Annotated in this window: 49 protein-coding genes (1 of these 49 running past the window's edge); 26 read left to right on the forward strand and 23 right to left on the reverse strand. The window is 56.7% G+C overall.

Going from position 1 to position 57,671, the window contains the following annotated elements:
- Nucleotides 1-33: 33 nt before the first annotated feature.
- From proX to VF709_RS20010, 8 genes are all read right to left on the reverse strand, one after another.
- Complete coding sequence (gene proX / locus VF709_RS19975) at nucleotides 34-1,029, reverse strand: glycine betaine/L-proline ABC transporter substrate-binding protein ProX (protein WP_013098425.1); 996 nt, start codon at nucleotides 1,027-1,029, stop codon at nucleotides 34-36.
- 9 nt (nucleotides 1,030-1,038) lie between these two features.
- Nucleotides 1,039-2,103, reverse strand: coding sequence for a glycine betaine/L-proline ABC transporter permease ProW (proW, locus tag VF709_RS19980; RefSeq protein WP_013098424.1), 1,065 nt, complete (start codon nucleotides 2,101-2,103; stop codon nucleotides 1,039-1,041).
- The gene (gene proV, locus VF709_RS19985) at nucleotides 2,096-3,298 is read right to left on the reverse strand and encodes a glycine betaine/L-proline ABC transporter ATP-binding protein ProV (protein ID WP_440232207.1); all 1,203 of its coding nucleotides are present in this window, start codon (nucleotides 3,296-3,298) and stop codon (nucleotides 2,096-2,098) included. The genes proW and proV overlap by 8 nt, the downstream gene beginning before the upstream one ends.
- A 333-nt stretch (nucleotides 3,299-3,631) precedes the next feature.
- A complete protein-coding gene (gene nrdF / locus VF709_RS19990; RefSeq protein ID WP_013098422.1) occupies nucleotides 3,632-4,591 on the reverse strand; it encodes a class 1b ribonucleoside-diphosphate reductase subunit beta in 960 nt (319 codons plus the stop codon).
- 9 nt (nucleotides 4,592-4,600) lie between these two features.
- Complete coding sequence (gene nrdE, locus VF709_RS19995) at nucleotides 4,601-6,745, reverse strand: class 1b ribonucleoside-diphosphate reductase subunit alpha (protein WP_149896937.1); 2,145 nt, start codon at nucleotides 6,743-6,745, stop codon at nucleotides 4,601-4,603.
- Nucleotides 6,718-7,128, reverse strand: a complete 411-nt coding sequence (nrdI, locus tag VF709_RS20000) for a class Ib ribonucleoside-diphosphate reductase assembly flavoprotein NrdI (RefSeq protein ID WP_029883717.1) — start codon at nucleotides 7,126-7,128, stop codon at nucleotides 6,718-6,720. The genes nrdE and nrdI overlap by 28 nt, the downstream gene beginning before the upstream one ends.
- The gene (gene nrdH / locus VF709_RS20005; RefSeq protein WP_095908163.1) at nucleotides 7,125-7,364 is read right to left on the reverse strand and encodes a glutaredoxin-like protein NrdH; all 240 of its coding nucleotides are present in this window, start codon (nucleotides 7,362-7,364) and stop codon (nucleotides 7,125-7,127) included. Before nrdH ends, nrdI begins: the two co-directional genes overlap by 4 nt.
- Before the next feature lie 243 nt (nucleotides 7,365-7,607).
- Nucleotides 7,608-7,934 carry a DUF883 domain-containing protein gene (locus VF709_RS20010; RefSeq protein WP_029883716.1) on the reverse strand — a complete coding sequence of 109 codons (327 nt, stop codon included), beginning with the start codon at nucleotides 7,932-7,934 and terminating at the stop codon, nucleotides 7,608-7,610.
- Between the two features lie 160 nt (nucleotides 7,935-8,094).
- On the opposite strand from VF709_RS20010, the gene VF709_RS20015 reads away from it, so the two are divergent.
- Nucleotides 8,095-8,439: a DUF2002 family protein gene (locus VF709_RS20015; RefSeq protein ID WP_013098417.1), complete on the forward strand. Its 345-nt coding sequence runs from the start codon at nucleotides 8,095-8,097 to the stop codon at nucleotides 8,437-8,439.
- Nucleotides 8,440-8,471: 32 nt separating this feature from the next.
- Here the strand turns inward: VF709_RS20015 and alaE are convergent, their stop codons facing one another.
- Nucleotides 8,472-8,921, reverse strand: a complete 450-nt coding sequence (alaE, locus tag VF709_RS20020; protein ID WP_013098416.1) for an L-alanine exporter AlaE — start codon at nucleotides 8,919-8,921, stop codon at nucleotides 8,472-8,474.
- A 479-nt stretch (nucleotides 8,922-9,400) separates the two neighbouring features.
- On the opposite strand from alaE, the gene stpA reads away from it, so the two are divergent.
- Complete coding sequence (gene stpA / locus VF709_RS20025; protein ID WP_013098413.1) at nucleotides 9,401-9,805, forward strand: DNA-binding protein StpA; 405 nt, start codon at nucleotides 9,401-9,403, stop codon at nucleotides 9,803-9,805.
- Nucleotides 9,806-9,843: 38 nt separating this feature from the next.
- Here the strand turns inward: stpA and VF709_RS20030 are convergent, their stop codons facing one another.
- Entirely contained in the window at nucleotides 9,844-10,023 is a 180-nt protein-coding gene (locus tag VF709_RS20030) for a hypothetical protein (RefSeq protein WP_013098412.1), read from the reverse strand.
- Between the two features lie 79 nt (nucleotides 10,024-10,102).
- Nucleotides 10,103-10,624 (reverse strand): rhodanese family protein, encoded by a 522-nt coding sequence (locus tag VF709_RS20035; RefSeq protein WP_038986134.1) that lies wholly within the window; start codon nucleotides 10,622-10,624, stop codon nucleotides 10,103-10,105.
- A 178-nt stretch (nucleotides 10,625-10,802) separates the two neighbouring features.
- Here VF709_RS20035 and VF709_RS20040 point away from each other — a divergent pair, with 178 nt between their 5' ends.
- On the forward strand, nucleotides 10,803-10,961 hold the full coding sequence (locus tag VF709_RS20040) for a YqaE/Pmp3 family membrane protein (protein ID WP_013098410.1): 159 nt from the start codon (nucleotides 10,803-10,805) through the stop codon (nucleotides 10,959-10,961).
- On the opposite strand, the gene VF709_RS20045 is transcribed toward VF709_RS20040, so the two are convergent.
- Entirely contained in the window at nucleotides 10,958-11,887 is a 930-nt protein-coding gene (locus VF709_RS20045; RefSeq protein WP_020684930.1) for a LysR substrate-binding domain-containing protein, read from the reverse strand. The genes VF709_RS20040 and VF709_RS20045 overlap by 4 nt on opposite strands.
- A gap of 318 nt (nucleotides 11,888-12,205) precedes the next feature.
- Here VF709_RS20045 and VF709_RS20050 point away from each other — a divergent pair, with 318 nt between their 5' ends.
- From VF709_RS20050 to VF709_RS20075, 6 genes are all read left to right on the forward strand, one after another.
- Nucleotides 12,206-12,811 (forward strand): ankyrin repeat domain-containing protein, encoded by a 606-nt coding sequence (locus VF709_RS20050; protein WP_014832999.1) that lies wholly within the window; start codon nucleotides 12,206-12,208, stop codon nucleotides 12,809-12,811.
- A 106-nt stretch (nucleotides 12,812-12,917) separates the two neighbouring features.
- Entirely contained in the window at nucleotides 12,918-14,459 is a 1,542-nt protein-coding gene (gene fdrA, locus VF709_RS20055) for an acyl-CoA synthetase FdrA (protein WP_095428026.1), read from the forward strand.
- Nucleotides 14,459-15,874 (forward strand): DUF1116 domain-containing protein, encoded by a 1,416-nt coding sequence (locus VF709_RS20060; protein ID WP_013098406.1) that lies wholly within the window; start codon nucleotides 14,459-14,461, stop codon nucleotides 15,872-15,874. The genes fdrA and VF709_RS20060 overlap by 1 nt, the downstream gene beginning before the upstream one ends.
- A gap of 11 nt (nucleotides 15,875-15,885) precedes the next feature.
- Nucleotides 15,886-17,466 (forward strand): xanthine permease, encoded by a 1,581-nt coding sequence (locus tag VF709_RS20065; RefSeq protein WP_040023525.1) that lies wholly within the window; start codon nucleotides 15,886-15,888, stop codon nucleotides 17,464-17,466.
- Nucleotides 17,463-18,419, forward strand: coding sequence for a carbamate kinase family protein (locus VF709_RS20070; RefSeq protein WP_013098404.1), 957 nt, complete (start codon nucleotides 17,463-17,465; stop codon nucleotides 18,417-18,419). Before VF709_RS20065 ends, VF709_RS20070 begins: the two co-directional genes overlap by 4 nt.
- A 1-nt stretch (nucleotide 18,420) precedes the next feature.
- Complete coding sequence (locus VF709_RS20075) at nucleotides 18,421-19,800, forward strand: amidohydrolase family protein (RefSeq protein WP_013098403.1); 1,380 nt, start codon at nucleotides 18,421-18,423, stop codon at nucleotides 19,798-19,800.
- 95 nt (nucleotides 19,801-19,895) lie between these two features.
- Here VF709_RS20075 and VF709_RS20080 read toward each other — a convergent pair whose 3' ends face one another.
- The gene (locus VF709_RS20080; RefSeq protein ID WP_013098402.1) at nucleotides 19,896-20,816 is read right to left on the reverse strand and encodes a LysR substrate-binding domain-containing protein; all 921 of its coding nucleotides are present in this window, start codon (nucleotides 20,814-20,816) and stop codon (nucleotides 19,896-19,898) included.
- Between the two features lie 215 nt (nucleotides 20,817-21,031).
- Between VF709_RS20080 and VF709_RS20085 the strand changes: the two genes are divergently transcribed.
- From VF709_RS20085 to VF709_RS20100, 4 genes are read left to right on the forward strand one after another with little or no spacing between them, the layout of a single operon-like run.
- On the forward strand, nucleotides 21,032-22,363 hold the full coding sequence (locus VF709_RS20085; RefSeq protein ID WP_058660441.1) for an MFS transporter: 1,332 nt from the start codon (nucleotides 21,032-21,034) through the stop codon (nucleotides 22,361-22,363).
- A gap of 35 nt (nucleotides 22,364-22,398) precedes the next feature.
- Nucleotides 22,399-23,148 carry an SDR family NAD(P)-dependent oxidoreductase gene (locus VF709_RS20090; protein WP_023620857.1) on the forward strand — a complete coding sequence of 250 codons (750 nt, stop codon included), beginning with the start codon at nucleotides 22,399-22,401 and terminating at the stop codon, nucleotides 23,146-23,148.
- Between the two features lie 12 nt (nucleotides 23,149-23,160).
- A complete protein-coding gene (locus tag VF709_RS20095) occupies nucleotides 23,161-24,006 on the forward strand; it encodes a transketolase (RefSeq protein ID WP_013098399.1) in 846 nt (281 codons plus the stop codon).
- Nucleotides 24,006-25,004, forward strand: coding sequence for a transketolase family protein (locus tag VF709_RS20100; RefSeq protein WP_201749379.1), 999 nt, complete (start codon nucleotides 24,006-24,008; stop codon nucleotides 25,002-25,004). Before VF709_RS20095 ends, VF709_RS20100 begins: the two co-directional genes overlap by 1 nt.
- Nucleotides 25,005-25,041: 37 nt before the next feature.
- Here the strand turns inward: VF709_RS20100 and VF709_RS20105 are convergent, their stop codons facing one another.
- On the reverse strand, nucleotides 25,042-25,644 hold the full coding sequence (locus VF709_RS20105; protein ID WP_094916252.1) for a short chain dehydrogenase: 603 nt from the start codon (nucleotides 25,642-25,644) through the stop codon (nucleotides 25,042-25,044).
- 97 nt (nucleotides 25,645-25,741) lie between these two features.
- On the opposite strand from VF709_RS20105, the gene VF709_RS20110 reads away from it, so the two are divergent.
- The 3 genes from VF709_RS20110 to VF709_RS20120 all read left to right on the forward strand — a co-directional run bounded on the left by VF709_RS20110 (nucleotide 25,742) and on the right by VF709_RS20120 (nucleotide 28,434).
- Nucleotides 25,742-26,629, forward strand: a complete 888-nt coding sequence (locus VF709_RS20110) for a LysR family transcriptional regulator (protein WP_045294753.1) — start codon at nucleotides 25,742-25,744, stop codon at nucleotides 26,627-26,629.
- 19 nt (nucleotides 26,630-26,648) lie between these two features.
- The gene (locus VF709_RS20115; RefSeq protein WP_038420464.1) at nucleotides 26,649-27,830 is read left to right on the forward strand and encodes an aminotransferase-like domain-containing protein; all 1,182 of its coding nucleotides are present in this window, start codon (nucleotides 26,649-26,651) and stop codon (nucleotides 27,828-27,830) included.
- Between the two features lie 85 nt (nucleotides 27,831-27,915).
- Nucleotides 27,916-28,434: a DUF6622 family protein gene (locus VF709_RS20120; protein WP_038420950.1), complete on the forward strand. Its 519-nt coding sequence runs from the start codon at nucleotides 27,916-27,918 to the stop codon at nucleotides 28,432-28,434.
- 2 nt (nucleotides 28,435-28,436) lie between these two features.
- Here the strand turns inward: VF709_RS20120 and VF709_RS20125 are convergent, their stop codons facing one another.
- Nucleotides 28,437-28,856, reverse strand: coding sequence for a nuclear transport factor 2 family protein (locus tag VF709_RS20125; RefSeq protein ID WP_020690742.1), 420 nt, complete (start codon nucleotides 28,854-28,856; stop codon nucleotides 28,437-28,439).
- Nucleotides 28,857-28,954: 98 nt separating this feature from the next.
- Between VF709_RS20125 and VF709_RS20130 the strand changes: the two genes are divergently transcribed.
- The 4 genes from VF709_RS20130 to VF709_RS20145 all read left to right on the forward strand — a co-directional run bounded on the left by VF709_RS20130 (nucleotide 28,955) and on the right by VF709_RS20145 (nucleotide 31,815).
- Nucleotides 28,955-29,686: a helix-turn-helix domain-containing protein gene (locus tag VF709_RS20130; RefSeq protein ID WP_130626742.1), complete on the forward strand. Its 732-nt coding sequence runs from the start codon at nucleotides 28,955-28,957 to the stop codon at nucleotides 29,684-29,686.
- A gap of 859 nt (nucleotides 29,687-30,545) precedes the next feature.
- Nucleotides 30,546-30,995 carry an STM2901 family protein gene (locus tag VF709_RS20135; RefSeq protein WP_040023496.1) on the forward strand — a complete coding sequence of 150 codons (450 nt, stop codon included), beginning with the start codon at nucleotides 30,546-30,548 and terminating at the stop codon, nucleotides 30,993-30,995.
- Nucleotides 30,989-31,315: a DUF1493 family protein gene (locus VF709_RS20140; RefSeq protein ID WP_040023494.1), complete on the forward strand. Its 327-nt coding sequence runs from the start codon at nucleotides 30,989-30,991 to the stop codon at nucleotides 31,313-31,315. The genes VF709_RS20135 and VF709_RS20140 overlap by 7 nt, the downstream gene beginning before the upstream one ends.
- A 14-nt stretch (nucleotides 31,316-31,329) precedes the next feature.
- Nucleotides 31,330-31,815 (forward strand): Hcp family type VI secretion system effector, encoded by a 486-nt coding sequence (locus tag VF709_RS20145; protein WP_029882108.1) that lies wholly within the window; start codon nucleotides 31,330-31,332, stop codon nucleotides 31,813-31,815.
- A 64-nt stretch (nucleotides 31,816-31,879) separates the two neighbouring features.
- Here VF709_RS20145 and VF709_RS20150 read toward each other — a convergent pair whose 3' ends face one another.
- The 6 genes from VF709_RS20150 to VF709_RS20175 all read right to left on the reverse strand — a co-directional run bounded on the left by VF709_RS20150 (nucleotide 31,880) and on the right by VF709_RS20175 (nucleotide 50,196).
- A complete protein-coding gene (locus VF709_RS20150; RefSeq protein ID WP_096897060.1) occupies nucleotides 31,880-33,049 on the reverse strand; it encodes an HlyD family efflux transporter periplasmic adaptor subunit in 1,170 nt (389 codons plus the stop codon).
- 10 nt (nucleotides 33,050-33,059) lie between these two features.
- The gene (locus VF709_RS20155; RefSeq protein ID WP_045294745.1) at nucleotides 33,060-35,252 is read right to left on the reverse strand and encodes a type I secretion system permease/ATPase; all 2,193 of its coding nucleotides are present in this window, start codon (nucleotides 35,250-35,252) and stop codon (nucleotides 33,060-33,062) included.
- Nucleotides 35,249-36,652: a TolC family outer membrane protein gene (locus VF709_RS20160; RefSeq protein ID WP_013098387.1), complete on the reverse strand. Its 1,404-nt coding sequence runs from the start codon at nucleotides 36,650-36,652 to the stop codon at nucleotides 35,249-35,251. The genes VF709_RS20155 and VF709_RS20160 overlap by 4 nt, the downstream gene beginning before the upstream one ends.
- An 83-nt stretch (nucleotides 36,653-36,735) precedes the next feature.
- A complete protein-coding gene (locus tag VF709_RS20165) occupies nucleotides 36,736-47,376 on the reverse strand; it encodes a BapA/Bap/LapF family large adhesin (protein ID WP_440232213.1) in 10,641 nt (3,546 codons plus the stop codon).
- Nucleotides 47,377-48,073: 697 nt separating this feature from the next.
- Nucleotides 48,074-48,430: a hypothetical protein gene (locus VF709_RS20170; RefSeq protein ID WP_013098385.1), complete on the reverse strand. Its 357-nt coding sequence runs from the start codon at nucleotides 48,428-48,430 to the stop codon at nucleotides 48,074-48,076.
- Nucleotides 48,431-48,789: 359 nt separating this feature from the next.
- Nucleotides 48,790-50,196, reverse strand: coding sequence for an MFS transporter (locus tag VF709_RS20175; RefSeq protein WP_080292720.1), 1,407 nt, complete (start codon nucleotides 50,194-50,196; stop codon nucleotides 48,790-48,792).
- Between the two features lie 340 nt (nucleotides 50,197-50,536).
- On the opposite strand from VF709_RS20175, the gene VF709_RS20180 reads away from it, so the two are divergent.
- Complete coding sequence (locus VF709_RS20180) at nucleotides 50,537-51,451, forward strand: LysR family transcriptional regulator (RefSeq protein ID WP_013098383.1); 915 nt, start codon at nucleotides 50,537-50,539, stop codon at nucleotides 51,449-51,451.
- Here VF709_RS20180 and VF709_RS20185 read toward each other — a convergent pair.
- Both VF709_RS20185 and VF709_RS20190 read right to left on the reverse strand, forming a co-directional pair.
- Nucleotides 51,435-52,028 (reverse strand): L-threonylcarbamoyladenylate synthase, encoded by a 594-nt coding sequence (locus VF709_RS20185; RefSeq protein WP_013098382.1) that lies wholly within the window; start codon nucleotides 52,026-52,028, stop codon nucleotides 51,435-51,437. The two genes, VF709_RS20180 and VF709_RS20185, sit on opposite strands and share 17 nt — an antisense overlap.
- A gap of 38 nt (nucleotides 52,029-52,066) precedes the next feature.
- A complete protein-coding gene (locus VF709_RS20190; protein WP_149896943.1) occupies nucleotides 52,067-52,846 on the reverse strand; it encodes an L-threonylcarbamoyladenylate synthase in 780 nt (259 codons plus the stop codon).
- A 235-nt stretch (nucleotides 52,847-53,081) separates the two neighbouring features.
- On the opposite strand from VF709_RS20190, the gene VF709_RS20195 reads away from it, so the two are divergent.
- From VF709_RS20195 to VF709_RS20215, 5 genes are all read left to right on the forward strand, one after another.
- On the forward strand, nucleotides 53,082-53,558 hold the full coding sequence (locus tag VF709_RS20195) for a YbhB/YbcL family Raf kinase inhibitor-like protein (RefSeq protein WP_013098380.1): 477 nt from the start codon (nucleotides 53,082-53,084) through the stop codon (nucleotides 53,556-53,558).
- Between the two features lie 10 nt (nucleotides 53,559-53,568).
- On the forward strand, nucleotides 53,569-54,795 hold the full coding sequence (locus VF709_RS20200; protein ID WP_038420454.1) for an HlyD family secretion protein: 1,227 nt from the start codon (nucleotides 53,569-53,571) through the stop codon (nucleotides 54,793-54,795).
- Between the two features lie 12 nt (nucleotides 54,796-54,807).
- Nucleotides 54,808-55,413: an L-threonylcarbamoyladenylate synthase gene (locus VF709_RS20205; RefSeq protein ID WP_013098378.1), complete on the forward strand. Its 606-nt coding sequence runs from the start codon at nucleotides 54,808-54,810 to the stop codon at nucleotides 55,411-55,413.
- A complete protein-coding gene (locus VF709_RS20210; protein WP_038420452.1) occupies nucleotides 55,410-56,636 on the forward strand; it encodes an MFS transporter in 1,227 nt (408 codons plus the stop codon). Before VF709_RS20205 ends, VF709_RS20210 begins: the two co-directional genes overlap by 4 nt.
- A gap of 159 nt (nucleotides 56,637-56,795) precedes the next feature.
- Nucleotides 56,796-57,671 carry the 5' portion of a 3-isopropylmalate dehydratase large subunit gene (locus tag VF709_RS20215; RefSeq protein WP_223232831.1) on the forward strand. Its footprint extends 429 nt past the window's final position, so 876 of the gene's 1,305 nt are visible here — the first part of the coding sequence; its start codon is at nucleotides 56,796-56,798; its stop codon lies off the right edge, out of view.

A 57,671-nucleotide genomic window follows, 5' to 3' on the forward strand; every position in this document is an offset into this window, starting at 1 on the left:
AACGATTAAGAGAGCCGGGGTGAGGGGAAAAACTTACTTCTGCGCCTCAAGCGCTTCCTTCACCCAGCCATCAAACTGCTGCTGGTGGGCTTTAATCCAGCCGTCAACGTGGCCCTTCACATCCGCCTCAGACGATTTGCCCGCGTGCATCATCGCATTCTGGGCGTTGATGTCCGCCAGCGGCAGCTTCATTACCGAGAACAGTTTGGCGGCGGCCGGGTTTTTCTCCGCCCAGGCTTTGTTGGCGACGATATGCATCGTATTCACCGGGAAGCCATAGTTCATGCCGTTCGGCAGTTTGGTGTCGATATCTTTCTGCTCACCCGGCAGGGAGGAGAACGGCACCTGCAGCCACACCACATCTTTACCCGGCTTCAGCACGTCGCTCACCCAGTACGGGGTCCAGGTGTAATAAATCACCGGTTTGCCCTCTTTAAAGCGGGCGATGGTGTCGGCCATCATCGCTGAGTAGTTGCCGTGGCTCACGTCGACGGTTTTCGCCAGACCGTACGCTTTGTTCTGGTGGTTAATCACCGCTTCACAACCCCAGCCCGGCGAGCAGCCCATCATATCGGCTTTGCCGTCGCCGTTAGTGTCGAACAGTTTGGCGATCTTCGGATCTTTCAGCTGCTCAATATTGGTGATGTGGTACTGGTCGGCGGTTTTCTTGTCGATCAGATAACCCTGCGCCGCACCGGTCACGAAGGTGCCTTCACGGTAGAACTTCTTATCACCGCCAGCCGCGGCGTACATATCGTCGTGCAGCGGCTGCCAGTTGACGGCAGTGAAGGTCGCATCACCGGAGGCAATCGAGGTGTAGCCGACGTTGTAATCCACTTCGCTCGGCGTATTGACCGTATAACCCAGCTTCTCCAGCGCGCGGCTGACGATAAGCGTCTGGAAGCTCTCTTCCGAAATGGTGCTCTGCACCGGCTGCACGGTAATGCCTTTACCCGGCAGGTCCGCGGCGAATGCGCTGGTGGAGACAAGGGTGGCAAACGCTGTGGCAAAAAGTACCTTATGTCGCATCGTTGTTCCTTATTTTCTGAATGGGCGGGTGAGTAACCCGACAGGGCCGGTGGTATACCAGCGACGGTTGCCGCGACTGCGTGAATCACGACCGACAGCCTGGGTCAGGCGGTCAAGAATAATGGCGAGGATCACAATGCCCACGCCGCCGACGGTCGCCAGCCCCATATCGAGGCGGCCAATACCGCGCAGTACCATCTGACCCAGCCCGCCAACGGCAATCATCGAGGCGATCACCACCATCGAGAGCGCCAGCATCAGCGTCTGGTTAACCCCCGCCATGATGGTAGGCATTGCCAGCGGGAGCTGAACCTTAAACAGCATCTGCCGCGGGCTGGCACCGAACGAACGGGAGGCCTCAATCAGATCCGCAGGCACCTGGTTAATCCCGAGTATTGTCAGACGAATAATCGGCGGCAGGGCGAAGATAATGGTCACCACCACGCCCGGCACGTTGCCGATACCGAACAGCATCACGATGGGCACCAGATAAACGAACGCTGGCGTGGTTTGCATCGCATCCAGCAGCGGACGAACAATCTTCGCCGCCCGTGGGCTGCGCGCCAGCCAGATCCCCGTAGGCAATCCAATGACAATGCAGAAGAGCAGGGCGGTCAGCACCAGCGCCAGGGTGATCATCGCCTGCGACCACGCGCCAATGGCACCAATCGCAATCAACGAGATCAGCGTGGCGATCCCCATACCTGCACTACCAAACTGCCAGGCGATCAGCGAGAACAGCACAATCGCCACCGGCGCGGGCATGCCCAGCATCAGTTGCTGGAAGCCGTTGAGGATGTAATCCACCGGAACGCGGATCCCCTGGAAGACGGGACGGAAATGGGTAACCACCCAGTCGATCCCCTCCGTTACCCAGCTGTCCAGGGGGATCAGCGTTTTGTGGAACGGATCCATAATATTGAAATGTTCTGGTGCCGGTGCTGGCGCATTATTGAGCCAGTCTGCCGCGCCACCGCCATCGGCCGGTGCTGGCGTGGAACCCCACGCATCGGCAGATTGCGCAGCGCTGTCTGCTGCCTCTGTGGTGCCCCACGGGTTAGATTGATCAGCCATGGTTTGCCCCCTCGCGATCTAAAGCCTGCAGCAACATCCGTTTTGAGATGATGCCGACGTACTGTTGTTCTTCACCAATAACCGGCACGGCACAGGGTGCCTGGCCGACGTGAGAGAGCAACTCGCTGAGCGGCGTTTCGGCATCCACGGCAAGCGGAGCGTCAATTAACGCCGCATCAATTCCCTGGTTTTCGCTGAGCGCGGTTTTGAGAGAATCGATGGAGACAACGCCGACAAATTTATTGCCGCGTTCAACCAGATAACCGTATTCACGGTCTTCGTCCTGCAGAAGCTTAAGGGCAGAGCGCGGACCGAAACCCGGTGTTTTACGAATAATGCCGTTCGGGGTACGACGGGCAATATCTTTGGCGCTAAACACCTGGCTAATATCCACGCCGCGGAAGAAGGTCCGCACATAATCATTTGCCGGATTATTCAGAATTTCATCCGGTGTACCGACCTGCACCACTTCGCCATTTTGCATAATGGCAATGCGGTCGCCAATACGCATGGCTTCATCGAGATCGTGAGAAATAAAGACAATGGTGCGCTGGTGTCTCGCCTGTAATTTTACCAGCTCATCCTGCATCTCGGTGCGAATTAAGGGATCAAGCGCCGAGAAGGCTTCATCCATTAATAAAATATCGGGATTGATGGCTAATGCGCGGGCTAAACCTACACGCTGACGCATGCCGCCGGAAAGCTCATCCGGATACGCATGGGCATAATTTTCCAGCCCCACCTGGCGCAATGCATCAAGCGCTTTTTCCTGACGTTCGCTGGCGGCAACGCCCGCTAATTCCATACCAAAGGCGGTATTATCCAGTACCGTCATATGCGGCATCAGGGCGAACGACTGGAAGACCATCGCAATCTTTTTTCTGCGCACCTCGCGGAGTTCGGCATCTGATATTTGGGCAATGTCTACACCATCAATCAGGACCTGCCCACGGGTGGGTTCAATCAGGCGATTGAGAAGGCGAACCATAGTGGATTTACCCGAACCGGATAACCCCATGATGACAAAAATCTCGCCTTCTTCAATGGCCAGACTGGCGTCTTTAACGCCAAGCGATAGCCCGGTTTTTTCCAGAATTTGCTCTTTCGAATGGCCTTTTTCAATATATTTGAATGCGCGCTGCGGATGCTCGCCAAATATTTTATAAAGATTCTTCACTTCTAATTTAATTGCCATGCAATAGAGAGTGTCCTGTTATTTGTTTATGTCGATATGATTACCATGGTAAATTGTTAACGGGCATAACCCTAACATACTCAGATTCTGAGGCAACCCTGGGTTTGCTTATGGGTTGAATTTTGCAGTAAGCGAAACGGCTGAATTTCCCATGAGTAAAGGGCTGAGCGCGATCTGAATTTTTGTGAATTTTTTGCTGCGCCATCGGGAGAATTCGCCTGGATCGGAGTGATTCAGGCGAATATGTCGTGGAGATGACAGTGTAGCTGAAGGAGAAATATCCGGAAGGAAATTGGAATATTTATATTTAATTAATGAACGTTAAGGCGATCATTAAAAATCCCAGTCCTCATCTTCTGTTTCCACCGCTTTACCCATCACATACGATGAGCCGGACCCGGAAAAGAAGTCGTGGTTTTCGTCAGCGTTGGGGGAGAGCGCCGCCAGAATTGCCGGGTTCACGTCGGCCATTTCGGGCGGGAACAAAGCCTCGTAGCCGAGGTTCATCAGCGCCTTATTGGCGTTGTAACAGAGGAAGGCTTTTACCTCCTCTTCCCAGCCGGTTCCGGCGTAGAGCTCTTCGGTATAGCTCAGTTCGTTATCATAGAGATCCATCAGCAAATCAAGGGCAAATCCTTTTAGCTCCTCGCGTCTGACATCACTGACTTTCTCCAGCCCTTTCTGGTACTTATAGCCGATGTAATACCCGTGCACCGCTTCATCCCGGATAATGAGGCGAATGAGATCGGCGGTGTTGGTGAGTTTGCCGCGGCTCGACCAGTACATCGGCAGCCAGAAGCCGGAGTAGAAGAGGAATGATTCCAGAAACACGCTGGCGATTTTCTTCTTCAGCGGCTCATCGGCCTGATAATAATCCAGCACCAGGTTGGCCTTGCGCTGCAGTGACTCGCTCTCTTCACTCCAGCTGTAGGCCGCATCCACATCTTTGGTCTGGCACAGCGTCGAGAAGATCGAACTGTAGGAGCGGGCGTGCACCGCTTCCATAAAGCTGATGTTCGACATCACCGCCTCTTCGTGCGGCGTCAGCGCATCGGCCATCAGCGCGGGGGCGCCAACGGTATTCTGGATGGTGTCCAGCAGCGTCAGACCGGTAAAGACGCGGATTGTCAGCTGCTGCTCGGCATGACTCAGGGTTTGCCAGGCCGGAATATCGTTAGAAAGCGGCACTTTTTCCGGCAGCCAGAAGTTGCTGGTCAGGCGGTTCCACACCTCCAGGTCCTTATCATCCTGAATGTGGTTCCAGTTAATCGCACTCACGCGTGACAGTTTCATCCTTTCTCCTTACAGCGCGCAGGACACGCAGCCTTCGATTTCGGTGCCTTCCAGCGCAAGCTGGCGCAGGCGAATGTAATAGAGCGTTTTAATGCCTTTCTTCCAGGCATAAATCTGTGCTTTGTTGATATCCCGCGTGGTGGCCGTGTCCGGGAAGAAGAGCGTCAGCGACAGGCCCTGATCCACGTGCCGGGTTGCTTCGGCGTAGGTATCGATGATTTTTTCCGGGCCAATTTCATACGCGTCCTGATACAGCGCCAGGTTCTCATTGGTCATAAACGGGGCGGGGTAGTAGACGCGCCCGGTTTTGCCCTCCTTGCGGATCTCAATTTTCGACACAATCGGGTGAATGCTCGACGTGGCGTGATTAATATAGGAGATAGAGCCGGTGGGCGGCACCGCCTGCAGGTTCTGGTTATAGATGCCGTGGCGCATCACATCGTCACGCAGCTGCTGCCACATTTCGCGCGTGGGCAGAACGATCCCGGCGCGGGCAAACAACGCGCGCACTTTCTCCGTTTTCGGCTGCCAGTCGCCCTCCAGGTACTGACTGAAATATTCCCCGCTGGCATAGCGCGACTGCTCAAAGCCCGCGAAGCGCTGGTTGCGCTCGCGCGCCAGCATCATTGAGGTGTGCAGCGCATGCCAGGTGATGGTGTAAAAATAGAGGTTGGTGAAATCCAGCCCTTCCGGGCTGCCGTAGGCGATGCCTTCCCGCGCCAGATAGCCGTGCAGGTTCATCTGGCCCAGGCCGATGGCGTGTGACGCGGCGTTGCCTGCCTCAATGGACGGCACGCTGCGGATATGACTCATGTCTGATACTGCCGTCAGGCCGCGAACTGCCGTGTCGACCGTACGGCCAAAATCAGGTGAATCCATGGTGTGGGCAATATTCAGCGACCCGAGGTTGCAGGAGATATCTTTGCCGATGTCGGCGTAGTCCAGATTCTCGTCATAAGTGGACGCGCTGTTGACCTGCAAAATCTCCGAACAGAGGTTGCTCATGTTGATGCGCCCGGCAATCGGGTTCGCACGGTTTACCGTGTCTTCATACATGATATACGGGTAGCCGGACTCAAACTGAATTTCGGCAAGCCGCTGGAAGAAATCGCGGGCGTTGATGTATTTTTTGCGAATGCGATCGTCGGCAACCAGCTCGTCGTAAAGCTCGCTTATCGCCACGTCGCCAAACGCTTTGCCGTAAATTCGCTCAACGTCATACGGCGAGAACAGCGCCATGTCGGCATTCTCTTTGGCGAGCTTAAAGGTGATATCCGGGATCACCACGCCGAGCGACAGGGTTTTGATACGGATTTTTTCGTCGGCGTTTTCGCGTTTGGTATCCAGAAAACGCAGAATGTCCGGGTGGTGGGCGTGCAGGTAGACCGCCCCGGCCCCCTGACGCGCGCCAAGCTGGTTGGCGTAGGAGAAGGCATCTTCCAGCATCTTCATCACCGGGATCACGCCGGATGACTGGTTCTCAATGCGCTTAATTGGCGCACCCGCTTCACGCAGGTTAGACAGTAAAAACGCCACGCCGCCGCCGCGTTTGGACAACTGCAGCGCCGAATTCACCGCGCGGCCAATCGACTCCATATTGTCTTCTATACGCAGAAGGAAACAGGAGACCAGCTCGCCGCGCTGGGCCTTGCCGCAGTTAAGGAAGGTCGGGGTGGCTGGCTGGAAGCGCCCGGAGAGGATCTCTTCCGTCAGCTGTTCAGCCAGGGCTTCATCGCCCTGGGCCAGTGTCAGCGCCACCATCACCACGCGATCCTCAAAGCTTTCAAGATAGCGTTTGCCGTCAAAGGTTTTCAGGGTGTAGCTGGTGTAATACTTCCAGGCGCCCAGAAACGTCTGGAACCGAAAACCGCTGGCGTGGGCCCGCTCAAATAACCTGACCACAAAGGCGTGGTCGTAACGGGAGAGCACGCGTTCTTCGTAATACCCTTCGTTGACCAGGTAGTCGAGACGCTCATCCTGGCTGGCGAACGTCACGCTGTTTGGACGGACATGGGCGGCAAAAAAGGCGTCCACGGCGTCATGATCTTTACCAAACTGGATGCGCCCCTCGCGATCGTAGAGGTTAAGCATCGCGTTTAAGGCGTGGTAGTCCGGTGTCGCCTGCATTACGCGTTCTGCGGTTGTCGTTGCCAAAATTCGTTCACTCCTTTACGCACGTTCTCTACGTCCTGCTGAGTCCCCATCAGTTCAAAGCGATAGAGATACGGCACGCCGCATTTTTGAGAGATGACATCCCCGGCGCGACCAAAGGCGTCGCCGAAATTACGATTGCCCGCCGCAATCACGCCGCGAATAAGCGCGCGGTTATGGGGATCGTTGAGAAAGCGGATCACCTGACGCGGTACCGCACCTGCCGTACCGCCGCCGCCATAGCTGGGAACCACCAGAATGTAAGGGTCGTCTACCTGAATACGCTCCCGCTCGTTGAGCGGAATGCGCACCGCAGGCAGCCCGACGCGCTCAATAAAGCGGAGCGTGTTTTCCGAGCTGCTGGAGAAGTAGACCAGCCCACTCATGCCCTTGCGGCCTGCGCGGCGAGGCGGTTAATCATGTCCGGGCGAAAGCCAGACCAGCTGGTTTCCCCGGCCACCACCACTGGCAGCTGGCGAAATCCCTGGGCACGCAGAGTATCGGCAGCCTCGGGCACCAGATCGATATTCACCATCTCAAAGTCCACCCCGCGGCTTTCCATAGCGCGTTTGGTCGCGTGGCACTGAACACAATTGTTACGAGTGTAAATAATAATGCTCATGATTCGTATTTCCATTTAAAATGAGAGAACGGCGCGAAGCATCGCGTCAGGTTGTGTGTGTCTTGCTAAAGGGAATACTAGATGTAGTTGTACTAAGTTTCAACCATACAAGATATGGGAAATTCAGATTGATGGTGCCCCAATGATGAGCACAGCGGGGCAGGGCAGGCTGCACGGGTTTTTCAGGCTTTCAGGCAAAGAAAAGCCCCGGCGCCAGAGGCAACCGGGGCTGATAACGCGCGCTTACTTACGCAGGCTAAGCAAGGCACCAACAAAAATACCTACCGCCGCGACCGTACCCAGGGTACACAGCGGTTTTTCACGAACAAAGGTGGTGGCGCAACTTGCCATGTCGCAGGCAGCCTGGGTGGCACGAGAGCGGCCATGCATCCGGGCGCGTGTTTCACGCAGCAGAGACTGAGCCTTACGTTTTGCGGCCTCCGCATCGTCCTTCGCATCGGAGCCCCAGGATTTCAGCACCTCCTCCAGCGTGTCCGCTAATCTGCTGACATCATTACGAATATCCTGAGCGTCGTCGTTAATATCGTTTTGGTTCGGTCTGTTAAACATACGATCCTCCATAATTTTGTCTTCCGGTTTAGTTTAGTTCAGAAATTTAATATCTGAAGCGAGTCACGACTCATCAGGTCGTTTATGGAATATTCTGAAAGCCCTGCTAATGCTGAATACTGTAAGGTTGCCGGGCAGGAAAAGATAACGAGGAAAAGATATGTATTTACGACCGGATGAGGTGGCGCGCGTTCTTGAAAAAGCGGGATTCACCATGGATGAAGTGACGCCAAAAGCGTATGGCTATCGCCGTGGCGAGAATTATGTTTACGTGAATCGTGAAGCCAGAATGGGGCGTACCGCTCTTATTATTCACCCGACGCTGAAAGACAGAAGTCTGTCATTTGCTGAGCCTGCCTCGGATATTAAAACCTGCGATCACTACCAGCAGTTTCCGCTCTATTTAGGCGGCGAGACGCACGAGCATTATGGTATTCCGCATGGTTTTAGCTCGCGTATGGCGCTGGAGCGGTTTCTGAAGGGACTGTTTGGCGACGCACAATAATACTGCGACTGGCATACGCCAGTCGCTTCATATCAGGCTTTTGCCTGGCTGTACTGGCTGACCCTGAACAGGCGGCGACAGTAGTCGAGGAAATAGCCATACACCGCGCCCATCAACATCGAAATCACGATATTTGAGCTCACCGCTGCGGCAATCTGATGCCAGTCTGCCCCCACCGTCAACAGGATCGCCACATACACAGGCGACTGAAACGTCACATAGGCCAGCACATCTGCCAGGTTTTTCATCCAGCCAGACGGGCTGATGCGGCGGGCGAAGCGCATCACGGCATCACGGTATAAGCCGTAAGGCCAGGCGATAATAATGTTCACCGGGATCGCTACCAGACGCGAAGAAAGTGACTGCTCGAAGGTCATTCCGGAGAGGAATATTTCAATCAGCATGTTCACGACGGAACAGTAGACAACCATCGCGAAAGTATCCGCTACCGCGTGGCGCAGGCGAGATTGCGGTGAGAACATGGCTGAGCTCCTTGAGACGCACAAAAGTAATGATCTTAGTGATTTGGGTTGGTTTGGTTGACGTGTATAGCGTATCCTTCTGGCTTTAAACTAACAACTAGTGTTAAATTTTTATTTATTCGCGTTTTTTCCACAAAATCCTCTAAAGATGATGGTTTTTTGCTCGCTTCGTTATTTTCTTTCTCGTCCTGTTTTTTGATGGGCAAAATCAACAAGTTGCTTGCAATGCGTGGGCGGCGACCGTGCGACACGCAGCGCGCAGCGTACCCTCCTGTGATTTGCCTTAAAACCGACCGTTTATGTTGTTATGAATGTTTATTAAAAGCAGCGCGACAACGCGATATCCGGATAATATAAGCGGCGTCTTTAAAAATATTTACAATAATGACAAAAAGCGTCGATGGGTGGATATTATGTTTGAAATGAATTATTCTTCGCTTTGATTTTACGACTCACCACAAAAAAGGTTTTCAAATAATATGTCTTTGACGTTACAGAATCTTAATAATATCCGAACTCTGCGCGCCATGGCGCGTGAATTATCCCTGGACGTTCTTGAGGAAATGCTGGAAAAAGTCAGGGTCGTTGCTGAAGAGAAACGTAGTGAGCAGGCGGAATTAGAGCAACAGCGCGCTGAGCAGCAGGAAAAAATTAATGCTCTGCTGGAACGGATGAAAGCCGATGGTATTTCACCGTCCGATCTGCTGGGTGTAGAGCTGGCGCATGCGGGTAAATCGGCGAAAAAACGTAAGCCGCGTGAAGCAAAATATCGCTTTATTGACCAGAACGGTGAAGAGAAAACGTGGACCGGTCAGGGCCGCACGCCGAAGCCTATTGCCAATGCGCTGGAAAACGGCAAATCACTGGATGATTTTCTGATCTAATGCGTGAGCCGGGCGGAAGACTCCGCCCGGTTGTCTGTTTAGCAGACGCCAAAATCACCGTCTTCGGTGTACAGCGCAACTTCCGCTGCCTTCAGGGTATATTTCTCGCCCTGCTCATTGCTGGCCTGAACGGCCACAATGCTATCCCCATTCACTTCTAGCACTTTCAGTTTCGGGCCGCCCTGACGCGGTTGCACATAATCACCGACAGAAAACATAGAACCTCCTCATCGTTTTAGCGATCTTCACTGTAGCCCACGTCACACGCCGGGTACAGCAGGGTTCATCGATTACTGCTTATGAGGTATGTCTGTTCCACGGCATCACCTTGAGCAGTCTTGCCATGCCGCAAAATCCGGTCAGGCCAGCAAACAGAAGCCCGGCCCCGACAAAACCGCTCAGCAGGAAGAAGCCGCTGGAGAGCGTATAGCCCAGCACCACGCCGCACAGAATCAGCAGCCCGGCAGCAATTTGCACCTGACGCATCAGCGGCAGCGGCTGGGATTTATCTTCTACGGTCGGCAGTCCGGCCTGTTTCCAGCCCTGAATACCGCCCTCGACCACCAAGGCCTGAGCAGGCGACGCCGCCTGGGCAAGACGTGCGGCATTGTTTGATGTTCTGGCCCCGGACTGGCAGTGAAAAATCACCGTTTCACCCGCCCCGGCGTTCAGTGCGCCGGGTAAGGTGTCCAGCGGCACGGACTGTGCGGCGGGAATATGCTCGCGGGCATATTCGTCAGGATCGCGAATATCAATCAGCTTTGCGCCGTCATCAATAAGCGCGTTTGCCTGCTGTGGCGTAATCAGAGGAAGAGACATGGTGTTTCCTTACAGTCGTGTTTTATGTAGTAGAGCATTTAAAGAAGGATTTAAGCCAGTGTAAAGAGGGTAAAGGCAGGTAAAAGCGCGCCAGCCGAATGGCAGTTACCCGTAAACTGGCTACGCTTAGAGATGTCTCTTTTATAATTTTCAATTGGTTAGCTTGCACGGAGTCTTTATGGGTTTTTGGCGTGTTGTTTTTACGATTATTCTCCCGCCGCTGGGCGTACTGCTTGGCAAGGGACTGGGCTGGGCGTTTATCCTGAATATCCTTCTGACCATACTGGGCTACTTCCCTGGACTTATCCACGCGTTTTGGGTTCAGACAAGAAACTAGGTGCGCCACAGTAAGTCGCTGTAGATCCCGGTCAGTACGCCCTGCGGGCCGAACTGCTGTTTGATCCAGCGCGTGACCTGGCCGGTCGCCGCATGCTGCGTGGCAAGCAGCATGCGCGAATCCTGACGCGGGTTATTGATGCGTCGTGTCACCAGCAGCCCGTCCGCTACGGCCTCCCGGGCCATGTATTCCGGTAAAAAACCGATCCCTTCCCCCAGAATCTGACACTGGCATTTGGTGTTAAAATCCGGCACCAGAATCGCCTCCTGCCCGTGCAGCAGCCAGCCGACCTTCTTATTAATGGTGTGCGCGGTGTCCTCCACCATGATGTTCGGGTAGAGGCGCAGCTGGCTTTCCGCGATCGGTTCCGGGACAAACGCCAGCGGGTGTTCCGGCGCGATGGCGAATACCCAGCGAATAGCGCCAATCTCCGTATAATCAATGCCGCCGCCGTCAAGAAGCGTATCCGGCGCGCCAATCGCGATATTGGCCTGGTTATTGATGATTGAGTCCCAGACGCCGTTATAGACCTCCGTGGTGACGGTGATCTGGCAGGTGGGAAACTGCTTTTTCAGCACCTGCAGCAGCCGCGCGGTATGGCGTGGGGTATACAAAAGCTGATTGATGCAGATGCGTACCCGCGCCTCGATGCCCTGAGAGATGGTGTCTATCCCGCGCCTGATGGCATAGAAATCGTTCAGCAGATCGGTAGCCTTGCGGTAAAAGTAAAAGCCGGACTCGGTCAACTCAATGCTGCGGGTGTTACGCACAAACAGCACCACGTCCAGCCCGGTCTCCATTCGTTTGATGGTGTAACTGATGGCCGACGTGGTCACACCCAGCTCGGCGGCGGCTTTGCTGAAACTGCCAAAACGCGCCGCCGTGGTGAAGGCCAGCAGATTCTCTTCAGTAAAGATGGAATTCATATTACGGCTCCGGGTTACCATCAGTTTTGAACATATTTTAACAGCGGCGCAACAACGCATTTGACGGCGGTCACAGTTCTGATGTTTAGCTACAAGCCTTGTTATGCAAGGCTTCTTTGGTCATAAGGAAAATGCCGTGAATGGCCTGAAAAAACGCTTACCCATAAGAAAAAGGTTGCACAGACGCACGTTTTGGCTGAACCGTTGAATTTAACTCAACAATGAATTGACTGTCGATGAATGATTTTTAAGCGGATTCTTTTCTGAAAGGGCTGTTGCTATTCTCAGGTCATCAGCAACACACCATCGGGAGTCTGTATGTCTGCGAACGAACTTGTGACGGAATTTTTACTGGCGGCAGAGCAGGGTAATGTCGACGCGCTAAAAGCCTGCCTGGAGAAAGGTGTCGATATTAACGCCACCAACCGTCAGAAAAGAACCGCCATTGTTATTGCCAGCCTGAAAAAACATTACCCCTGTGTCGCATTATTAATTGACGCCGGTGCGGATATAGATAAACAGGACCAGACCTGTTTTAACCCCTTCCTGATCAGCTGCCTGACCAATGATTTAACCCTGCTGCGGCTTGTTCTGCCCGCCAACCCGGATCTGGACCGTCTGACGCGCTTCGGCGGAGTGGGGATTACGCCCGCCAGTGAGAAAGGACATGTGGAAATTGTCCGCGAGTTGCTGGAAAAGACCGATATCAACGTTAATCACACCAACTTCGTCGGCTGGACGCCGCTGCTGGAAGCCATTGTCCTGAATGACGGCGGCCCGAAACAGCAGGCGATCGTGAAGCTGCTGCTGGACCACGGTGCGAATCCGCACATGACCGATAAATACGGTAAAACCCCGCTCGAACTGGCGCGGGAAAAAGGCTACCACGCGATAGCTGACCTGCTGCTGGCGGCGGGCGCGTAATTTATTCGGCCAGCCTGTTTCCGGCTGGCCCCCATTTCAAACGTATTTTTCCGACGTGCATTTTGCACGACGGCGGCCCCCTTTTATCCGCATTCAGGAGAAAATAATGCCCACAAAAATCGTGATTAAAAAGAACACGTATTTTGACTCCGTCTCATTAATGTCCGTTTCCACCAAAGCCAATAAATTGCCAGGCGTTGAACAGGCGTTTGTGGCGATGGCGACGGAAATGAACAAAGGCGTATTAAAAAATCTCGGGCTGTTAACGCCGGAATTAGAGGATGCGAAAAACGGCGATCTGATGATCGTCATTAAAGGCGACGCGGCCAATGATGAAACCCTGGCGGCGATTGAAGCGTTATTCACCCGAAAAGAGAGCGTGGGCACCCATGAAGCACGCTACGCGACTCTGGCCAGCGCGAAAGCCCACCGTCCCGACAGTAACCTGGCGGTGATTTCAGTAAACGGCATGTTTGCGGCACGCGAAGCGCGCAAGGCGCTTGAAAACGATCTCAACGTGATGCTCTTTTCCGATAACGTATCCCTCGACGATGAGCTGGCGCTCAAGCAACTGGCGCATCAGAAAGGGCTGCTGATGATGGGGCCAGACTGCGGCACCGCTATTATCAACGGCGCAGGACTGTGCTTCGCCAACGCCGTACGCCGCGGGTCGATAGGCATTGTCGGGGCGTCCGGCACCGGTAGCCAGGAGCTGAGCGTGCGCATTCATGAATTTGGCGGCGGGGTATCGCAGCTGATTGGCACCGGCGGGCGCGATCTCAGTGAAAAAATCGGCGGTCTGATGATGCTCGACGCCATCGACATGCTGGAGGCCGACGATGCCACCCAGGTCATCGCGCTGATCTCCAAACCGCCAGCGCCAGCGGTGGCAGAAAAGGTGCTGGCGCGTGCCCGGGCCTGTCGCAAACCCGTCATCGCCTGTTTCCTTGGTCGCAACGAACCGCCCGCAGATGAAGACGGTCTGCAGTTCGCCCGTGGCACCAAAGAGGCGGCCCTGAAGGCCGTGCTGCTCACCGGTATCAACAAAGCGTCCCTTAACCTGCATCCGCTCAACTGGCCCCTGATTGAAGAGGTGCGCGCCCGTCTCACTCCGCAGCAGAAATACATTCGCGGTCTGTTCTGTGGCGGCACCCTGTGTGATGAAGCGATGTTCGCCGCGCTTGAGAAGTACGACGACGTCTACAGCAACATTCAGCCCGATCCGGCGAAACGCCTGCGCGACATTAACGTCAGCCAGGCTCACACCTTCCTCGATTTTGGGGATGACGATTTCACCAACGGCAAACCGCACCCGATGATCGACCCGACCAACCGCATCAGCCGCCTGCTGCAGGAGGCGCGCGATCCGGAAGTGGGCGTGATTGTGATGGACTTCGTGCTGGGCTTTGGCGCGCATGAGGATCCGGTCGGCGTGATGCTCGATGCCATTAAAGAGGCGCAGGCGATTGCGAAAGCCGATAACCGTCCGCTGGAGATCCTCGGCTACGTGTTGGGCACCGACCAGGATCCCCAGTCGCTGGCGCAGCAGTGTCAGCTTTTGACCGATGCCGGCGTGATCTGGGCCAGCAGCAGTACTAACACCGGATTACTGGCACGCGAATTTGTCTGCAAAGGGGAGAACGCCTGATGACCACCTTATTCAACCAACCGCTGAACGTCATTAACGTCGGTATTGCGCTGTTCAGTGACGATCTTAAAAAACAGCACGTCCCCGTCACCCAGCTCGACTGGGCACCGCCGGGGCAGGGCAATATGCAGATCGTCGAAGCGCTCGACCAGCTGGCCGCGGAGCCGCTGGCAGAGAAGATCGCTGCCGCCAACAAGATTGCGCTGGAGCGCATCATTCAGTCCCACCCGGTGCTGGTGGGGTACGACCAGGCGATTAACGTTGTGCCGGGGATGACCCGTACCACCATTCTGCATGCCGGTCCTCCGGTGAGCTGGGAAAATATGTGTGGCGCGATGAAAGGCGCTGTCACCGGCGCGCTGGTGTTTGAAGGGCTGGCGAACGATCTGGAGGAGGCGGCAAGGCTGGCGGCTTCAGGCGACATCACCTTCTCGCCGTGCCACGAGCACGACTGCGTGGGCTCGATGGCGGGCGTTACCTCCGCGTCGATGTTTATGCATATCGTTGAGAACAAAACCTACGGCAACCGCGCCTACACCAACCTTAGCGAGCAGATGGCGAAGATCCTGCGCATGGGCGCCAACGACCAGAGCGTCATTGACCGTCTGAACTGGATGCGCGATGTGCTTGGCCCGATGCTGCGCGACGCCATGAAGATTATCGGCGAAATCGATCTGCGCCTGATGCTGGCCCAGGCGCTGCACATGGGTGACGAATGCCACAACCGCAACAACGCGGGCACCACACTGCTGATCCAGGCGCTGACGCCGGGGCTGATCCAGGCGGGCTATCCGGTGGCGCAGCAGCGCGAGGTATTTGAGTTTGTCGCCAGCAGCGACTACTTCTCCGGCCCGACGTGGATGGCGATGTGTAAGGCCGCGCTGGACGCCGCCCACGGCATTGAGTACAGCACCGTGGTCACCACCATGGCGCGTAACGGTTACGAGTTTGGTCTGCGCGTCTCTGGCCTGCCAGGGCAGTGGTTCACCGGCCCGGCGCAGCAGGTAATTGGCCCGATGTTCGCGGGTTACAAGCCGGAAGACTCCGGGCTGGATATCGGCGACAGCGCCATCACGGAAACCTACGGTATCGGCGGCTTTGCGATGGCGACGGCCCCGGCGATTGTCGCGCTGGTGGGCGGTACGGTGGAAGAAGCCATCGACTTCTCCCGCCAGATGCGCGAAATCACCCTCGGTGAAAACCCGAACGTCACCATTCCGCTGCTGTCGTTTATGGGCATTCCAACCGCCATCGACATCACCCGAGTCGCAGGCAGCGGCATTCTGCCGGTTATCAATACCGCCATTGCCCACAAAGACGCCGGTATTGGCATGATTGGCGCGGGCATTGTGCACCCGCCGTTTAGCTGTTTTGAAAAGGCGCTGTTGACCTTCCGCGATCGCTACTTTTTATAAGGCAAGCATCCATGAAAAACATGAAACTGGAGTGGAAAAGAGGTGACTGGGCGGCATATTTCGGGTTGATGACCAACAACCTGACCAATTTGCTGACCATGATGGGGTTGCTCATTTTTGTCGTCGGCATCCCGAAGGAGATTGTTTATGGACGCATCGCGCCGGCCTTCGGGCTGGCGGTGCTGGTGGCGAGCGTCTGCTACGCGTGGTTTGGCCTGCAGATGGCGCGCGCCACCGGACGAACGGACGTCACCGCGCTGCCGTCTGGCCCGAGCGCGCCGTCGATTTTTACCGTTACTTTTCTGGTCCTGATGCCGGTCTACCAGCAAACCGGTGACGCGGATTTTGCCATTCAGATCGGTCTGGTGTGGTGCTTTGTCGAGGCGATGATTCTGGCGGGCGGCTCTTTCCTGGGGGAGACCATCCGCAAGATGATCCCGCGTACCGTGCTGCTCTCGTGTCTGTCGGGCCTGGGCCTGCTGTTGCTGGCGATGAACCCGATGCTGCAGGCGTTTGAAGCGCCCACCGTGTCGTTCATTGTGCTGCTGCTGATCTTCATTAACTGGTTCGGCAAAAAACCAATCTTCGCCAGGATCCCGACCGGTCTGCTGTTGTTGATTGCTGGCACGGTGTTAGCGTGGATCTCCGGCCTGCAAAGCCCGGAGGCAATCAAAGCCTCGATGTCCTCTTTCGGCTTTAACCCGCCCGAAGTGCATGTAGAAGGTTTCCTGCAGGGCTTGCCGCACGCGCTGCCGTACCTGGCGTCTGCCGTGCCGCTGGGGCTGGCGAACTACATCTTCGACCTGGAAAACATTGAAAGCGCCCACGCGGCGGGAGACGAGTACCCGACCCGCAAGGTAATGCTGGCGAACGGCCTGGCCTCCATGCTCGGCTGCCTGATGGGCAATCCGTTCCCGGTGACGGTCTATGTGGGTCATGCGGGCTGGAAAGCGATGGGCGCCAGCATCGGCTACACGCTGGCCTCCGGCGTGACCATGTTTATCGTGCCGCTGTTCGGGCTGGGGGCGTTTATGCTCGCCATCATTCCGATGACCGCCATCGTGCCGATCCTGGTGTTTATCGGCGTTGTCACCGCCAACCAGGTCGTGAGGGAAACGCCCAAAGTGGAGGTGCCCGTGATTTTCATCTGCCTGTTCCCGTGGATCGCCAACTGGGCGTTGACCATGATGAACAGCGTGATGGGCGCGGCGGGCACCAGCGCGGCGAAAATCGGCACCGACGTGCTGCACAGTAAAGGAATCTACTACGAGGGGCTGGTGCATCTGGGCAGCGGCGCACCGCTCGCCAGCATGCTGTGGGGCTGCATCGCCATCTTCGCCATTATCAACAAACCGCTGCGCGGGGCCATTGCCGCCGCCGGTGGCGCGCTGCTGGCGCTGTTTGGCGTGATCCACGCCCCGGTGGTGGGCTTTGCCGAAGGCAGTTCGCTGATGTTTGTGACGGCGTATCTGATGATGGGCGGCATGTTTGTGGTGAAGCATGTGCTGGATATCTCTGTTAATCCCCCTCTCCCTGTGGGAGAGGGCCGGGGTGAGGGCACCAGAACGCACCTTCTAAAGGAAACAAAATGAAAGAGCTTATGGTCGTCGCCATTGGCGGCAACAGCATTATCAAAGATAACGCCAGCCAGTCGGTTGAACATCAGGCGCAGGCGGTAAAGGCGGTGGCAGAGTCGGTGCTGGAGATGCTGGCCTCGGACTATGACATCGTGCTTACCCACGGCAACGGCCCCCAGGTGGGGCTGGATCTCCGCCGCGCTGAAATTGCCCACGAGCGGGAGGGACTGCCGCTCACGCCGCTGGCCAACTGCGTGGCGGATACGCAGGGCGGTATCGGCTACCTGATCCAGCAGGCGCTTAACAACCGCCTGTCTGCGCGCGGTGAGCAAAAAGCGGTCACCGTTGTCACTCAGGTGGAGGTGGATAAAAACGATCCGGGCTTTAGCCACCCGACCAAGCCCATCGGCGCGTTCTTCAGCGAAGCGCAGCGCGATGAACTGCAGCAGGCGCATCCGGACTGGCACTTTGTTGAGGATTCTGGCCGGGGCTATCGTCGCGTGGTGGCGTCGCCGCAGCCGTTACGCATTGTTGAAGCCGATGCCATCAAAACCCTGACGCAAAAAGGCTTTGTGGTGATTGGCGCGGGCGGCGGCGGTATTCCGGTGGTGCGCACTGAGCAGGGCGATTACCAGAGCGTTGACGCGGTAATTGATAAAGATCTCTCCACCGCGCTGCTGGCGCGCGAGATCCGCGCCGACGTACTGGTGATCACCACCGGGGTCGAAAAAGTGTGCATCCACTTTGGCAAGCCGAACCAGCAGGCGCTGGACACGGTGAGCGTGGCGCAGATGACGCGTTACAAAGACGAGGGCCATTTCCCGGCGGGCAGCATGCTGCCCAAAATCGTCGCCTCGCTGGAATTTTTACGCCATGGCGGCAAGCGCGTGATCATCACCTCGCCAGACTGCCTGCCCGCCGCGCTGCGCGGGGAAACCGGTACCCATATTGTTAATGAAGGAAGATAAGATGAGTGAAAATAAAAGCCGCCGTGAATTCATCAGCCAGAGCGGCAAAATGGTCACCGCCTGCGCGCTGTTTGGCGCGACCGGCTCCGTCGCGTATGCTGCCGATTCCGCAAAACCAACCTGCGAGACGGGCAAACCGATGAACATCACCGCTAAACACTACTACCTGGACAACGTGCTGCTGGAGGCCGGATTTAACGTCGATGGCGGCGTGGCGACCAGCACCCGCACCGAGCTGAAAACGCTGGAGATCAAAGACGGGAAAATTGTCGCCCTGCGGGATAACAAAAGTCACGCGGACGCCACCCTGCCGCACTATGACGCAGGCGGCAAGCTGATGCTCCCGGCGATGCGCGATATGCACATTCACCTGGATAAAACCTTCTACGGCGGCCCGTGGCGTTCGCTCAACCGCCCGGCGGGTACAACCATTCAGGATATGATCCGCCTTGAGCAGAAGTTGCTCCCCGAACTCCAGCCTTATACCCAGGAGCGCGCCGAAAAGCTGATCGATCTGATCCAGTCGAAAGGCTCCACCCTCGCCCGCAGCCACTGCAATATTGAGCCAGTCTCGGGCCTGAAGAATCTCGAGAACCTGCAGGCGGTGCTGGCGCGCCGCAAGCCCGGATTTGACTGCGAGATCGTGGCGTTTCCACAGCACGGCCTGCTGCTGTCGAATTCCGAAAAGCTGATGCGCGAGGCGATGCAGGCCGGGGCGCACTACGTGGGCGGGCTGGACCCAACCAATGTTGACGGGGCGATGGAGAAATCTCTCGACACCATGTTCCAGATTGCGCTGGATTATGACAAAGGGGTGGATATTCACCTGCACGAAACCAGCCCGGCGGGCGTGGCGGCGGTGAACTACATGGTCGAAACCGTGGAGAAAACCCCGCAACTGAAGGGCAAACTGACCATCAGCCACGCCTTTGCGCTGGCCACGCTCAACGAGCAGCAGGTGGATGAGATTGCCACCCGCATGGCGGCGCAGCAGGTGACTATCGCCTCCACCGTACCCATCGGCACCCTGCACATGCCGCTGAAGCAGCTGCGCGATAAAGGCGTGTTTGTGATGACCGGCACCGACAGCGTAATCGACCACTGGTCACCGTACGGTTTAGGGGACATGCTGGAAAAAGCGAATCTCTACGCCCAGCTCTATATCCGTCCTAATGAGCAGACGCTGTCCCGCGCTTTAGGTATTGCGACCGGTGACGTGCTGCCGCTGAACGACAAAGGTGAACGCGTCTGGCCGAAAGCGCAGGACGACGCCAGCTTTGTGCTGGTGGACGCCTCCTGTTCCGCCGAGGCGGTGGCGCGCATTTCACCGCGCACCGCGACCTTCCATAAGGGGAACCTTGTCTGGGGCACGGTGGGTTAATGTGCATTTTTCCCTCTCCCGGTGGGAGAGGGTTGGGGGGAGGGCAACAGGCCGCAGATTTTGTAGGTCGGGTAAGGCGAAACCGCCACCCGACGTTACAGATGATACCCCGACAGCCGCAGCTCCCGGTCAATCCACTCAACGAACTGCTGGATCTTCCACGCGCGTTCATGCATATGCGGCATTACCAGATGATGTGCGTTAATGGCGATCCCCATCTCATCTGGCAGTACCTGCACCAGTGAGCCATCTTTCAGGTGGTCTGTCGCCATCATTTTGCTCTCAAGGATAAATCCCAGCCCCATGCGCGCCGCTTCAAAGCTCATATAGGAGCGGTCAAAGCTGAGGCTGAAGTTGAGCCAGGGCCTGTCGATATTGTGCCAGGCGAACCATTTTTCCCAGTTCACCAGAGTGCTGGTGGACGAGATGAGTGACTGTTGCAGCAGATCGGTGGGTGTGCTGATGGGGTGTTTTTGCGCATACTCCGGCGAGGCCAGCACCACCAGCGTGTCGTTTTTTATGGTCATCACCCGGTAAGCATCCCAGTCCGGGATACCGTGGCGGATATCAATATCAATATTATCTCTGGCGAACTGCAGATTCTCATAGGAGCAGGTGAGATTGATGGTGATATCGGGATATTCGGCGCGAAACTTACCCAGGCGGCGCAACAGCCATGACAACCCGAAGGTGGGCGAGGAGTGCACCCGAAGCACGGCGTTATCTTTCTCTTTGACGATCTGATCGGTGGCGCGTCCGATGGCGCTCATCGCCGCCGAGACCTCCCGCAGATATTTTTCGCCCGTTGGGGTGAGCTGAACCCCTTTGCCGCTGCGGATGAATAATTTCTTGCCCATCCACGACTCCAGCGACGCGATCTGATGGCTGACCGCGGAGGGGGTGACGTTGAGCTGTTCGGCCGCCTGATGGATGCTCAATGCGTTAGCGACGGCGATGAATGCCTGCAAATTTCTGAGCGAGGGCAGTGATAACGTCTGGCGATCCTGCGCGGACATAGCCTACTCCTGTCATGTTTATTGATAAAAAACATAACATTGAGACGACATGCGGGCAATTTTATCCTGAGGTTATTTTTTTGAGCTGTATCGCGAATCAAATTTATCTCAGCAATAAATGAGGTTTATTGAATGGTGTTTCATTCATGAGCCGATATATTGACCTTGAACGTAAAAATAAAACGACTCACGTTGTTCGAATAATGAGGTAAGTTATGTCTCGTATAGAACATGCTGTCCCCTACATAAACACTAAAAAAACCAATTACCGTTTCGTTGTGCTGGCATTAATTTTTATTGTGTATGCCATTAACTATGCTGACCGAACAAATATTGGTGCAGTACTGCCCTTTATCATTGATGAGTTTCATATTAATAATTTCGAAGCCGGTGCCATCGCCAGTATGTTCTTTTTGGGATACGCATTGAGCCAAATTCCAGCGGGCTTTTTTATCGCCAAAAAGGGTATTCGCGGCATGGTGGCGCTGTCGATATTCGGCTTCTCGGCGTTTACCTGGCTGATGGGCACGGCGACCTCGGTTCTTGGGCTGAAGTTTATTCGTCTGGGGCTGGGGTTAACGGAGGGGCCGTGTCCTGTCGGGCTGGCCTCCACCATCAATAACTGGTTTCCACCCAGGGAGAAGGCCACCGCCACCGGCGTCTACATCGCGGCCACCATGTTCGCGCCGATCCTCGTGCCGCCGCTGGCGGTGTGGATCGCCATGACGTGGGGCTGGCGTTGGGTCTTCTTCTCCTTCGCGATCCCCGGTCTGGTCATTGCCGTTCTGTGGTATCTGCTGGTGCGCACCAGACCATCAGAGAGCGCATTCGTCTCTAAAGCCGAACTGGAGACCATTACTGTGGGTCAGGAGACGCCGGATGCCAGACGGGAAAACATCGTGATTTCACCGGACTTTGCGCGCCTTGACCGCCTGATTCGCGTGCGGGACTTAGCCCCGGTGAGCACGGTAAAAGGGCTGTTTACCTCGAAGAATATCCTCGGCGACTGTCTGGCCTATTTCATGATGGTCAGCGTGCTGTATGGCCTGTTGACGTGGATCCCGCTCTATCTGGTGAAAGAGAAAGGCTTTACGTTTATGAGCATGGGGCTGGTCGCCAGTATGCCGTGCATCGGCGGATTTATCGGGGCGATTTTTGGCGGTTACGTATCCGACAAACTGCTCGGCCGTCGGCGTAAACCGACCATGATGTTTACCGCCATCAGCACCGTGTTAATGATGGTCATCATGCTGAATATTCCGCAAAGCACCGTTGCGGTTTGCGTGGGGCTGTTTTTTGTCGGCCTCTGTCTGAATATCGGCTGGCCTGCTTTTACGGCTTACGGTATGGCCGTTGCGGACAGTAAAACCTATCCGATAGCTGCGTCAATTATCAATAGCGGCGGAAATCTCGGCGGATTTGTTTCCCCGATGCTGGCAGGTTTTCTGCTGGATAAAACAGGAAGTTTTAATTCTGTCTTTATTTATTTCGGTGTTTGTGCAGCGATTGGCCTGTTTGTGATTATGTTGCTGGATGAACCGAAATAAAAAATAAATTCCTTTTACCATAGTGGAGTAAATATATGCTACTGAAAGATAAAGTTGCCGTTATTACCGGCGCGGCTTCTGTACGCGGTTTGGGTTTTGCCACGGCTAAATTATATGCCGGGCAGGGTGCGAAGGTAGTGATTATCGATTTAGATGCTGAGGCCAGTCGGGCAGCGGCGGCGAATCTGGGTGAAGAGCATCTGGGCCTTGCGGCGAACGTCAGCAATGAATTACAGGTCAACGCCGCCATTGAGCAGGTGCTGGGAAAATACGGGCGCATCGATATTCTGGTGAATAACGCCGGTATTACTCAGCCGATTAAGCTGATGGATATTAAACGCGAGAATTACGACGCGGTGCTGGACGTCAGCCTGCGCGGCACGCTGCTGATGTCCCAGGCGGTGATCCCCACCATGCGCGCGCAGAAGTCAGGCAGCATTGTCTGCATTTCATCGGTATCAGCACAGCGCGGCGGCGGTATTTTTGGCGGCCCCCACTACAGCGCAGCTAAAGCAGGTGTGCTGGGCCTGGCGAAAGCGATGGCCCGCGAGCTGGGTCCGGATAACGTACGCGTAAACTGCATTACACCCGGCCTTATCCAGACGGACATCACCGCAGGCAAGCTGAGCGATGAGATGAAAACCGCCATCCTGGCGGGCATTCCGCTTAACCGCCTCGGCGACGCGCAGGATATTGCCCGCGCCGCGCTGTTCCTTGGCAGCGACCTTTCGTCTTACTCCACCGGTATCACGCTCGACGTGAACGGCGGCATGCTGATCCATTAAGGAGACTCGACGATGACGGATACCACAGTTCAACAGGTTGCCGCGGCGGCATGGCGTATTCGCCGCTATGCGCTGCGCATGGGCGAAGTGCAGGGGCAGGGCTACATCGGGCAGGCGCTGGGCTATGCCGACGTACTGGCCACCGCGTTTACCCACGGTATGAACCTCAAGCCGGACGAGCCGGAGTGGGAAGGTCGTGACCGTTTTCTGCTTTCCCACGGTCATTACGCCATTGCCTGTTATGCCGCCCTGATTGAAGCCGGGATCATTCCTGAAGAGGAGCTGGAGACCTACGGCTCGGACGACAGCCGCCTGCCAATGTCCGGTATGGCAACTTACACGCCGGGCATGGAGATCTCCGGTGGTTCGCTGGGGCAGGGGTTAAGTATTGGGGTCGGCATGGCGCTGGGGCTGAAGCACAAGCAGAGCGCGGCATGGGTCGTTAACTCCATGTCGGACGGTGAGCTTGACGAAGGATCAACCTGGGAAGCGGCTATGTCTGCAGCGCACCATGGCCTGTCGAACCTGATCGTGCTGGTGGACATTAACCGCCAGCAGGCAGACGGCAATTCGCACAAGATCCTTGGCTTTGAGCCGCTGGAGGATAAATGGACCTCGTTCGGCTGGTATGTGCAGCGCGTAAATGGCAACGATGTCCCTGCGCTGGTGGCGGCGTTTGATAACGCCAGACGCTATCCGGAAAACCAGCCACGCGTCATTTTGTGCGACACGCTGATGGGCAAAGGTGTGCCTTTCCTCGAACAACGTGACAAGAACCATTTTATTCGCGTGGATGCTGACGAGTGGCAAAAGGCACTCGCCGTGCTGGATGCCAACAAACCTGAAGGAGTGCTGTAATGAGCCAGATAACGGAGAAAAAACCGCGTTTAACCACGTCGGCCATGATTGCCTCTATTGCGGAAGACGGCCAGGAGACGCGCTCTGCACCGTTCGGCCATGCGCTGGTGAAGCTCGCGGAACAGCGCCCGGAAGTTGTCGGTATGACGGCGGATTTGTCGAAATATACCGATCTGCATATCTTTGCCCAGGCGTATCCGGAACGTTTCTTCCAGATGGGGATGGCGGAGCAACTCTTGATGGGCGCGGCCGGGGGAATGGCAAAAGAGGGGTTTATTCCCTTCGCCACGACATATGCGGTCTTTGCCACCCGTCGTGCCTACGATTTTATTCATCAGGTTATCGCCGAAGAGCATCTCAATGTGAAGATATGCGCTGCACTACCGGGGTTAACCACGGGCTACGGTCCGAGCCACCAGGCGACGGAAGATATTGCGATTATGCGAGGTATTCCGGGGATGACCATCATCGATCCCTGCGACGCGATAGACACCGAACAGGCTGTACCGGCGATCGCGGCGCACAATGGGCCGGTGTATATGCGACTGCTGCGCGGCAAGGTGCCGGTGGTGCTGGACCAGTACAATTACCAGTTTACGCTGGGCAAAGCCGCGCTGCTGGAAGAGGGGAGCGACGTTCTGATCATCGCCTCAGGGCTAATGACCATGCGCGCGCTGGAGGCAGCAAAGCAACTGCGTAAGGATAACGTCAGCGTGGCGGTACTGCACTCGCCCACCATTAAACCGCTGGATGAGGAGACCATTCTGGCGCAGGCCGCGAAACCGGGACGGCTGGTTATTGTGGCGGAAAACCACAGCAGCGTTGGCGGGCTGTGTGAGGCCGTCGCGTCGCTGTTAATGCGCAACCGCGTGAACGTGGATTTCGATACCGTCGCATTGCCGGACGCGTTCCTTGATGCGGGGGCGCTGCCAACCCTGCACGACCGCTACGGGATCTCAACCACCGCTATGGTGGAGAAAATCCGAAGCAGGCTCTGATCGTGACGGGGCGAGCGTTCCTCGCCCCTTTCCTGCTTCAGTAACCCACCTTATACACCCGCCCGGTCTGCACCCCTTCCACGCTACGGCGATAGGCTTGCGCCACGGCGGCGGCCGGCACGCTTTCAAAGCCCGGGAAGAAGCCGTCGTACGTTTCGACCGATTCGGTGAGGACCGTCGGGCTTATCAGGTTGATGCGGATCCCGCGCGGCAGCTCGCAGGCGGCAGCGCGAACAAACCCTTCCAGCGCGGCATTCACCGTGGTGGCATTGACGCCCTGCGCGATGGGCTCGTGCGCCACAATCCCGCTAATCAGGGTAATGGAGCCGCCATCGTTCAGGTAGTGCTGGCCGGTCAGCGCCAGACGCACCTGTCCGAGCAGTTTATCCTGTAACCCCTGATTGAAATCGCTGTCTTTCATGGTGGCGAGGGGGCCAAAGTACAACCCGCCGCTGGCGGAGACAATCGCATCCACACGACCGACCTTCTCAAACAGCGCCTGCACGCTCGCCTGTGACGTAATATCCACCTGCTCATCGCCCTGCGTGCGGCCCACGCGGATCACTTCGTGGCGGCGACTGAGCGCCTCCGTTACTGCACGACCGACCGTACCGCTGGCACCAATAATGATGATTTTCATAGCCGACTCCTCATGTTGTGAGCCTGCATTCTTTAATAAATTAAAAGTCGGATAAACTGGGCTAAAGTTAGAAGATTGCTAACCAGAGGTTTGTAATATGGATAAGCTTCGCAGCATGGAAACCTTTATCGCCGTAGTGGAAAGCGGCAGTTTTACCGGGGCGGCCTCCCGGCTGGATATGTCGTCGGTGATGGTGGGGAAGTACATTGCGCTGCTGGAATCCGAGCTTGGCACCCGTCTGCTGGAGCGCAATACGCGACGTCAAAGCCTGACCGACGCCGGGCGGGTCTATTATGACGAGGCGAAGCGGGTGCTGGAGCAGGTGGCCATTGCCGAAAGCGCGGTGGAACGTCTGCGCGCCGCACCGGCGGGCACCCTGCGCGTGACGGCACCTACGTCGTTTGGCGGCTGCGTTATCGCGCCGCTGACCGCCACCTTTCTGCAGCGCTATCCGGCAGTGCGTATCGAACTGGATCTCACTAACCGGATGGTGGATCTGGTGGAAGAGGGGGTCGATCTGGCCATTCGCATTGGTGATATTCGCAATGACGATCTGGTGGCGAAATACCTGTGCCCTTACAACATGGTGATCTGCGCGTCGCCGGATTATCTGGCGCGCCACGGTACGCCGCAAACGCCTGCCGATCTGGTGGACCATCTCTGCCTTTCCCACACGGTATGGACCGCGCGTAACGAATGGCGGTTGCCGGGTGTGGAGGGCGAGGTGCGCTGGAAGCGCGATGCCATTTTACGATGCAACGACGGCTACGGCTTACGCATGGCGGCGCGCGCCGGGGCGGGGCTGCTTCTGCAGCCGGAGGTGCTGGTGGCGGAAGAGCTGGCAAGCGGCAGGCTGGTTCGGGTTCTGGAGCCGTTTACACCCGCGCCGAGGCCGGTGCATTTACTGTGGCGTCAGGATTTACGTCCCCTCCCGAAGCTAACGGAATTTATTGCTCATATTCTGCTAAGATTGGGCACAATATAAAAAAGAAGGTAATCAAAGAATGTCTGCAAACAAACTCGCCAGCAGCGCGCAGGGCCTGCAATCTTCCGCCATCCGTGAATTATTAAAACATAGCAAAATGGCAGGCGTCATTTCGCTGGGTGGGGGTATTCCTAACCCGGCCTTGTTCGATCACGAAGGCCTGAAAATCGCCGCTGATGCCGTACTGTCGCAGCATTTTGGTGAAGCCTTCCAGTATGGTCTGACCGAGGGTGTGCCGGGACTGCGGGAAGAGATTCAGCGCATCTGCGAAGGGCGCGGGATCCGCTGCAAAGCGGATGATGTGGTCGTGACCTCCGGTTCACAACAATCCCTCGACGTGCTGGCGCGCGCGTTAATTAATCCGGGCGATACCGTCGTCGTCGAACGCCCAACCTATCTTGCCGCGCTGCAGGTCTTTGGTCTGGCGCAGGCGAATTTCGAATCCGTTGGCACCGATGGCGACGGCATGAAAGTGGATGAACTCGAAGCCCTGGTGGCAAATAAACCCATCAAAGCGGTTTATATTGTGCCGACATTTGGTAACCCGGGTGGCGTTACGCTGTCTGAGGCGCGCCGTAAACAGCTGGTGGAACTCTCGAAGCGCTATGACTTTGTGATTATCGAAGACGATCCGTACAGTGAAATCAATTACACCGACGAAGTTTTCCGCCCGTTAATTGCCCATGCCAAAGATATCGGCAACGAAGAGAACGTGGTGTATACCTCAACCTTCTCTAAAATTCTCGCGCCGGGCACCCGTGTGGGCTGGGTGCTGGTACCGGAGTGGCTGAAGCGTGCGGTGGTGAACCTGAAGCAAACCACCGATCTGCACACCAGTACGCTGTCGCAGCTGATGACTTACGAATACCTGAAAACCGGGCGTCTGGCCGGACAGATCAAAATGATCCGCGAAGCCTATCGTCAGAAGTATCAGACGTTCGCCAACGAACTGGAAGCCGAGCTGGGCGATGTGATGTCGTTCCACAAGCCGAAGGGCGGCATGTTCCTGTGGGCGAATATGAAAAATGGTAGTAATACCACGCGCTGGCTGGAAAAGACGTTAAGTAACGGCGTAGTATTTGTGCCGGGCGAATTTTTCTACTGCAATGAGCCAGACCATTCGACGCTGCGTATGTCGTTTGTCACGCCAACGGATGAAGAGCTGAAAGAGGCGGTTCGTCGCCTGAAAAAATCGCTGTAAAAGACCTGCGCATAATGGCGCTCCTGCCGTTATGCGCAATACGCGTTCAGGGCGGCAGGAGCCGCGATCGTCCATGGTGATCTCCATGTTTGAATTTCTGCTCGGTGTCGTTACGCACACACCCGCCTGGGTGTGGGTGCTGTTTATCTTCCTTATCTCCCGCGGCATTAAAGCCCGCAAGCCGGCCACCGTGACGCTGGAGCGGCTTGCTATCATTCCGGGCATTTTTCTTATCTGGGATATTTACGATCTGGTGGTCTATCGCACGCTGACTCCTGCGACTGTTGCATTGTGGACGGCGGGGATCCTTGCCGGTGCGGCACTGGGGTACTTCCTGATTAAGCAGGCGGCTATCACCCGAGCTGAGGCACCGCGCAGCCTCCACCGTCAGGCAGACTACACCGCGCTGCCGTTTATGATGCTGGCGTTCGCGGTGAAGTATGTGCTGGGCGTGATGAGCGCCATCTCTCCCCATGCAATGCAGCAACCCGCCATGAGCGCGCTGGCAATTATCTCAGGCGGGGTATTTGCGGGCGTGTTTATCGGAAAATTTGCGCGTTATGTTGAGGTATATAACCGTAGCGTACCTCGCCCGGCGGAGTGACGTTACTCTGTCGCATGGGCCAGCGTGCGATCTGAAGCATCGCCGCTGAGGGCCCGCGTGACTTCATGGATCCGCCAGATTTTCCCTTCACGCAGCGCGGCAAACAGGTAAACCTCGATCTCTGCCTGACGACCGCCAGGATACGTGACCGTCACGATATGCCGGTCAGCCAGAAGTTCGTCATGACAGGCTATCTCCGCCACGGTAAAGGCGATCGTGCGAGTCTGCGAGCTGACGTGGCTCAGGTGCTGGATAAATCCCCGGTAATCAAGCGTGTGACCGTCCGTAACCTGTTGGTAATCGGGCGTAAAGACCTCTGCCGGATCGATATCGCCGTTGAATAAGCGGGTTAACAGGCACGCCATCTTTTCGCGCTGCGCGGCATTGTCGGTGTCGGCTATCAGGGATGTGATTATGCTCATTAAGGGCTCCTTATGTGGTTTAGTCGCCATTATCCTTGACAGCCGAAGACGCAGTTTCTGTAATACGCCGATGAATAACGATTTTCGGTCAAAATGATATGGTCAGTACTGAGACGCTCCTTCATCCTGGCGGGTACCGAACCCCCTGGCACAGCCATCGCGCTGGCCAGCTGTGGCGCATTGCAACGGGTCTGCTGGTGATTGAGTCGCAGCGGGGGCGCTCGGTCGTACCGGCAAAACACATCGGCTGGATCCCGCCTGGCAATCAGCACACCGCCTTTTCTGAAAGCGCGATAGAAGGCAGCGCCATCTATCTTGACCCCGCCTGCTGCGCAAGGCTTCCCGATGTGCCCGCCCTGTTCGAACCCGACGATCTTACCCATGCACTGTTTTCCCGCTTAAGCGTTGCTGAAAGCGAGTACGATCCGCGAAAGCTCACCCTGCTGCTGGATGAGCTTGCCGTGGCACCTCAGGTGCACTTTTCTCTGCCCGTGCCGACGGATCCGCGTCTGAAGGACGTGGTCAGGCATTTGCTGCAGTTTGTCGATGATAATCAGACGGTTGAGAGCCATGCCCGCCAGGCGGGGATGAGCGTGCGTACGTTCAACCGTCGGTTTCGTGCCCAGACCGGAATGAACTTCGTTAACTGGCGGCAACTGGCGCGGGTAATGCAGGCAATGGAGTGGCTGGCCGCGGGGAAGCCGGTGGGATGGATTGCGCTGTCCTGCGGTTATAGCAGCGTCAGCGCATTCATTGAGGTCTTCAGCGCGTGGACCGGTAAAACGCCGGGGCAGTGGGCGCTTAAAGAAGCCCCTTTTGGGCGAAGGTAATGCGCGTGGCGTCGTTGAGATGCGTAATTTTTCCTGGTTATTCATAATTAACGTCCTGTTTATAAATATAAAATAGGTGCGGTATGATGCCCTCACCCCGGCCCTCTCCCACAGGGAGAGGGAGAAAACCACCTCAACCCAGCAACGCGATTCCAGCCTCCGTCCCTGTAAGTGCTCAGGGATAGGCTCCAGCAGCATTGGGCGGAGCAGGGCAAAAGTCGAAGCAAGACGACCGCAGAGGGCTATTTTTCTCGCGGGATTGGTCTCTTCCACCAGCGCTTCGCAATAGCGTTGGCAATTGTCGGCAAGATCGATGAAGTCGGTGTTGCAGTCGAAAGGGGTCGTGAAAAGTGCGTTACTGGTGGTCATATGACAGTTTCCATTAAGTGATTAAGACACTGCCAGAGAAATGCCAATTTCCCGGGTGGCAGGACTGAACGGAGTTGGCATTACCGGCCTTAATGGACACCGGCGCGTCTTGCGACGCCCCCGCCCAGCCCACCATTGGAATGTAGCCAGACGCACGGCGCAACAAGAGCTTACGCCGCCATTAAGTTTAACCGGGATGCCAATCCCGACGCCAGATTTTGCTGGCGTGGGAGGAACATACGCCCGAAAAGCCGTTAGAAAAAGTGGGGATGAAGGGATAAGTTACATTCTGCGAGGCTGCTTCAGAAAAAATGGAAAATGAGGAATGCGTTCAAGCCAAAAATGTTTCACCTGATGAGCAAATATTTTCCGCCGCACATAATACTGCCGGTTTATAAAATTAGGAATTTATAAAGGTCTATTTTATCAACATTGCGGTCAAAGTGGCGTATGGTATTTATTCTTAATAAGAATGGCTATGAAGGTGTGTATGGATACCGTCGAGGCGCTTAATGGAACCTACTTCTATAAAGGAATTTGCAACATATCGGCTGGTGAACTGTTTTTCTGGATTTTGTTAGATAAAATTGAAGAGCAGTTTGGCGGCATAGAGGATGCACTAACAATGAGTTGTATCATTTTAGGATTGCCGATATTAAAGACCAGAAATAAGCCCTACGGAACAACAGCAGGAACATCTATAGCATCAAAATATTTACGTCAATATCTCAATGTAGAGTTACCTGTAAGATTACCGACGTTAACTGAAGCGAGCATTGCCACTTTAAAACCTAAGTATGTGACAAATTTGGGGGCCTTTATCGGGAGAGGCCTACCAGTGATTGGCTGGACATTGGTAGCCAGCGATTTGGCTCAAATATGCTATAAGACACTTAAAATGTATAACACGATTGCTCATAAGAAAGACCGGATATGGTAACTGAACAAGAGGTTTTGGCTTTTTTTCAGAATGAATTGCCCGTTATGGGTACATTTACCGGCAAGCTCATACCTTTGCAGTTAGATGATATTTTACAAGACTATGCAGAGGATGATGATTTAGCCATCTGTATGGATAAATTCAGCGAACGATTCAATATTGATATAACGCTGATGAATTACAATGCTTATTACCCATGGTTTCACACATGGTTTTTTCGAAAATGGTTTACGGATAAACCCGTAAAGCAAATTTCTAAGCCTTTAACGGTGAGGATGTTCGCCGAATCTGCGAAAGCGGGAAGATGGTTATATGATTAATAAGGAGGAAAATGATGGCTGTACCGGTCCATTTATGGCTAAAAGATGATGCAGGGAATCTGATTAAGGGGTCATCTGACGTAGAACATAGAGAAGGGAGTATTGAATTACGTGGTTTGACACATAATTTAAGTATCCCGGTTGATGGGACAACAGGAAGACTCACCGGAACACGTCAGCACGCTCCTTTCCTGTTTGAAAAAGAAATTGACAGCGCATCCCCCTATCTTTATCGGGCTGTTGCAACAGGGCAAACTCTCAAATCTGCAGAGGTAAAGTGGTACCACATTAATGATGCAGGGCAGGAAGTTGAATACTTCAATATTTTACTGGAAAGTGTAAAAGTTGTTTCTATTACGCCAATTATGCACGATACACGTAACTGTCCGGGAACAGGGCACATGGAAAGCATTCAACTGCGCTACGAGAAAATCACATGGCGTTATGTTGATGGAAATATTCAATACTCCGATGCCTGGAATGAGCGAGCTACGGTTTGAAGTGCAGCAAACTGCCTCCGCTCTATAAATAGAGTGGAGGCATGTCCTGTTCATCCTGCAAAGATCACCGCTCCCTCAGCGCTTCTTTCGCCCGGTTAAACGGCTTAATCATATAATCCAGCACCGTTTTCTCCCCGGTTTTAATATCCACCGTCGCAATCATCCCCGGCACAATTGAGAAGTGCCTGCCTGCTTTATTCACCAGGTAATCCTGGCTGGTGCGGATAAACACCCGGTAATAGAACACTTCCGGCTTGGCTTCGTCCTGGATGGTGTCCGGGGAAATCGTCTCTACCACCCCGTGCAGCCCGCCGTAAATGGCGTAGTCGTAGGCGGTGATTTTGACCAGCGCTTCCTGGTTCGGGTGGATAAAGGCGATATCGCGCGGCGAGAGGCGGGTTTCGATCAGCAGGTGATCGTCCACCGGCACGATCTCCATCAGCTCGCCGTTGGGCGGGATCACGCCGCCGATGGTGGTGACCTTGATGTTTTTCACGATCCCGCGCACTGGCGATTTCACCGTCAGGCGCGTGACGGAATCCTGACGGCCTTTCAGGATCGCCGAGACCATATCCACCTCCGCGTTGGCTTTGGAGAGCGCCTCGCGCGCCTGAACGTAATATTGCGAGCGCACGTCGGTGAGCTTCAGCTCCAGGTCACTTTTCTGCCGCTGCAGGCGCAGCACCTCTACGTGGCTGGCGGCCCCGGTTTTAACCAGCCGCTGGGTGATCGCCAGCTCCTTATTGGCGAGATCTAACGCGGCACGTAGCTCCCGCTGGGTATCCTCAAGCTGCGCGCGGCGGGAGTTATAGAGCCGCGTTTCGTCGGCAATTAAATCCGGCCATTCCTTCAGCGAAGGGGGGAATTTTAGCGGCAGATCGTTCACCTCGGCATACAGGCGCGCGCTGGAGGCCAGCGAGGCGCGATAGCGTGCGGCGCTTTCGCCGACGTTTGATTCTGAACGCGTGGGATCAAGGCGCGCCAGCACTTGTCCGGCCTGTACCTGATCGCCCTCGTGGACGTTCAGCTCGGTGAGGATCCCCCCGTCCAGCGACTGTAAAACCTGCTCGCGTGAGCTGGGGATCACTTTGCCGGTACCGGTTGAGACCTCATCCAGCACGCCAAACCAGGCCCAGATCCCGAGGACGATAAACAGCAGCAGAGAGAGGATCACGATTCGTCGCGCGCCGGTGTAGCCGCTTTCAGAACCGAGCGCATTATCCAGATCGTCCATTGCCGCGGCATCACGCTGACTGATTTTCATTTTTCCACTCCCTTGCGGCGGCTGCCTGCTGTTGTTGCATGCGGCTGTTGTTCAGCGCCTGCGCTTTCGGGGCATCCATCACCAGCATGCCCTCCTTGAGCACCACCACCCGCTCGACCAGTTCCAGCACCGGCACGCGATGGGTGGCGACGATCAGCGTACGGTGGCCGAGCCAGGCGCTCAGACGCTGGATAAACTCCCGTTCGGTATGCTCATCCAGCGAGGCGGTGGGTTCGTCCATCAGGACGATATTCGGGTCGCGCAGCAGCATGCGCGCCAGCAGGATCGACTGCCGCTGGCCGCCGGAGAGCCCCACGCCGTTCTCCATGATCGGATAGTCCAGCCCCTTCGGTAGCTTCTGCACAAAGCTCGCCGCGCCGGTTAACTCCAGTGCGGCGAAAATCTCCTCGTCGGTGGCGCGCGGCATGCCGAGGGTGATGTTTTCCCGCAGGGTGCCGTAAAACAGCCGTGCGTTCTGGGTCATAAAGCCGACGTTGCGCCGGACATCGGCGACGTCGAGGTGCGGCAGGCTGAGGTTGTCGAGCCGCAGCTCGCCGCCGGCCAGATCCATCCCGCCCGCCATCGCCTGCAGCAGGGTGGATTTGCCCGCGCCGTTACGCCCGAGGATCGCCACTTTCTCACCGGGCTTGATCTCCAGACGGTTGATGCGCAGCGCCATGCGCGGATCCTCCGGGTGATAGCGAAACTGCGCCTGCTCGAACAGGTAGTGACCGCGTAGCACGTCCTGGCGGATCGGCGTCTCCTCGCGCTGGTTCTCGGTAGGTAACTGCATAATGCTGTCCAGCCCCTCTTTTGCCGCTTTCACCTGCTGCCAGCGGGCCAGCACGCCGCACAGCGTCGCCATGGGGGCGATCATGCGCGAGGCCAGCATCGAGGCGGCGACCACCGAACCGGTGGTCAGCGTGCCGTCGATCACCATCGGCGCGCCGACCACGATCACGGCGGCGTAAACCAGGCTCTGGATGGTCATCCCCCAGCTGATCAGGTTCTGCGTCAGCTCGCGGGTACGCAGGCCGGATTCCGCAGTGATCTGGATATAGCTGTTCCACTGCTGCAAAAAGCGGTTTTCTGCCTGCATCAGCTTGATGTCCTCCAGCCCCTGCACGCTTTCTACCAGCACCGCGTTGCGCAGGGTCGATTCATGGGCGGATTGTTTCGCCAGCTCCGCCAGCTTCTTCTGCAGCAGCAGGCCGGGCAGAACCATGATCACCGCTGCCACCGGGGCGATCCACGCCAGCTGCGGGGCGATAATCGCCAGCACCACCACAAACAGCAAGAAGAAGGGCAGATCGACAATCGTCGAGATGGTGGAAGAGGTGACCATCTCGCGGATCTGCTCCAGCTCGCGCAGCTGGGAGATAAAGCTGCCGGTAGAGCGTGGGATCGCGCTGTTGCGCAGCCGCAGGGCGTGACCGAACACGCGATCCGAAACGCGCAGATCCGAGCGTTTACCCAGCAGATCCATAATGTGCCCGCGCGCCACGCGCAGCACGAAGCCGAACAGGGTGGCGATCAGCACCCCGATGGTCAGTACGTACAGCGTCGGATAGGACTGGGCGGGGATCACCCGGTCGTACACCTGCATGGAAAAGACAATCCCGGAGAGCGACAGCACGTTGATAAACAGCGCGGCGAGCATCACCCAGCTGTAGGGGCGCAGGTCGCGCATCACCAGCCGGTAGAGCCAGTCCGGGCGGTATTTTGAGATATAGGCGTCCACGCGGCTGTCCTTCAGCGCTGCCAGCGGACGCAGGGCGATGACGTGGCGGATGGCGGGCAGCATCGCCGTCATCGACAAACGGTTGGTGTAGGTCTGGTCGTCAAAGAAGCTGACCTCCAGCGTATCGTCGCCGTCGAAATGTTCGATCACGCCAACCCTGCCGTCGTTTAGCGCCACCACCACCGGCAGACGCCAGCTGTTGATCGACTGCTGGCTGGCGGTAAGCAGCTGAAACGACAGCCCCGCCTCGCGGGCGAGCTGGGTGAGGGCGGGCACCATCGGTTTGCCTTTCAGCCACGGTGCGCCTGCCAGCAGCGCGCCGGGAGAGCAGGCGACGCGGTAGCGCGTGGCAATAAAGCCAAAGGCCTGCGCCCACTGGGCCAGGGCATCATCCGTCATGGGCTCAGCTTGCGGCATATCACGCTCTTTCATGGCTGGATCTCCACGGTCTGGATGGTGCGGTTGTCAAGATCGAACGCATGGCGCAGCTGCCCGGTGTTGTAGAGGCAGTTGAGCTGCAGCTGATGCAGCTGGCCAAGGGTCTGTTGCTGGGTGAAACGCGCCTGGTAGACCTCCTGCTCGGCGTTGAGCACATCGAGCAGCGGGCGTGAGCCAAGGTCAAGATACTGCTGCTGATACAGCTCGCGGGTGCGGGCGCTGAGCGCCTCCTGACGACCCTGGATCTGCAGGGTGCTGAGCAGGCTCATCACCTGACTGCGCGCCTCAAGCAGCTTCTGGCGAACCTCAAGGCGGGTGCGCTGAATGGTGGATTGCGCCGCTTCCACGGCGTGTCCGGCAGCGTTACGCCGGGCGGTGAGGCCGCCGCCCTGATAGAGCGGCATTTGCACTTTCACCCACGCGGAGTATTGCGTGCGATCCCGCGTTTCGTTACCCGCATAGCGGTCGTTGAGGTAGTGACGCACTTCCGGCTCCAGCGAGACGGTCGGGGTCATCTGGGCGTTGGCGTAGTCAAGGTTGGCCTGCGCGACGTTCGCCTGCGCCCAGGCCGCTAACACCGCTGGCACCAGACGATCGTCCGGTTCGGCGATATCACAGCTGCGGGCCAGCTTTTGCGGAAAATCGTTGCCCACCTCGTTGAGGGTGTTCCAGCCGAGAAAACTCATCAGCGTGGCGCGGGCGCTGTCGAGGCTGGCCTGGTACTGCATGAGCTGGGCGCGGGCCCCTTCGATACGGGCATCGGTCTGCACCACGTCAGAGAGCGAGGTGGCCCCTTCGTCGTTACGCTGGCGGGTCAGCTTGCCAATGGAGGAGAGAGCGTCGAGCTGTTCTTTGGCGGTATCGACCATCTGCTGCCAGGTTTGCACTTCCACCATGGCGATGGCGGTATCGTGGGCGATGGTGTCGATGCTCACCAGCACGTTGGCCTGCTGCTGGGCAACCCCGGCGTTTTCGGCACGCACCTGGCTTGCCACCTTGCCAAAGTCGTACAGCATCTGGGAAAGAGAGAGCACCAGCGATGGCGTAAAGCCATTATCGTCGCCGTCATGGGTATAGCCATTGTCCATACCGGCGTTAATTTGCGGGTAGTATTTCGATTTGGCGACGTCCACCTCTTCACTCTGTTGGTAGAGTTTTCCTACCGCTTCACTGATGGCCGGGTGCCAGGTGACGGCGCGGTTGACGGCGTCGCCAAGCTGCAGCGTGCCGGGGGCGGCGTTGCCCGCCACAGGCGCCACGCGGCCATTCAGGGAGGGGAGTTCCTGCGTTTCGCGAAGTTGTCCGGTATTAATCATCGCCGCCGGATTAGCGGAGAGTGCGGGCACAGATATCAGGCAGCACGAGAGCCACCAGTAAGGCATCATCTTTCCCATGTCATGTCCCTAATAAAAAATAAGTACAGCTTTATTGTTTATGCCCGGGCGCAGTGCGCCCGGGTCAGGTACTACAGGTGCTATCAGGTCACGATGTGTTGCTGGTTAACTAACTCGTCGTAGGTGGTCTGGACGTTATCAAGCGTCACGAGCGTGGTATTGGTATAGGTGCTTCCTGTACCGTCACGGTCGATGGCGATCACGGTACTGCCATTGCTGTTCGTCACATGCAGGTAATTACCGAGCGTTGACGCACTGCCGTTCCAGCCCACCAGCAGATCGCCGATGTCAATTTTGTCTCCCTGGGCCAGCGAGAAGTTGGTCCAGTGATCGCCGGCGGTACTGCTGACGTTACCCGCGGTGGCGTTGCCTGCGGTGCTGTTCAGCACCTGATAAATCAGCGTATCGCCGTACGCGGTGCCGGTAATGACATCGTTATGCTCAGAACTGACGAACTGCGGCGCCATATTGATGGTCAGCGTGGCAGTGTCCGTATTGCCGTTGGCATCGGTGAGGGTGTAGTTGAAGACCTCCTTCGACGTGATGGTTGAGAGCGACACCCCGCTGTTGAGGGTGTAGGTGTAGTGGCCGTCTGCGCCAATCGACAGCGTGCCGTAATGACCCGTGACGTTGACCAGCGTACTGCCGGTGTAAGGATCCAGCGTGGTGGTGGTGCCGTCGAAGCCGGTAATGGTCACGCGGGTATCGACCGACTGCAGCTGATCCATCGCCCCGGCGGAATCCGTACCGTCGAAGATATTGCCGTCAACGGTGTGGCCGCTGGTGGAGTCGAACTGGGTCAGCGAGTAGGTGGTACCGTTCACGCTCGGGGTGATGGTGATATTGCCCACGCTCAGCCCCGGTACGCTGCCGGTATAGCTCAGCGTATAGGTCCCGGCGTTCAGATCCAGCCCGGTCAGGGGCACGTCGATACTGCCGCCCAGCAGCGAGCCGCCGCTGAAGGAGCCGGTGCGAATAACACCGTTGGCATCACTGATCGTCCAGTTCACCGTCAGCCCGCCCAGCGCCAGCAGCGACGCGACGTCAAAGTGCAGCGACGCGCTATGCAGGGCGGTGTTCGGATCCACCACAAAGGTCCCGCTTCCGCTGCCCGTGGTGGTACCTAGCAACGAGGTGGTCCAGCTGGCGCTGCCGACGGTGGTGTCAGAGTAAGCCGAGGTATGGTGTACCGACGTGACACTCATCTCGGTGCTGACATCGTTCACCGCATCCATTGCCCGCGCGGTTGGGGTAATGTTGAGCGAGCCCGTATCTTTCGCGCCGTTTGGTGCCGTAATGGTATAGACGAAGGTGTCCGGCGTGCTGATATGGTCCGCACCCACGCCGCTATTCAGGGTGTAGGTGTATTGGCCGGACGAATCAATGGTCAGCGTGCCGTATTCTCCCTGAATGTCGGTTGTTCCACTGCTGTTAACCGCCACACCGTTCACTTCCGTCACCACCGTGCCATCCGGCACCGGATCGTTTGCCAGCACATCCCCCGTGGTGCTCTCCCCGATGCTGGAGACGCTGTAGACATGATCCTGCAGCACGCTCAGGGTGTAGGCCGTCAGCGCGGTGATCCCTGCCGCCGTATTGAGCAGGAACAGATACTCCCCGGCAGGCAGGTTCAGCGTCAGCTGCGAGGAGGTGCCGCCCAGCAGCGGCGCACGCAGCCAGCCCGGCTCAACGCGCATCTGCTCGAAGGTCTGGGTCGCGTTGTTGAACTTATAGACGTACAGGTCGAACACCGATGCCAGGGCAACGCCCCCCACGGAGGCCTGAATCGTCATGGTGCGGGTTGTACCTTCCTCCACGGTGTAGATGATCGGGTTGGTCATATCGTCCAGCAGGTTCAGCCCCAGCGTGTTGCCGAGATTGATCCCCACCAGGGTAAAGCCGCTTTGCGACGATGTGCCGTTATCGATGGCCTGGACGGTGGTGTCGAAGGTCAGGGAAGCCGCGTCGTCTACGGCGACAATGCCATTCGCCACGCTGCCCGAACCGAGCGACAGCACAAGGTTCGCCGACGCGCTGACACCGTTATGGGTAATGGTGTAGGTGAAGCTCTCCGTGCGGCCAATCACCGCGGCACTGGTGTCGGTGAGGTTGTAGGTGTAGCTACCGTCGCGGTTAATGGTCAACGTACCGTACTGCCCCTGAATCACCGTGCCGTCGGCGTTAACGCTGGTGGTGACCCCCAGCGCGTTGGTCACGGCGGAGACGGTCGTACCTGCCGGGGCGTTATCGCTGCCTGCGGTAGGATCGGTATCCAGGATCACGTTACCGTCCAGGCTGGTGTCGCCCGTTACAGTCCCGGCGCTGGTCTCTTTCACCGCCACATCCAGGCTGGTGTACGAGCCGGTTGCCAGCAGGTTGGTGTTGTAGCTCAGCACGCGATACTGGCCATCAGCGAGCCCGGTCAGGTTCAGCGACACGCCGGTGGCCCCAAGGGTCAGCAGGTCGGCGAACTGCGGTTGTCCGGTATCCACGACGGTGGTCCAGGTGTTGTTGACGGTATCGAAACGCTGCACCACCAGCTCCAGGGTGTTGAGCAGCGAAAGCACCGCCCCCGTGGCGTTGGCATTGACCACAATATCCGCACTGCCGCCGCTGCCCACGTTGAACTCAACCTGGGCTGTATCGTTGCCCAGCAGGGTCAGCACGTTGCCTACGGCACCCACCAGCAGGAAGCCATAGTCGCTGTACTGGCTGTTGGTGACGGTGGCGGTGGTACTGAGATCCAGCTCTTCAACGTTATTGCTGGCAGAGAGCGGCACCACCGGCGCAAGGACCGAGCCCGGCTGCGAGGTGTTACCCGCCGCATCGGTGGCTGTGATCTGCAGCGTCTGGCCTTCGGTCTGCTTGTTGAGGAAGGTGTAGCTGTAGGCGCCATTGCTGTCTGCGGTGGTGGTCACCGTTGACCCGTCCGCGAGGCGGATGGTGACGGTGCTGCCCGCTTCCGCCGTACCGGTCAATACGCTGCCGTCAGCGTTAAAGGTCCCGGCAGGCGCGTTTGGCGCCGTCACGTCGACGATAACGGTTGTCGAGAGCGAGATCGGGCTGGTACCGGCTGAGTTGGTCGCCGTGGCGGTAAAGGCGTGTGATCCCTCGCTTAATGCCGGGGTCGTAAAACTCCAGTTACCGCTGGCATCCGCCACTACCGTACCCATCGACACGCCGTTGTTATACAGCGTGACGGTGGCGTTCGGCTGTGCGGTGCCGCTCAGGGTTGGCGTGGTGTCATCGGTGGTTTTACCGTTGGTCAGCCCTCCGGTAACGCTACCGACGTTATCGTCAATGTTGGCGATAACCGGTGCGTTTGGAATGTTGGTTGATGGCGCAACTACCGAGGCGCTGACGCCAGCGTTACCGGCCTTATCGGTCGCGTAGACCAGCAGGGCTTCACCGTTGGTCTGCGCCGTGGTGAGGGTAGCGCTAAAGTTGCCGTTACCGTCTGCCGTCGCGGTACCGAGCACCGTACCGTTACCGCTGGTGATGGTGACGGTGCTGCCCGCTTCCGCGGTACCGGTGACCTGGGTTCCGTTAGCGATCACCTGCAGGCTGGTCGGTGCGCCCGGTGCCGTCAGGTCCACCAGGATTGTGGTCACGGTTGATGGCGCGCTGGTATTGCCCGCGGCATCGGTGGCGGTGGCGGTGAAGCTGTGCGAACCTTCCGTCAGCGTGGTGGTGGTCTGCGCCAGCGTCCAGTTGCCGTTGGCATCGGCGGTGACCGTGCCAACCAGCGTGCTACCGTCGTAGATACGCACCGTCGCATTGGCTTCGGCGGTACCGCTCAACGCTGGTCGGGTGTCGTTGGTCGGGTTATTGCCCGTCACCGGCCCGGTAACGCTGCCCACGTCGTCTACAATCGCGCTGATGACCGGCGCGGCTGGCGCGGTGGCATCCACGTTGATCACATACCCGGTGGTGGGTGCGCTGGCGTTGCCCGCCGCATCGGTGGCGGTAAACGTCAGGCTGTGTTGACCATCGCTGAGCGCCGGGGATGGCGTAAAGCTCCAGTTACCGCCGGTGGCGACAACGCTGCCAATCTGCACGCCGTTATCGAAGATTTTCACCGTCGCGCCCGCTTCCGCCGTACCGGTGAGGGTTGGCTGCGCGTCGTTGGTCAATCCGCCATTGGCGACAGGCGTGGCGGCATTCCCGACGTCATCCACAATGCTGCTCAGCACCGGCTGCGCAGGCGGCGTGGTGTCGATGGTCAGGTTGAAGGTTGCTGACGGCGCGCTGGTGTTACCTGCCGCATCCGTCGCCTGAGCCGTAAAGCTATGTGGACCGGTTGCCAGCGTGGTGGTCAGCAGAATGCTCCAGTTTCCGCTGGCATCCGCGGTGCCGGTGCCCACCAGCGTCGTTCCTTCATAAATGTTCACCGTGGCAAACGGCTCGCTGGTACCGACGAGACGCGGAATGGTGTCGTCGGTGCTTTGTCCGGAGCTGACAGGGCCGGTGATCGTGCCCACGTCATCAACCGCCTGGCTGATAACCGGCGCGTTAGGCGCGGTGGTATCCACCACCAGCGTAAAGTCAGGCGATGCGGGGCTGACGTTGCCCGCCGCATCGGTGGCCGTGACGGACCAGGTGTGGCTACCATTCGCCAGCGCTGTGGACGGGGTAAAGCTCCACGCGCCGCTGCCGTCAGCCTGGGCGGTGCCGACCTGCTGGCCGTCCTGATAGACAGTGATGGTCGCGTTGGCCGCGGCTGTGCCGCTAAGGGTTGGGGTGGTGTCGTCCGTGCTCTGCCCGGAGGAGAGCGGTGTCTGAACGCTGCCCACGTTATCGCTCGCGGTCAAAATGGACGGCGCTGTCGGTGCGGAGGTATCCACCGTCAGGTTAATCGGTGCCGACGTGCTGCCGGTATTGCCTGCCGCATCGGTGGCGTTGAAGGTGATGGCATGTGGCCCTTCGGTGAGCGCGGTACCCGGGGTGAAGGTCCAGTTCCCCTGAGCATTGACGACCGCGGTGCCAATCTCGCTGCCATCAACAATGATGTGCACCGTGGAACCGACTTCGCCCGTGCCGTTGAAGGTGGGTTTTGTGTCGTTGGTGCTGTTGCCGCTGGTGAGCGTCCCGGTGACCGGACCGACATCGTCAATCACGCTGGTGACCACCGGCGCGGAAGGACCTGCGGTATCAACCGTGAAGACGAAGACCGGCGAGTTGGCTGAGACGTTACCGGCGGCATCGCTGGCGTTGATGCGAATGTTATAGCTGCCATCTCCCAGCGCCGGAATAGGGGTAAAGCTCCAGTTGCCGTTGCTGTCTACCGGTGCGGTACCGATCTCCACGCCATTGTTCAGGATGTGGATGGTACTGCCGACGGCGCCTGTCCCGCTGAGCGTTGGCGTGGTGTCATTGGTGACCTGGCCGGTGGTGAGATTACCGACAATCCCGCCCGCCACGTTGTCGCTGACGGTCTCAAGCACAGGGACCGCTGGCGCCGTCAGGTCAACCACCACGCTCCAGGCGTTTGACGCCAGGCTGATGTTACCCTGCGGATCGGTGGCTTTGACGGTGAAGCTGTGTGACCCTTCGACGAGGGCGGTCTCAGGCGTAAAGCTCCACGCGCCGGTACCGTCCGCCGTGACGATGCCAATCTGCGTATTGCCATCAAAGATCGTCACCACGCTGTTCGCTTCCGCCGTACCGGAGAGGGTAGGCGTTGCGTCGTTGGTGGTATTGCCGCTGACCACGGTCGTGGCGGTGTTACCGACATCATCAGTGACGTTAACAATCACCGGGGTGGTGGAGCTGGTGTCAACCACGATGGTGAAGCCTGCCGATGGCGCACTCTGGTTGCCCGCCGGATCGGTCTCACGGATGGTCAGGACGTTATTGCCCTCCGCCAGCGCGGATGGCGTGAAGCTCCAGTTACCCGTCTGGCCGACCACGGTGGTGCCCAGCAGGGTGCCGTTGCTGTAAATGGATATGGTATCGCCCGCCGTGCCGCTACCGGTCAGGGTTGGGCGGTTGTCATTGGTGGTCTGCCCGTCCGTGAGTGGACCGGTGCCCGGGCCGACATCATCAATAACTGCGCCAATGGCAGGCGCGTCAGGGGCGGTGAGATCAACAGTGACGGTCGCCACCGGCGAACGTCCGCTGGTTTCGCCATTCAGCGTGGCGGTGACCTCAAAGGTGTGCGCTCCTTCACCCAGCGGCAGAGCTGGCGTATAGCTCCAGTCGCCGTTTGCATCGGCGGTTACGGTTGGCAGCAGAACCTGCACGCCATCCTGATAGACAGTGATTATGCTGCCTGGCTCTGCTGTCCCGACAAGGGTCGGCGTCGTGTCGTTAGTGGTTTTGTCTTTCACATCGCCCGTAACCGGGGCCGTATCGTCGTTGATGACCGTAATGACGGGCACGTCCGGGAGGTTCGGCTGCGTACCGGTGACGGTATAGGAGGCTTCAGGGCTAAGATTCCCTGCAGCATCCGTGGCGGTGATGGTCAGCGCCGCGCCGTCCTGCTGGGCCGGGCTGAGCGCCACGGAGAAGTTGCCGCCGGAGACCACCCCGGTACCGATCACGTTACCGCTGGCGTCTGTAACGATAATGGTGGCACCCTCTTCGCCGGTACCGGTCAGCGGCGTCCCCTGTGCGGCCACGCTGATATTGTCCGGCGCTGCCGGAAGCACGGTATCCACCGTGACGGCAAGCGGCGCAGAGCTTCCTGAAGCGTTACCTGCCGGGTCGACCGACGAGACGGTGAAGCTGTGTGGGCCTTCCGCCAGTGTGGTGTCGGCGGTCCAGCTCCAGGTCCCATCCGGCTGGACGGTGACCTGGACTGTGGATGGCGTACCGTCCACGCTGACAATCACGGTGGAGCCCGGCTCGCCGGTGCCGTTGAGGGTTGGCGTACCGTCGCGGGTATAGAGCGTCCCGTTGGTGAGCTGGCTGTCTTCAACGCTGTTGATTAGCGGGATCTCAGGTGCAGTGGTATCGACGGTGACAGTAAAGACCGGGCTGAGTGCGCTGACGTTACCCGCAGCGTCGACTGCCGCAACGGTGATGTTCAGCGGGCCATCCGTCTGCGTGGGCAGGGTGAATGACCATTCGCCGTTAGCCACAACCACGCGTCCAAGCTCGACGCCATTGTTATAGACGATTACCGTTTCACCCGTCACACCGGTTCCGCCGACGGTTGGCGTGGTATCGGTAGTAACACCGCCATTCGGCTCACCGGCGATGGCGCCAATCACCGGGGTATCCGGTGCGAGGGTATCGACGGTGATGGTGATCCCCGTAGAAGGGGCAGAGACGTTACCCGCCTCGTCGGTGGCGGTAGCGGTAAATTCGTGGCTGCCCTCGTCAATAGCGCTTTCAGGACGCCAGCTCCAGTTGCCGCTGCCGTCTACCGTGACGGTACCCACGGCGGTTGGCGTGCCGCCATCAACGCTGTCGTAAATGGTAATCACATCATTTGGCGTGCCGGTGCCACTCAGTACCGGACGCGGATCGTTGATGGTTTCGCCATCGGCAACCGGGCCGGTTATCTGGCTGACGCTGTCGGTAATGACCGGGACCGCGGGCGCGGCAGGCGCGTCGGTGTCGATGGTGATAGTCACCGGCTGGGACGGGGCGCTTTCGTTGCCCGCGCCGTCCTTGTTGGTGACGGTCAGGGTAATGTCATAGGTGCCGTTGGGCAGGTCGGTGGATGGCGTCCAGCTCCAGTTGCCGTCGCCGTCCACCACGGCGTCACCGATTTTGTCGGTGCCGTTGTAAATCGTCACCGTATCGCCCGGATTACCGGTACCGCTCAGCGTCGGCGTGGTATCACGGGTGGTTTCCCCCGGGTTCAGCGACGTGGGTGCTGATCCATCCGGGTTAACGGTGATGGCTGGCGTGTCCGGTGTGGCCGGTGCGACGGTATCAATCACCAGCTCGAACGGATCAGAAATCGAGGTATTCCCGGCGGCATCTGTGGCATGGATTGTCAGCGAATGCGGGCCGTCGGTAAGCGGTGTTGTGGGGGTAAAGCTCCAGCCGCCGCTGCCGTCGGGCGTTGCGGTGCCGAGCAGCGTGGTGCCGTCATACACGGTGATGACCGTGCCATCCGGGGCGCTCCCCTGAAGTAACGGCTGGGTGTCATCCGTGGTATCGCCGCTGTTGAGCGGGCCTTTAACGTCTCCGGCGTCGTCGGTGACGGTTGCCAGCGTCGCGACCGGCGGTGGGGTGGTATCAACGGTAAAGGTAAATCCACCGGATACCGGGCTGGTGTTACCGGCGACGTCGGTGGCGATCGCGGTCAGGGTATGCATGCCGTCGCCGACCGGCGTGGCGGGCGTAAAGGTCCACGCGCCGCTGCTACCGACCACCGCGGTGCCAATATCGACGCCATCCAGACGGATGGTGATCGTTGAGCCGGGTTCACCGGTACCGTTGAGCGTCGGCGTTGCGTCATTGGTGGTGTCGTTGGCACCCACCGGGCCGGTGCCCCCAGGGACATTATCGACAAGCTGGGTGATGGCGGGCGCATCAGGCGCCGTTCCGTCAATGGTAATGGTCCAGGCGTTTGAAACGTTACCGTTGCTTGATGTCGCCGTCAGTACATGGGCACCTTCGGCCAGCGGGGTGGATGGCGTAAAGGTCCACTGGCCAGATGATGGAACAACGACCGTGCCGAGGACGTCGCCGCCGCTATGGATGGTGATGGTCGAGCCTGGCTCCGCCGTGCCGTTCAGGGTAGGGGTGCGGTCATTGGTGATCCCATTCTGGCTGATGGGGCCTGTGACGCCGGGTTGATCATCCACCACAGAGAGGATATCGGGTGTCGTGTCCGGTGCGGTGAGGGACGCCGCCGGACTCTGGTTGCCCGCCGCGTCAGTGGCTACCACCGAAAGCTGCTCGCCGTTTGTTTGTGCAGGAGAAAGGGTCGCAACAAAGTTACCGCTGCCGTCAGTGGTGGCGCGGCCAATCACGTCGCCGTTGCTGTTGGTGATGACGATTTTGCTGCCTGGCTCGGCGGTGCCGGTAACCTGGGTTCCCACCGGGTTAATGGCAATAACGGGCAGCGCCGGTGGCGTGGTATCGACGGTAAAGTTCACCGGCTGGGATTCTGCGCTCTGGTTGCCCGCCGCATCGGTTTGTTTGATGGTGATCGAGTGCGGACCTTCCGCGAGCGGGTTGTCTGGCCTGAGACTCCAGGTGCCGTTTGGCAGCACGGTGGTTTGCCCAATCAGCACACCGTTGTCATAGACCTGGATTGTGCCGCCAGGCTCTCCCCGTCCCGCCAGCAGTGGTTCAGAGGAGTCGGTGAACTGGCCAGCGGTAATTGCGCCTTTAATGGCCCCGGTCTCATCGCTCAGTACAATCGCCGTTGGCGTTGCCGGAGGGGTGAGATCCACGGTGAGGGTGAATACCGGAGAGGCGGGTCCGGTGTTGCCTGCGGCATCGGTTGCCCGAACGGTGAACTGGTGGGTGCTTTCACCCAGATTGACCGATGGCGTGAAGGTCCACGTGCCGTTGCTGCCGGTGACCGCCGTGCCAATAGCGACAGAGCCGTCATAGATGGTTACGGTGGAGCCTGGTTCGGCGGTCCCCGAGAGTTGAGGACGCGGATCGTTAGTGCTGCCTCCGCTGCTTACCGTTCCTTTGCCGGGATCAATATCGTCCGTTGCGCTGCTAATGGTGGGTGCACCGGGCGCAACCGTATCGACAACAAAACTGACGGCAGCGGATGCCGGGCTGGTATTGCCTGCCGCATCGGTCGCGGTTGTGGTAATGGTGTGGCTGCCGTTGGCGAGATCGGTAGTGGGGGTAAAGCTCCAGCTACCTTTAGCATCCACCGTGGTGGTGCCAATCTGCTTGCCGTTATCGTAGAGAGTGATGGTGCTGCCTGGCTCGCCGATACCGCTGAAGGTCGGGCGGGCATCATCGGTGCGCTGGCCGTTTTCCAGCGGGCCCGCTTTGTCGCCGGCATCGTCATTTACCAGCAGGATGTCCGGGGCATCCGGCGCGGTGGTGTCCGGAGCGGTTACGGTCGTGCCCGGGCTGGTATTCCCGGAGGAATCCGTCGCGGTGGCGGTAATTTGTTCGCCGTTAGTCAGCGGCGTCCCCAGGTCGATGGTGAATTTACCGTCGCTGCCGGTTTTACCGGTGCCGATGACGTTGCCGTCGGCGTCTTTCAGCGTGATGGTACTGCCCGGTTCGGCGGTACCGGAGACGGTTTTACCATCCGGCGAGAACTGCAGGCCGGACGGTGCATTCGGCGGAGTGGTATCCGGATCGGAAGGGTTTGTCGGCGTGCCGGGGTTGCTGCCGTTGTCATCATCGTCATCCCCACCGCCGCCACCGCCGGTGCTTGCCGCCGCCGCGATGCCACCCGCGGCGACAATGCCACCCAGTACCCAGGGCCAGATGGCCGCGCCGCCTGCATCACTTCCGGATGCAGCAAGCAGGACGTCAGTGGAGGCAATAGATTCATAGGTGGCCGCCCCGGCGGGGTCCTGAATCCACCACAGCGCCCCCTCACTGTCCTGCAGTACCAGCTGGCTCGCCCCTTGCGCATCGGTGACGAAGAAATTTTTAACGGTAATCACCTCGCCGGAGTGTAGCGTGATCACCAGATCGTTACCGTTGCGGGCGAAGTCAGCGACATTGGCTCGCTCTACCTTAAGCTCAACGATAGAGGAATGGCTCAGCGTAACCTGAGTGCCTTCCGTGGTGGTTTCCACACCCGTAAGTTTCGATATAACAGAGATTTGGCTCATTTAGTGAGTACTCCAGCAGAGTTATCGTTAACGGCGAGCAAGATGAGCCATCTCTGTTAAGGGTAAAGCGCGCCCCCGGCGGAGTAACTGTTATTTAAAACAGCGCTCACCGTATTTATTTTCAGCGCGAACGATGCCCGCCAGAATGCAGAGTGGCAACATCAGAGCGAATCTATTTATTTGAGAAAAACTATCAACAATGTGATTTTGTCTTTTATATAACCTTGTATTTAATAGAGGAATTAATCCGGGACGGTATGAAAATGATATAGTCAGAAAAGTCTGGATATGCAAATTAAGCTTTAGTAAACATGGCGCAAGGATGTGAAGAGGGCATTGCTTTATAGATTTTGTTTATAATTTAAAATTTGTAAGCCATTGATTATGTGCGATTAGTTAATTTTTGATGAGTCGGTTTTTTATGCGTTTTCGCCGCGGGAAAATAATTGGTAGGTGATAACTTTAATCGTATTCTGGCATTGATTGTTTATGGTTGCTTAATTGCGGTTTAAGATAGGGTAATGTTTTTGATGTAAGATATATTATATTTATTCGCATTTTAAAAATATTCTTTTACAGGGTTAAATTTTCTGCTAGCAGGCGATATTTAATGAAATGGTGAGGGGTAAAATACGCCTGACTTTATTTGAAGCAATAAAAAAGGCCGCGCAGGCGGCCTTTTTTATCTGTGTGACGGTTACTCAGTGACTTTCTTTTCCAGCTCGCTGGCACCTTCTTTGGTTTTGTTCCAGCCTTTCTCAGCACCCTCTTTGGTGGCGTCCCAACCCTTCTCGGTGCCTTCTTTGGTTTTGTGCCAGACTTTCTGTGAGTCTTCGCTGACCTTGCTGCCAAAGCTTTCGCTTTTACCTTCTGCAGCATGTTTCTGTTTCAGCTTCAGCTCTTCACCTTTGTTCTGCTCTTCGTGCAGTTTTTGCTTCGCTTCGTTGGCGTTAGCGTTCGCCGCGGCGACGGTATCATCAGTTGCATGTGTGGTCGCAGCAAATACTGGAGAAGCCAGCAGAATGGCAGACAATGCGATAATTGTTTTTTTCATAATATCCTCATTTACGTTATCGGTTATGAGCGTGATTCAGCATGTCACAGACAAAGCGAAGCGGCTTTAGGAAAAAACTGTAAAAGGGTGGAGGCCATGACGGCGCTATTTCATGCGAAAGGCTAACCGAACGTGAGATATCCAATCTCAGCCAGTGCTGCCAGCGTCAGTAGAATAAAAAATACTATGGTGAAGGGTCTGTACATCGCTCTCTCCTTGTTTGCGCAAATTTCATCCGTGTTTTCCTGGTATGCTCCCGCCCGATGTTATTAGGGGCAACGTTATTATCTACAGGGCAGCGAAAATAATCATGGATGCCGCTCACAAGTTGTGAGACGGCATTTTGTTAGTCACCGTGATTAAATATTTTCCAGGTCGATACCGCGCGTGTTGGGACCAAAAATACCAATGGTGAGCATAACAATCAGCATACTGATCACAATAAAGGCAATGACCGCCGTTGAGCCGCTATATTGCAGTATCAGACCGATAATTATACTGCTGAAGACGGTGGATAAACGGCTAAAGGAGTAACAAAAGCCGACCGCTCGCGCCCGGATACGGGTGGGGAAAATCTCTGACTGATAGGAGTGGTAGCTGTAAGTCAGCCAGGCATTGGACCAGGTAATAAAAAAGCCGCAGGCAATGAGCAGCAGTGGGTTGCTCTGAAACGCGAACAGCGAACCAAAGATGACCGTGGTCAGACAGGACAACACGATTTGCCATTTATTTTCCATTCGATCGGCATAGCGGCTGCAGATAAGCGCGCCGAGAGGATAGGCCAGCGTGATGAAAAAGGCGTATAACAAACTGTGCGTGACGGATGTCCCGCTGCCGGACAGCAGGGCGGGCAGCCAGTTCCCGAAGCCAAAAAAGCCAATCGCCTGAAAGATATTCATCACCACCAGCATCGCAACCCGGCCACGGTAGCGCGGAGACCAGATATCCTTAAACCTGCCCTTGAGTGAACCCTGTTCGTTGTGCTGCCCGGCGCGGAGAGGGAAATCAGCCTGTTCGCCGCTGCCGCAGCGCTTCTCCATCTCCTGCATGACGGTTCTCACCTCATGAAAGCGCTTTTGCTGCAGCAGCCAGCGCGGAGATTCCGGCAGCCCCTTGCGTACCAGCCAGATAATGATGGACGCCAGCGCGCCAGCGATCACCACGAACCGCCATCCGCTCAGGCCAAACCACATCTGCGGCACCAGCCACCATGACATCAGCGCGACGGCAGGAACCGAGAGAAACTGAATGAAAAAGGCGAAAGCAAAGGCGCGGGTGCGAAGGTGAGCAGGTACCCACTCTGTCAGATAGGTATCAATGGTGACCAGTTCAACGCCGAGGCCGATGCCTACCATAAAACGAAAAAAGATCACCCATTCTGCCTGATGCTGAAACGCCATGACGAGGGAGAACAGCCCGTACCAGAGCAGGGCATACATAAAGGTCGCGCGTCGGCCAATGCGATCAGCATAGGGGCTGAGCAGGCTGGCACCGATAAAAAGCCCCAGAAAGGTTGCGGACGCAAACGCGGCCTGGTCGGCCATACCGAACACGCCCTGCTGGCCGGTGTGGAAGATGCCATCAGCAATGAGACCGGCGCTGATGTAGCCTGTCTGAAACAGATCGTAAAGCTCAAAAAAACCGCCAAGGGACAGCAAGGCGATGAATCGCCAAAGTCCGGCGGAAGCCGGTAAGGCATCGATCCTTGCCGCAAGATCGTCCTCGCGGATGGGGTTTTGTGCCCCCCACTGTGTTCCTGAAACTATGCATTCACTCACGGTTAACCCTCTCGTAACATTCACCCTGAGTCGTTATGCTAGAGGGAAATCAGCGGATTTAAATTTTTAATTCGTATTCAGAAGCAATAAATAAAGCATAAAAAACCAGATATTTTTCTTTTAGTGCGTGGATATTCACCCTCTGAGTTAACCCATTTTTCGAAGAAAATATATTCTTGTTAGGCGGTGAAAAATAGCCGTGCGGCGCTGCGGAGTTATTATCGAACCGGGGCAGAACGACAATGCTGGAAAATTTTCACTTGACGATAGCAAGGACTTTTGCCACTAATTATCGGGTGATGTTTGCTGACCTGGTGCAGATTGTAGAATGGAAAAAATCGAGAATTTAATTCCGATGGTGGTTTTCGCGCGTGTCGTCGAAACCCTGAGCTTCACCGAGGCCGCACTCTCTTTGGGAATGTCGAAGTCATCAGTTAGCCGGGATATTTCAACGCTGGAAAAACGTATTGGTGCAATGCTGCTTAAGCGCACCACCCGGAAAATAGAGATTACGGAGCTGGGGCTGAGTTACTATCAGCACTGCTTCAAAATATTGAATGAACTGCGCGCCGCAGAACGCTTTATACGGGATTATTATGAGGAACCAGCGGGGACAATAAAAATACTTGCCCCGGTGACGTTCGGAAAAGAGTATGTTGTGCCAGCATTAAATGCGTACTTAGAACGAAATATTATGGCCAATGTCGATCTCGATTTATCGGATAAAGCGGTGGATATCAAAGAGAGCCAGTACGATCTCTCTATCATTGTGGCGCAGGACACGCCAACCCATGAGCACACCAAATTTTTATGCTCCATCCAGTGGGGGCTTTATGCCACCCCTGACTGTATCGCCCGGATGCGTCCTGTCCTGACGCCGGGCGATCTCCCGGCCCACAACTACATTCTGTTTCGCGGTGTGGCGCGTACGGTTTCGCTGCCGTTCAGAAAAGAGAAACAGAAGGTCAATATCGACGTTCATAGCCGCTTCAGAAGCAACAACAGCGTGGCGCTGATCAGCATGGCGCTTTCCGGCCTCGGCATTGCTTACTTGCCCAATTACATTGCGCGAGAAAGTCTCGCCACCGGGAAACTGGTCCGGCTTTTACCCGGCTGGCAGATGGATGAATATAAAGTGTGGCTACTGTCCAAAAATAAAAACACGATGACCTCAGGCATTAAACGCTTTAGCGACGAACTTCAGCAGCTGATCGCCGGGGCCGAGGTCAAAGCAGGCTACTGATATCCAGCTCGCCATGACGCAGGATCGAGACTTTGTCATCCAGCAAAGAGATATGCGTGGTGGCGGTACGGCTGGGGTTTTTGCAGTTGGACGGGACAACCAGATCGACACAGTCTCCCATGTCTTCCCGTGCGAGCGTAAAACTGACAAGATCGCCCTCATCCTGGGGATACCCTGCCGGGATCACCACCAGCGGCCTGCCTAAGCGGCTGATGATGGTTCGCATCTGACTGTTTTTCACGCAGACGACCGGGAGAATATCGCCTGCGCCGGGAAGAAAATCGGCGCGCTGTTTCTTTCGCAGGCTGATTTTAAGGGTGCCGGGCCAGCAGGCCCGGCTGAGCATTTCAATTTTGCTTCTTTGCCACGGGCTGACATCCACCCATTCCCATATGTCCGCCAGTTCGCAGAAGCAAAACGTCATCTCTCTGGTACAGGGCGATCTTTTTAACAGCGTCAGTTTTTCCACGGCATCCGGGCTGTAAGGATCGGCTGCCAGGGCAAAGTGGGTATCGGTAGGGATCAGGATGATCCCGCTATTACGCAATACGGTAATGGCCTTGTCTATAAATGACATGATTATCGATATCCCTGTGACGCGGTTAAACCCAAAAATTAATAGTAATCGCCGTGGCGATAGTCCCAGGTATTAAACTGGGCGGACATGAAATTAATAATTTTATTCACGTCGAGACCTTTGCGAATTAATACCGGGCAAGGGGTCACTTTTCTGGCACTACCCTGTTCAGGGACCAGTTTCCCTTCGCTGTCCACCATGGACACCATCACGCCTTGTTCATAGCGACTCTCCTGGGTCTCATCAGGCTGAATAGACTTAACGTACTCGTTGGCACAAATAATTAAGTCTGCACGCGATTCGATGCGTTCCCCAATGAATTCCACCATGCCGCGGTTGCCTTTTCCTGACGGATTCGCCGAGCTGGCAAAAGAGAATTTCTGTTGATTTTCCCACAGCTCTTTAGCAATCATTTCGCCGGGTTTGCCAAATTTAATCACGAAGCAGCTGGTTTTTCTGCCGTCCATCATCAGCTCTTTGAGGCCGTTATCGGGTAATCTGGCGATGGCATCTTCTCGCCACGGTAAAATACAGCCCAGTAATACGTCTGCATCCCAGTGGGCCTGATAAAATGCCTCGATTTCCGGGTTCATCTCCGCCAGCGATTTCAGCTGTTCCATACTGCCGCACAATACCACGCCGGGTTTATTACGGTTTCGCTGTTTGGCTTCGAATTTTCTCTCCAGCCCCTCTTTATCTGAGGTCATAATGATATAACCCACTTTCGTAGGGCAAACAATCATTCCGCCTTCAGCCGATAATACGTTAATCGCTTCCGGCTGAACCTGACCATTCCACGCGACTTTCTTATTCATCATTCAATTCTCCCTGCACCGCACTGGTGTCATAAATTTAGGGAAAGGATGTCGTGTAATAAGAGGCTTCGCAATCAGCAGAGAAATTTTCACCGCATTGTTTCAGTGTTGGAACAATATCGCGTTATTCCTGGGCAATATGCCGGGTTGGTTAATTCTGTTACCGGTTTTGCTTTCAATCGGTTACCAATAGAACAACCCACCGGTAAATACCGATTTTCAAACAGAGGTTAACGCTATGAAAGTATCTATTGCAGGTTTAAGTGACTACGCTTTTCTCTCCAAAGCGAACGAATATCATAATTTTGGGGGGAATGGCGATAATGTCTCGCCCGCCTTGTCCTGGGAAAATGTCCCGCAGGGAACCAAAAGTTTTGCCGTAACCGCGTACGATCCTGATGCGCCAACGGGCAGCGGTTTCTGGCACTGGGTGGCGTATAACATTCCTGCCAGCCTGACCGGGCTTGCGGCAGGAGCGGGAAATCCAGCGAACACACCCGACATCAAACACGCCAGCTCCGATTTTGGTGCGCCTGGCTACGGCGGTTGCTGCCCGCCAGAGGGCGACATTCCGCACCGCTATATCTTCACCCTGCACGCCCTGAGCTGCGATGACCTGGGCGTGACGCCGGATCTGCCAAACGCGGTGATACGTTTCCTCATCAACATGCATACCCTTGAGAAAGCCAGCGTCGTCACGCTGTATAAGCGTTAATGAGGCGTGCGTGATTAACCGAATCAGAGCGGTTTTCGCCCGGCATAGCCTGCTCAAATGGGGCGTGGCGGGTGGCGTGCTGGTGGCCATTGTTCTGCTGTTTTTTGCGGGAATGGGGGTCTCCAGCAAGGAGGCCTTTATCAATGGCCGAATATCCACGGTGCTCTCCCCGCTGCCGGGACAGCTGGTGCTGGCGAAGAACATCGCGCCGGGACAGGCGGTCCGGGCCCGGCAATCGCTGGGAAATGTGGTCACCACGCAGGCGAACGACCAGATCCCCGGCCTGGTGGCCCAGCGCAGCGCGCTGGAGATCCAGCTTGCTGAACTCGACAAGCAAATTTCGGGGATCGATCAACGACTGCAGGTTTATCAGCAGCAGCGGCAGCAGTACCTCGCCGAGAGCAGGATGCAGCAGCGGTTAGGTGAGAAACAATCGGCTGCCACGTTTGTGCAACTGAAGGAGGAGCTGAGCGCAATTACGGCGCAAACCGCCTTCTCCCGACAGCAGCTTCAGCGCTATGAAAATCTCTACCAGCAGCGTTTCATCAGCCGCATGGAGTATGAAGAGCGCAAGAACAACACGCGGGTGTTGCAGGCCAGCCAGGAGGCGAAAGCAGCCGAGCTCCGTCAGCGTTTACTGGACGTGAATGCCGCCAAATCCGGCCTTCAGCTGACAGGGCCAAGAACGCTGGATGCGCCACAGCAGAATCAGCGCGATATGTCGCTCACAATCGAGAATATGCAGCAGGAGAAGCTACAGCTGATTGCCCGCAAGCAGGCGACGACGCAAAGCATTCAGGAAGTCGCTGCACTCCTTCACTCCCGTCAGCAGGCGGCGCTCAACAGCAGCACGGACGGCGTGATCTGGGACGTGACGGAGGAGAGTGGTGCGAGCGTTCAGAACGGCACCCCGATTGTGCGCATTCTGGATTGCCGCACTCGCTGGGTTGAGGCGTTTTTTGATGAGGCTGACGCCGGCAGTCTGCGCCCGGGGATGGCGGTAACGGTGCGTCTGACCACCGCATCCGCCACACGCTGGAAAGGAACGATAAGAACCCTCCGCGCTGGGAGTGGACGCGTGGCGGTCGGGGAAAGGGACGTACAGCCCCCGCCTGAAATCGCGCGCCGGCAGTTGCCCGTGAAAGTGCTGACTGCACATATCGATATCGACTGGAAAGACGTGCCGGATCCCGCCAGTTTCTGCCTCGCGGGCCGTAGCGTAACCGTCAACATTTAAACAGGAAAAGAGATGCAGCATATACACAATACGGTCGCCGCCCTGAAGCGCGGCGAGGTGGTTCTGGTCCCCACGGACACGAATTACGCCCTGGCGGCAGACCCGTGGAACATTGACGCCTGCCAGAAAATTTACGATCTCAAAAAACGCGAACGACAGAAACCGCTGACGCTTTTCGTCGCGGAACCGGCGCAGGCATGGGATTACATCGCCGTCGATAAGGTCCAGCACCGCGCTGCGCTCGACAAACTGATTGGTGCCATGCCCGGCGCGCTGAATGTGGTGGTTCCGGCATCGGACAATGTGCCGCAGAACCCCTATCTGAAGCCGGAATCCATCTCTCTGGTGTGCAATCATCAGAGCGTGTTGCGAGAGGTGATTGCGCTGTTTGGCCGCCCGCTGGGGATGAGTTCTGCCAATCTTTCCGGCGTGGAGTCTGACTGCCTGATCGACATTGATGCCGCCCGCCAGACGTTTGGCGACCGTGTGGGCTATATTCTGCCCGCAGTCCAGCGTCCGGTGACAACGGTCTCCAGCACCATCGTCTCGTTACTGGAGAAGGAGATTAAAATCCTTCGTGCGGGAGATATGGATATTATGGCGATGCTGGCGTCATGACGACGCGCCGGTTACATCCCGGGTCTGGCAACCATGGCCTGTTCCTGGCCTACCGTATTATTTCCCGTTGCTATTTCCATCTTCCCGTCTTGCTGCTCTATTTCTGGACAATAGACATGGGGATGTACCGGATTATTTTCCTGCTGGCGCTGTATGGATTGACCAGCACCTTCAGCAGCGGCATACCCGGCTGGCTGCTGCGCTTCTTGTCACCCAGACAGACGGTGATTGCAGGCGAACTGATGAAGGCGCTGGGAATGGCGCTGATGCTCTGGAGCACCCGGCAAAGTGAGGTCAGCCTCCCTCTGCTGGTGGTGTCGCAGCTGCTTGGCGGCGCGGGATTTACCATTGCGCTTACCACGGATGCGGCCCTGCTGCGCCAGCTCACCGCAGGCGATCAGCACCGGTTTATGCAGATCCAGACCACGTCGCAAAGCGGGATGTTTATTGCCACCCTGATCGCCGGGTCGCTGGGGAGTATTCTGTTTGACTATAACCCCCAGTGGCCGTTTATCGCCGCCATTGTGGTGAGCGTTATCTCCGCCGGATGCGTGGCGTTGATTCGCGTGCAGGAGGCAGAGCCCGAACCTGCCCGGCCTGTTGAGAGGGTCTCTTTTTCGCCCAGAGGGGACCAGCTCTTCTGGATGCTGTTCTATTCCATTTCACGCGCTTTTACGTTGGCGCCGTTCATCGGCTTTATCCCGTTCTACTTTATTATGGTGAATGTCGACCCGCTGCTTTTCGGTGCCGTGCTGAGCTGCTTTACGCTCTCGTCCTGGGGGGCGATCAAAATAGCCGGGCCGTTTATCGCACGGTTTGGGGTAACGGCGTTACTGGCGACGACAAGCCTTTTTATGACGGCGGCGCTGGGGCTTTTTGCCAGCAATGAATGGCTTGCAGCGAGAGGCATGGACTATTTTGTCTCCGGGCTGCTGGCGCTGGTGCTGCTGGGGTTTGGCTCCGGGACGATCCGGCCCGTCACGCTTGCTAACCTCGATCTCTCTGCCAATACCCCGGATGAACGTATGCGCGTGTTCGGGCGCATGGAGCGTGATTTCGGGCTGGCCAATGCCTTTTTACTGGCCGTTGGGGCGTGGCTGCTGGTGAGCCGGGACTTTTCCACGCTGATGCTGATCTTCTGCCTGATCTATATTCTGGTGGTATGCATATCTGCACTGCTTTACTTAAAGAATTTGCGCAGCAGGGAGCACAGTTCCACCTGAGGAACAATTCATACGCAAAATGAAACTAATCTGACGAATAACGGATTCCCGTTGAAAGCCCCTCCTCTGTACGGTGTAATTTCCCCATCAGATAAAGAGGAGAGAAAAATGAATATTCACGAAACTGATGATTGTGCGTCGGTAAATATAAAGCCTGGGATGACGTTAACCGAAAAAATAATCGCCAGAGCCAGCAAGAGATCGCATGTTTCACCGGGTGAAGTTCTTTTCGTGAATGTTGATGTATTAATGTCCCACGATCCTTGCACGCCTGGCGTCGCCAGCGTATTTAAAAAAGAATTTGGTGAAGAGGCAAAAGTCTGGAACCCGGATCGCTTTATTATGATCCCTGACCACTTTGTTTATTCCGCCGACCCACAGGCGAATCAAAATATTCGGGTAATGCGGGAATTCGCAAAAGCGCAAAATATTACCCATTTTTATGATGTGGGCACCCCGGACTATAAAGGCGTGTGTCATATCGGCCTGGCGGAAGGGGGACACACCCGGCCGGGAGAGGTGTTGTTGGGGACCGATTCACACACTGTGACCGCCGGGGCCTTTGGTACCTTCGCCATTGGCGTGGGGATCACCGACGGGGCGTATGCCCTGGGTACGGGAGAGATCCCGTTGATGGTTCCCGCCACCATAAAAGTGAATTACTACGGTAAAAAAGCGAAAAGCGTTCAGGCGAAAGATTTAATTCTGGTGTTAATGAAAGAGCTGGGCGTGGAAGGGGCGACCTATAATGCCATCGAATTTACCGGCAATGTCATCGATGAATTATCGGTCGAAGAGCGAATGACGATGTGCAATATGGTTGTGGAGTGCGGGGCTAAAAACGGCATTATGGTGCCAAACCAGGCCACGCTGGATTACCTGGCGACCAGAACCACCGTCCCGTATTCCGTGGTGACGCCTGATGAAAATGCGCATTACGTCCGCACGATTGATATTGACGTCTCGGCATTAACCAGCGTGATTGCGCGGCCACACTCCCCGGATAATGTGGTGGCAGTGGCACAGCTGGAAAAT

The sequence above is a fragment of the Enterobacter sp. Lyrl_3 genome (assembly GCF_051948675.1).
GTDB lineage: Bacteria > Pseudomonadota > Gammaproteobacteria > Enterobacterales > Enterobacteriaceae > Enterobacter > Enterobacter cloacae.

Bases quoted from the DNA above. Each gene is read 5' to 3' on its own strand.
- proV (WP_440232207.1), bottom strand. From the start codon at position 3,298: ATGGCAATTAAATTAGAAGTGAAGAATCTTTATAAAATATTTGGCGAG.
- VF709_RS20010 (WP_029883716.1), bottom strand. From the start codon at position 7,934: ATGTTTAACAGACCGAACCAAAACGATATTAACGACGACGCTCAGGAT.
- fdrA (WP_095428026.1), top strand. From the start codon at position 12,918: ATGCCCACAAAAATCGTGATTAAAAAGAACACGTATTTTGACTCCGTC.
- stpA (WP_013098413.1), top strand. From the start codon at position 9,401: ATGTCTTTGACGTTACAGAATCTTAATAATATCCGAACTCTGCGCGCC.
- proW (WP_013098424.1), bottom strand. From the start codon at position 2,103: ATGGCTGATCAATCTAACCCGTGGGGCACCACAGAGGCAGCAGACAGC.
- nrdI (WP_029883717.1), bottom strand. From the start codon at position 7,128: ATGAGTGGGCTGGTCTACTTCTCCAGCAGCTCGGAAAACACGCTCCGC.
- VF709_RS20185 (WP_013098382.1), bottom strand. From the start codon at position 52,028: ATGTCATTTATAGACAAGGCCATTACCGTATTGCGTAATAGCGGGATC.
- VF709_RS20075 (WP_013098403.1), top strand. From the start codon at position 18,421: ATGAGTGAAAATAAAAGCCGCCGTGAATTCATCAGCCAGAGCGGCAAA.
- VF709_RS20030 (WP_013098412.1), bottom strand. From the start codon at position 10,023: ATGTTTTCTGTCGGTGATTATGTGCAACCGCGTCAGGGCGGCCCGAAA.
- VF709_RS20095 (WP_013098399.1), top strand. From the start codon at position 23,161: ATGACGGATACCACAGTTCAACAGGTTGCCGCGGCGGCATGGCGTATT.
- VF709_RS20080 (WP_013098402.1), bottom strand. From the start codon at position 20,816: ATGTCCGCGCAGGATCGCCAGACGTTATCACTGCCCTCGCTCAGAAAT.
- proX (WP_013098425.1), bottom strand. From the start codon at position 1,029: ATGCGACATAAGGTACTTTTTGCCACAGCGTTTGCCACCCTTGTCTCC.
- VF709_RS20035 (WP_038986134.1), bottom strand. From the start codon at position 10,624: ATGTCTCTTCCTCTGATTACGCCACAGCAGGCAAACGCGCTTATTGAT.
- VF709_RS20050 (WP_014832999.1), top strand. From the start codon at position 12,206: ATGTCTGCGAACGAACTTGTGACGGAATTTTTACTGGCGGCAGAGCAG.
- VF709_RS20210 (WP_038420452.1), top strand. From the start codon at position 55,410: ATGACGACGCGCCGGTTACATCCCGGGTCTGGCAACCATGGCCTGTTC.
- VF709_RS20115 (WP_038420464.1), top strand. From the start codon at position 26,649: ATGTCTGCAAACAAACTCGCCAGCAGCGCGCAGGGCCTGCAATCTTCC.
- VF709_RS20155 (WP_045294745.1), bottom strand. From the start codon at position 35,252: ATGAAAGAGCGTGATATGCCGCAAGCTGAGCCCATGACGGATGATGCC.
- VF709_RS20045 (WP_020684930.1), bottom strand. From the start codon at position 11,887: ATGAATTCCATCTTTACTGAAGAGAATCTGCTGGCCTTCACCACGGCG.
- VF709_RS20195 (WP_013098380.1), top strand. From the start codon at position 53,082: ATGAAAGTATCTATTGCAGGTTTAAGTGACTACGCTTTTCTCTCCAAA.
- VF709_RS20060 (WP_013098406.1), top strand. From the start codon at position 14,459: ATGACCACCTTATTCAACCAACCGCTGAACGTCATTAACGTCGGTATT.
- VF709_RS20015 (WP_013098417.1), top strand. From the start codon at position 8,095: ATGTATTTACGACCGGATGAGGTGGCGCGCGTTCTTGAAAAAGCGGGA.
- VF709_RS20065 (WP_040023525.1), top strand. From the start codon at position 15,886: ATGAAAAACATGAAACTGGAGTGGAAAAGAGGTGACTGGGCGGCATAT.
- VF709_RS20125 (WP_020690742.1), bottom strand. From the start codon at position 28,856: ATGAGCATAATCACATCCCTGATAGCCGACACCGACAATGCCGCGCAG.
- VF709_RS20160 (WP_013098387.1), bottom strand. From the start codon at position 36,652: ATGGGAAAGATGATGCCTTACTGGTGGCTCTCGTGCTGCCTGATATCT.
- VF709_RS20165 (WP_440232213.1), bottom strand. From the start codon at position 47,376: ATGAGCCAAATCTCTGTTATATCGAAACTTACGGGTGTGGAAACCACC.
- VF709_RS20180 (WP_013098383.1), top strand. From the start codon at position 50,537: ATGGAAAAAATCGAGAATTTAATTCCGATGGTGGTTTTCGCGCGTGTC.
- VF709_RS20100 (WP_201749379.1), top strand. From the start codon at position 24,006: ATGAGCCAGATAACGGAGAAAAAACCGCGTTTAACCACGTCGGCCATG.
- nrdH (WP_095908163.1), bottom strand. From the start codon at position 7,364: ATGAGCATTATTATTTACACTCGTAACAATTGTGTTCAGTGCCACGCG.
- VF709_RS20140 (WP_040023494.1), top strand. From the start codon at position 30,989: ATGGTAACTGAACAAGAGGTTTTGGCTTTTTTTCAGAATGAATTGCCC.
- VF709_RS20170 (WP_013098385.1), bottom strand. From the start codon at position 48,430: ATGAAAAAAACAATTATCGCATTGTCTGCCATTCTGCTGGCTTCTCCA.
- VF709_RS20110 (WP_045294753.1), top strand. From the start codon at position 25,742: ATGGATAAGCTTCGCAGCATGGAAACCTTTATCGCCGTAGTGGAAAGC.
- VF709_RS20090 (WP_023620857.1), top strand. From the start codon at position 22,399: ATGCTACTGAAAGATAAAGTTGCCGTTATTACCGGCGCGGCTTCTGTA.
- VF709_RS20105 (WP_094916252.1), bottom strand. From the start codon at position 25,644: ATGAAAATCATCATTATTGGTGCCAGCGGTACGGTCGGTCGTGCAGTA.
- VF709_RS20190 (WP_149896943.1), bottom strand. From the start codon at position 52,846: ATGATGAATAAGAAAGTCGCGTGGAATGGTCAGGTTCAGCCGGAAGCG.
- VF709_RS20120 (WP_038420950.1), top strand. From the start codon at position 27,916: ATGTTTGAATTTCTGCTCGGTGTCGTTACGCACACACCCGCCTGGGTG.
- VF709_RS20205 (WP_013098378.1), top strand. From the start codon at position 54,808: ATGCAGCATATACACAATACGGTCGCCGCCCTGAAGCGCGGCGAGGTG.
- alaE (WP_013098416.1), bottom strand. From the start codon at position 8,921: ATGTTCTCACCGCAATCTCGCCTGCGCCACGCGGTAGCGGATACTTTC.
- VF709_RS20040 (WP_013098410.1), top strand. From the start codon at position 10,803: ATGGGTTTTTGGCGTGTTGTTTTTACGATTATTCTCCCGCCGCTGGGC.
- VF709_RS20150 (WP_096897060.1), bottom strand. From the start codon at position 33,049: ATGGACGATCTGGATAATGCGCTCGGTTCTGAAAGCGGCTACACCGGC.
- VF709_RS20085 (WP_058660441.1), top strand. From the start codon at position 21,032: ATGTCTCGTATAGAACATGCTGTCCCCTACATAAACACTAAAAAAACC.
- VF709_RS20135 (WP_040023496.1), top strand. From the start codon at position 30,546: ATGGATACCGTCGAGGCGCTTAATGGAACCTACTTCTATAAAGGAATT.
- VF709_RS20145 (WP_029882108.1), top strand. From the start codon at position 31,330: ATGGCTGTACCGGTCCATTTATGGCTAAAAGATGATGCAGGGAATCTG.
- nrdF (WP_013098422.1), bottom strand. From the start codon at position 4,591: ATGAAACTGTCACGCGTGAGTGCGATTAACTGGAACCACATTCAGGAT.
- VF709_RS20130 (WP_130626742.1), top strand. From the start codon at position 28,955: ATGGTCAGTACTGAGACGCTCCTTCATCCTGGCGGGTACCGAACCCCC.
- VF709_RS20070 (WP_013098404.1), top strand. From the start codon at position 17,463: ATGAAAGAGCTTATGGTCGTCGCCATTGGCGGCAACAGCATTATCAAA.